Origin of the sequence: Burkholderia lata, assembly GCF_902499025.1 — a bacterium.
GTDB lineage: Bacteria > Pseudomonadota > Gammaproteobacteria > Burkholderiales > Burkholderiaceae > Burkholderia > Burkholderia lata_C.
In genome coordinates this window covers 56,156-112,142 of record NZ_CABVPW010000007.1, presented here as the reverse complement: position 1 = coordinate 112,142, position 55,987 = coordinate 56,156, and the positions used below count along the sequence as shown (strand labels likewise).

General features: G+C 67.7%; 57 protein-coding genes and 1 pseudogene (2 of these 58 cut by a window edge). 28 read left to right on the top strand and 30 right to left on the bottom strand.

What is annotated here, in order from left to right; all coding sequences use genetic code 11:
• From BDI24065_RS09265 to BDI24065_RS09245, 5 genes are all read left to right on the top strand, one after another.
• A protein-coding gene (locus BDI24065_RS09265; RefSeq protein WP_175030974.1) for an SDR family NAD(P)-dependent oxidoreductase crosses the window boundary here: on the top strand, positions 1-190 show its 3' end. It extends 602 nt beyond the left edge of the window; only the last 190 of its 792 coding nucleotides appear in the window; its start codon lies beyond the left edge, outside the window; it ends in the stop codon at positions 188-190.
• A 187-nt stretch (positions 191-377) separates the two neighbouring features.
• On the top strand, positions 378-1,424 hold the full coding sequence (locus BDI24065_RS09260; RefSeq protein WP_175030973.1) for a LysR family transcriptional regulator: 1,047 nt from the start codon (positions 378-380) through the stop codon (positions 1,422-1,424).
• Between the two features lie 101 nt (positions 1,425-1,525).
• A complete protein-coding gene (locus BDI24065_RS09255; RefSeq protein ID WP_175030972.1) occupies positions 1,526-2,215 on the top strand; it encodes a DUF4286 family protein in 690 nt (229 codons plus the stop codon).
• 79 nt (positions 2,216-2,294) lie between these two features.
• Entirely contained in the window at positions 2,295-3,614 is a 1,320-nt protein-coding gene (locus BDI24065_RS09250; RefSeq protein WP_089485399.1) for an MFS transporter, read from the top strand.
• 49 nt (positions 3,615-3,663) lie between these two features.
• Positions 3,664-4,365 (top strand): DUF2848 domain-containing protein, encoded by a 702-nt coding sequence (locus BDI24065_RS09245; RefSeq protein WP_175030971.1) that lies wholly within the window; start codon positions 3,664-3,666, stop codon positions 4,363-4,365.
• A gap of 352 nt (positions 4,366-4,717) precedes the next feature.
• Here the strand turns inward: BDI24065_RS09245 and BDI24065_RS09240 are convergent, their stop codons facing one another.
• Positions 4,718-5,701 carry an NAD-dependent epimerase/dehydratase family protein gene (locus tag BDI24065_RS09240; RefSeq protein WP_175030970.1) on the bottom strand — a complete coding sequence of 328 codons (984 nt, stop codon included), beginning with the start codon at positions 5,699-5,701 and terminating at the stop codon, positions 4,718-4,720.
• A gap of 98 nt (positions 5,702-5,799) precedes the next feature.
• Here BDI24065_RS09240 and BDI24065_RS09235 point away from each other — a divergent pair, with 98 nt between their 5' ends.
• Positions 5,800-6,702 (top strand): LysR family transcriptional regulator, encoded by a 903-nt coding sequence (locus BDI24065_RS09235; RefSeq protein ID WP_175030969.1) that lies wholly within the window; start codon positions 5,800-5,802, stop codon positions 6,700-6,702.
• 47 nt (positions 6,703-6,749) lie between these two features.
• Here BDI24065_RS09235 and BDI24065_RS09230 read toward each other — a convergent pair whose 3' ends face one another.
• Together BDI24065_RS09230 and BDI24065_RS09225 are read right to left on the bottom strand one after the other, a co-directional pair.
• Positions 6,750-7,070, bottom strand: a complete 321-nt coding sequence (locus tag BDI24065_RS09230; RefSeq protein ID WP_175030968.1) for a DUF7660 family protein — start codon at positions 7,068-7,070, stop codon at positions 6,750-6,752.
• Positions 7,071-7,128: 58 nt separating this feature from the next.
• Positions 7,129-8,001: a LysR family transcriptional regulator gene (locus BDI24065_RS09225; protein ID WP_175030967.1), complete on the bottom strand. Its 873-nt coding sequence runs from the start codon at positions 7,999-8,001 to the stop codon at positions 7,129-7,131.
• A gap of 170 nt (positions 8,002-8,171) precedes the next feature.
• Here BDI24065_RS09225 and BDI24065_RS09220 point away from each other — a divergent pair, with 170 nt between their 5' ends.
• A complete protein-coding gene (locus BDI24065_RS09220; RefSeq protein ID WP_175030966.1) occupies positions 8,172-9,632 on the top strand; it encodes an MFS transporter in 1,461 nt (486 codons plus the stop codon).
• A gap of 75 nt (positions 9,633-9,707) precedes the next feature.
• Here BDI24065_RS09220 and BDI24065_RS09215 read toward each other — a convergent pair whose 3' ends face one another.
• Positions 9,708-9,905, bottom strand: coding sequence for an oxidoreductase-like domain-containing protein (locus tag BDI24065_RS09215; RefSeq protein WP_011354524.1), 198 nt, complete (start codon positions 9,903-9,905; stop codon positions 9,708-9,710).
• 73 nt (positions 9,906-9,978) lie between these two features.
• Positions 9,979-10,989, bottom strand: coding sequence for a choloylglycine hydrolase family protein (locus tag BDI24065_RS09210; RefSeq protein ID WP_175030965.1), 1,011 nt, complete (start codon positions 10,987-10,989; stop codon positions 9,979-9,981).
• A gap of 333 nt (positions 10,990-11,322) precedes the next feature.
• Between BDI24065_RS09210 and BDI24065_RS09205 the strand changes: the two genes are divergently transcribed.
• Positions 11,323-11,745 carry a RidA family protein gene (locus BDI24065_RS09205; protein ID WP_175030964.1) on the top strand — a complete coding sequence of 141 codons (423 nt, stop codon included), beginning with the start codon at positions 11,323-11,325 and terminating at the stop codon, positions 11,743-11,745.
• A gap of 89 nt (positions 11,746-11,834) precedes the next feature.
• Here BDI24065_RS09205 and creD read toward each other — a convergent pair.
• The 8 genes and pseudogenes from creD to BDI24065_RS09165 form a co-directional block, all read right to left on the bottom strand.
• Positions 11,835-13,225: pseudogene (gene creD, locus BDI24065_RS09200) on the bottom strand (cell envelope integrity protein CreD).
• Between the two features lie 103 nt (positions 13,226-13,328).
• A complete protein-coding gene (gene creC / locus BDI24065_RS09195) occupies positions 13,329-14,789 on the bottom strand; it encodes a two-component system sensor histidine kinase CreC (protein WP_175030963.1) in 1,461 nt (486 codons plus the stop codon).
• A 15-nt stretch (positions 14,790-14,804) separates the two neighbouring features.
• Entirely contained in the window at positions 14,805-15,521 is a 717-nt protein-coding gene (creB, locus tag BDI24065_RS09190) for a two-component system response regulator CreB (protein ID WP_175030962.1), read from the bottom strand.
• A gap of 97 nt (positions 15,522-15,618) precedes the next feature.
• Positions 15,619-16,332, bottom strand: coding sequence for an SDR family NAD(P)-dependent oxidoreductase (locus tag BDI24065_RS09185; RefSeq protein ID WP_175030961.1), 714 nt, complete (start codon positions 16,330-16,332; stop codon positions 15,619-15,621).
• A gap of 106 nt (positions 16,333-16,438) precedes the next feature.
• Positions 16,439-17,347 (bottom strand): sterol desaturase family protein, encoded by a 909-nt coding sequence (locus BDI24065_RS09180; RefSeq protein ID WP_089452309.1) that lies wholly within the window; start codon positions 17,345-17,347, stop codon positions 16,439-16,441.
• Positions 17,348-18,356: 1,009 nt separating this feature from the next.
• Positions 18,357-18,521: a hypothetical protein gene (locus tag BDI24065_RS09175; RefSeq protein WP_254609713.1), complete on the bottom strand. Its 165-nt coding sequence runs from the start codon at positions 18,519-18,521 to the stop codon at positions 18,357-18,359.
• Between the two features lie 20 nt (positions 18,522-18,541).
• The gene (locus BDI24065_RS09170; protein ID WP_254609712.1) at positions 18,542-19,573 is read right to left on the bottom strand and encodes an HAF repeat-containing protein; all 1,032 of its coding nucleotides are present in this window, start codon (positions 19,571-19,573) and stop codon (positions 18,542-18,544) included.
• A 201-nt stretch (positions 19,574-19,774) separates the two neighbouring features.
• Positions 19,775-20,023, bottom strand: coding sequence for a hypothetical protein (locus tag BDI24065_RS09165; protein WP_175030959.1), 249 nt, complete (start codon positions 20,021-20,023; stop codon positions 19,775-19,777).
• Between the two features lie 932 nt (positions 20,024-20,955).
• On the opposite strand from BDI24065_RS09165, the gene BDI24065_RS09160 reads away from it, so the two are divergent.
• From BDI24065_RS09160 to BDI24065_RS09130, 7 genes are all read left to right on the top strand, one after another.
• Entirely contained in the window at positions 20,956-22,041 is a 1,086-nt protein-coding gene (locus BDI24065_RS09160) for a hypothetical protein (RefSeq protein ID WP_175030958.1), read from the top strand.
• 89 nt (positions 22,042-22,130) lie between these two features.
• Positions 22,131-22,436, top strand: a complete 306-nt coding sequence (locus BDI24065_RS09155) for an EF-hand domain-containing protein (RefSeq protein WP_089442017.1) — start codon at positions 22,131-22,133, stop codon at positions 22,434-22,436.
• A 43-nt stretch (positions 22,437-22,479) separates the two neighbouring features.
• Positions 22,480-23,193 (top strand): response regulator, encoded by a 714-nt coding sequence (locus BDI24065_RS09150; protein WP_175030957.1) that lies wholly within the window; start codon positions 22,480-22,482, stop codon positions 23,191-23,193.
• Complete coding sequence (locus tag BDI24065_RS09145; protein WP_175030956.1) at positions 23,193-24,539, top strand: ATP-binding protein; 1,347 nt, start codon at positions 23,193-23,195, stop codon at positions 24,537-24,539. Before BDI24065_RS09150 ends, BDI24065_RS09145 begins: the two co-directional genes overlap by 1 nt.
• A gap of 340 nt (positions 24,540-24,879) precedes the next feature.
• Positions 24,880-25,647 carry a DUF4410 domain-containing protein gene (locus BDI24065_RS09140; protein WP_175030955.1) on the top strand — a complete coding sequence of 256 codons (768 nt, stop codon included), beginning with the start codon at positions 24,880-24,882 and terminating at the stop codon, positions 25,645-25,647.
• Positions 25,648-25,807: 160 nt separating this feature from the next.
• On the top strand, positions 25,808-26,500 hold the full coding sequence (locus BDI24065_RS09135) for a dihydrodipicolinate reductase (protein WP_175030954.1): 693 nt from the start codon (positions 25,808-25,810) through the stop codon (positions 26,498-26,500).
• Positions 26,501-26,859: 359 nt separating this feature from the next.
• Positions 26,860-27,342, top strand: coding sequence for a cupin domain-containing protein (locus BDI24065_RS09130; protein WP_175030953.1), 483 nt, complete (start codon positions 26,860-26,862; stop codon positions 27,340-27,342).
• Positions 27,343-27,444: 102 nt separating this feature from the next.
• Here BDI24065_RS09130 and BDI24065_RS09125 read toward each other — a convergent pair whose 3' ends face one another.
• Together BDI24065_RS09125 and BDI24065_RS09120 are read right to left on the bottom strand one after the other, a co-directional pair.
• Positions 27,445-28,254 (bottom strand): SDR family oxidoreductase, encoded by an 810-nt coding sequence (locus BDI24065_RS09125; protein WP_089485386.1) that lies wholly within the window; start codon positions 28,252-28,254, stop codon positions 27,445-27,447.
• Positions 28,251-29,084, bottom strand: coding sequence for a molybdenum cofactor biosynthesis F family protein (locus tag BDI24065_RS09120; protein WP_175031073.1), 834 nt, complete (start codon positions 29,082-29,084; stop codon positions 28,251-28,253). The genes BDI24065_RS09125 and BDI24065_RS09120 overlap by 4 nt, the downstream gene beginning before the upstream one ends.
• Before the next feature lie 170 nt (positions 29,085-29,254).
• Here BDI24065_RS09120 and BDI24065_RS09115 point away from each other — a divergent pair, with 170 nt between their 5' ends.
• From BDI24065_RS09115 to BDI24065_RS09105, 3 genes are all read left to right on the top strand, one after another.
• Entirely contained in the window at positions 29,255-30,049 is a 795-nt protein-coding gene (locus BDI24065_RS09115; protein ID WP_175030952.1) for an AraC family transcriptional regulator, read from the top strand.
• A gap of 200 nt (positions 30,050-30,249) precedes the next feature.
• Positions 30,250-31,209 (top strand): DMT family transporter, encoded by a 960-nt coding sequence (locus BDI24065_RS09110; RefSeq protein ID WP_175030951.1) that lies wholly within the window; start codon positions 30,250-30,252, stop codon positions 31,207-31,209.
• 200 nt (positions 31,210-31,409) lie between these two features.
• Positions 31,410-31,958, top strand: coding sequence for a permease (locus BDI24065_RS09105; protein ID WP_175030950.1), 549 nt, complete (start codon positions 31,410-31,412; stop codon positions 31,956-31,958).
• A gap of 96 nt (positions 31,959-32,054) precedes the next feature.
• On the opposite strand, the gene BDI24065_RS09100 is transcribed toward BDI24065_RS09105, so the two are convergent.
• Positions 32,055-32,189, bottom strand: coding sequence for an entericidin A/B family lipoprotein (locus BDI24065_RS09100; RefSeq protein ID WP_009688930.1), 135 nt, complete (start codon positions 32,187-32,189; stop codon positions 32,055-32,057).
• 233 nt (positions 32,190-32,422) lie between these two features.
• Between BDI24065_RS09100 and BDI24065_RS09095 the strand changes: the two genes are divergently transcribed.
• Positions 32,423-33,718: an aspartate carbamoyltransferase gene (locus BDI24065_RS09095; RefSeq protein WP_175030949.1), complete on the top strand. Its 1,296-nt coding sequence runs from the start codon at positions 32,423-32,425 to the stop codon at positions 33,716-33,718.
• 114 nt (positions 33,719-33,832) lie between these two features.
• Here BDI24065_RS09095 and BDI24065_RS09090 read toward each other — a convergent pair whose 3' ends face one another.
• Positions 33,833-34,252, bottom strand: a complete 420-nt coding sequence (locus BDI24065_RS09090) for a type II toxin-antitoxin system VapC family toxin (protein ID WP_175030948.1) — start codon at positions 34,250-34,252, stop codon at positions 33,833-33,835.
• Positions 34,249-34,488, bottom strand: a complete 240-nt coding sequence (locus BDI24065_RS09085; RefSeq protein ID WP_122947612.1) for a FitA-like ribbon-helix-helix domain-containing protein — start codon at positions 34,486-34,488, stop codon at positions 34,249-34,251. Before BDI24065_RS09085 ends, BDI24065_RS09090 begins: the two co-directional genes overlap by 4 nt.
• 310 nt (positions 34,489-34,798) lie before the next feature.
• Here BDI24065_RS09085 and BDI24065_RS09080 point away from each other — a divergent pair, with 310 nt between their 5' ends.
• The 7 genes from BDI24065_RS09080 to BDI24065_RS09050 all read left to right on the top strand — a co-directional run bounded on the left by BDI24065_RS09080 (position 34,799) and on the right by BDI24065_RS09050 (position 40,524).
• Complete coding sequence (locus BDI24065_RS09080) at positions 34,799-37,042, top strand: TonB-dependent receptor (RefSeq protein WP_175030947.1); 2,244 nt, start codon at positions 34,799-34,801, stop codon at positions 37,040-37,042.
• 3 nt (positions 37,043-37,045) lie between these two features.
• Entirely contained in the window at positions 37,046-37,819 is a 774-nt protein-coding gene (locus tag BDI24065_RS09075) for a tetratricopeptide repeat protein (protein ID WP_175030946.1), read from the top strand.
• Complete coding sequence (locus BDI24065_RS09070; protein ID WP_175030945.1) at positions 37,816-38,499, top strand: Fe2+-dependent dioxygenase; 684 nt, start codon at positions 37,816-37,818, stop codon at positions 38,497-38,499. Before BDI24065_RS09075 ends, BDI24065_RS09070 begins: the two co-directional genes overlap by 4 nt.
• 13 nt (positions 38,500-38,512) lie before the next feature.
• Positions 38,513-38,659 (top strand): hypothetical protein, encoded by a 147-nt coding sequence (locus BDI24065_RS09065; protein WP_175030944.1) that lies wholly within the window; start codon positions 38,513-38,515, stop codon positions 38,657-38,659.
• Between the two features lie 107 nt (positions 38,660-38,766).
• Complete coding sequence (locus tag BDI24065_RS09060) at positions 38,767-39,486, top strand: M15 family metallopeptidase (RefSeq protein ID WP_175030943.1); 720 nt, start codon at positions 38,767-38,769, stop codon at positions 39,484-39,486.
• A gap of 103 nt (positions 39,487-39,589) precedes the next feature.
• Positions 39,590-40,174: a nucleotidyltransferase family protein gene (locus tag BDI24065_RS09055; RefSeq protein ID WP_175030942.1), complete on the top strand. Its 585-nt coding sequence runs from the start codon at positions 39,590-39,592 to the stop codon at positions 40,172-40,174.
• Positions 40,175-40,377: 203 nt separating this feature from the next.
• Positions 40,378-40,524: a hypothetical protein gene (locus tag BDI24065_RS09050; RefSeq protein WP_166896045.1), complete on the top strand. Its 147-nt coding sequence runs from the start codon at positions 40,378-40,380 to the stop codon at positions 40,522-40,524.
• Positions 40,525-40,591: 67 nt separating this feature from the next.
• On the opposite strand, the gene BDI24065_RS09045 is transcribed toward BDI24065_RS09050, so the two are convergent.
• The 8 genes from BDI24065_RS09045 to panE all read right to left on the bottom strand — a co-directional run bounded on the left by BDI24065_RS09045 (position 40,592) and on the right by panE (position 49,847).
• Positions 40,592-41,350 (bottom strand): SDR family oxidoreductase, encoded by a 759-nt coding sequence (locus BDI24065_RS09045; protein WP_175030941.1) that lies wholly within the window; start codon positions 41,348-41,350, stop codon positions 40,592-40,594.
• A complete protein-coding gene (locus BDI24065_RS09040) occupies positions 41,347-42,894 on the bottom strand; it encodes an FGGY-family carbohydrate kinase (RefSeq protein WP_175030940.1) in 1,548 nt (515 codons plus the stop codon). The genes BDI24065_RS09045 and BDI24065_RS09040 overlap by 4 nt, the downstream gene beginning before the upstream one ends.
• A 31-nt stretch (positions 42,895-42,925) precedes the next feature.
• On the bottom strand, positions 42,926-44,014 hold the full coding sequence (locus BDI24065_RS09035) for an alcohol dehydrogenase catalytic domain-containing protein (RefSeq protein ID WP_175030939.1): 1,089 nt from the start codon (positions 44,012-44,014) through the stop codon (positions 42,926-42,928).
• 46 nt (positions 44,015-44,060) lie between these two features.
• Positions 44,061-45,074: an ABC transporter permease gene (locus tag BDI24065_RS09030; protein ID WP_175030938.1), complete on the bottom strand. Its 1,014-nt coding sequence runs from the start codon at positions 45,072-45,074 to the stop codon at positions 44,061-44,063.
• On the bottom strand, positions 45,061-46,581 hold the full coding sequence (locus tag BDI24065_RS09025; RefSeq protein ID WP_175030937.1) for a sugar ABC transporter ATP-binding protein: 1,521 nt from the start codon (positions 46,579-46,581) through the stop codon (positions 45,061-45,063). The genes BDI24065_RS09030 and BDI24065_RS09025 overlap by 14 nt, the downstream gene beginning before the upstream one ends.
• Positions 46,582-46,643: 62 nt before the next feature.
• A complete protein-coding gene (locus BDI24065_RS09020) occupies positions 46,644-47,588 on the bottom strand; it encodes a substrate-binding domain-containing protein (RefSeq protein ID WP_175030936.1) in 945 nt (314 codons plus the stop codon).
• Between the two features lie 120 nt (positions 47,589-47,708).
• A complete protein-coding gene (locus BDI24065_RS09015) occupies positions 47,709-48,668 on the bottom strand; it encodes an AraC family transcriptional regulator (RefSeq protein ID WP_175030935.1) in 960 nt (319 codons plus the stop codon).
• A gap of 231 nt (positions 48,669-48,899) precedes the next feature.
• Positions 48,900-49,847 (bottom strand): 2-dehydropantoate 2-reductase, encoded by a 948-nt coding sequence (panE, locus tag BDI24065_RS09010; RefSeq protein WP_175030934.1) that lies wholly within the window; start codon positions 49,845-49,847, stop codon positions 48,900-48,902.
• A gap of 251 nt (positions 49,848-50,098) precedes the next feature.
• Here panE and BDI24065_RS09005 point away from each other — a divergent pair, with 251 nt between their 5' ends.
• Entirely contained in the window at positions 50,099-51,652 is a 1,554-nt protein-coding gene (locus BDI24065_RS09005; protein WP_175030933.1) for a methyl-accepting chemotaxis protein, read from the top strand.
• 25 nt (positions 51,653-51,677) lie between these two features.
• On the opposite strand, the gene BDI24065_RS09000 is transcribed toward BDI24065_RS09005, so the two are convergent.
• A complete protein-coding gene (locus tag BDI24065_RS09000; protein ID WP_175030932.1) occupies positions 51,678-52,355 on the bottom strand; it encodes a LuxR C-terminal-related transcriptional regulator in 678 nt (225 codons plus the stop codon).
• A gap of 386 nt (positions 52,356-52,741) precedes the next feature.
• Here BDI24065_RS09000 and BDI24065_RS08995 point away from each other — a divergent pair, with 386 nt between their 5' ends.
• The gene (locus BDI24065_RS08995; RefSeq protein WP_175030931.1) at positions 52,742-53,236 is read left to right on the top strand and encodes a hypothetical protein; all 495 of its coding nucleotides are present in this window, start codon (positions 52,742-52,744) and stop codon (positions 53,234-53,236) included.
• Positions 53,237-53,269: 33 nt separating this feature from the next.
• Here the strand turns inward: BDI24065_RS08995 and BDI24065_RS08990 are convergent, their stop codons facing one another.
• The 3 genes from BDI24065_RS08990 to BDI24065_RS08980 form a co-directional block, all read right to left on the bottom strand.
• Positions 53,270-53,770 (bottom strand): hypothetical protein, encoded by a 501-nt coding sequence (locus tag BDI24065_RS08990; protein WP_175030930.1) that lies wholly within the window; start codon positions 53,768-53,770, stop codon positions 53,270-53,272.
• Between the two features lie 132 nt (positions 53,771-53,902).
• Positions 53,903-55,324 (bottom strand): sigma-54 dependent transcriptional regulator, encoded by a 1,422-nt coding sequence (locus BDI24065_RS08985; RefSeq protein ID WP_175030929.1) that lies wholly within the window; start codon positions 55,322-55,324, stop codon positions 53,903-53,905.
• Between the two features lie 111 nt (positions 55,325-55,435).
• A protein-coding gene (locus BDI24065_RS08980; RefSeq protein ID WP_175030928.1) for a hypothetical protein crosses the window boundary here: on the bottom strand, positions 55,436-55,987 show its 3' portion. Its footprint extends 33 nt past the window's final position; only the last 552 of its 585 coding nucleotides appear in the window; the start codon falls outside the window, past its right edge; the stop codon is at positions 55,436-55,438.

The following is a 55,987-nucleotide window of genomic DNA, read 5'->3' as shown; positions in this document are numbered from 1 at the left end:
GCTCGACGGCGCGTATGCGCGCGTCAGCGCCGACGTGCCGCTGCGGCGCGCGGCCGACCCGGACGAGATCGCGGCCGTCTGCGCGTTCCTCGCGTCGCCGGACGCATCGTTCGTGACCGGCGCGACGCTCGTCGCGGACGGCGGCGCGATGGTCGTCGACGTACCGACGCTCGCGTTCGACAAGCTTTGACGTGTGCGAACGCGCCGCTCGCGCCGCGGGCGGCGCTTCGCGCACGTGCCCCTACCCGCCACCGCCCGTCCACGCATCCGCCGCGGCACCCGCACCCCGCCGCCCGCTTGTTTCCCGCCCCCGAAAATCCGCTACCATCGACCGATCCCGCCGCCCCGCCCGGCACCGCCTCACCGTTCGGACTTCGATGAACATCCGGTTTCTTGAAACCTTCGTCTGGCTCGCGAAGCTGGAAAACTTCCGGCTCACGGCCGAAAAACTCCACACGACGCAAGCCGCCGTATCGAGCCGCATCGCGTCGCTCGAGGAAGCGTTCGACGTGCGCCTGTTCGACCGCAACACGCGCTCGGCCACGCTCACGCCCGCCGGGCGCCGCATGCTCGCATACGCGGAGCGGATCGTGCGGCTCGACGGCGAAATGCGCCGCGACATCGATGCGGCGAGCGACGCGGGCCTGATCCGGATCGGCGTGATCGAATCGATCGTGCACAGCTGGTTCCCCGCGCTGATGGCGCAACTGCGCGAGCGCTATCCGCGCCTCGACGTCGAGATCACGAGCGACACGACGCTGCACCTGATCCGCCTGCTCAGCACCGACGGCGTCGACCTGATCCTGCAGACCGACCCGGTGCCGGGCCCCGATTTCACGAACCTGCCGCTGTGCGAATTCCCGGTGCGCTGGGCGGCCAGCCCGCGCCTCGGGCTCGGCGGCCAGCCGCTCGACGTCGCGCGCCTGGCCGAATTCCCGATCATCAGCTTCTCGCGCCACTCGGGGCCGCACGCGACGATCGAGCGGCTGTTCGCGGCCGTCGAGCGGCCGGCCAGCATCAATTGCATCACGTCGGTCGCCGCGATGATCCGCCTCGTCGCCGACGGCTTCGGCGTGGCCGCGCTGCCGCCCGCGATCATCGGACGCGAGCTGCACGAAGGCGCGCTCGAGCTGCTCGATGTCGAACCCGAATTCCCCGCGCTGCCGCTCGTCGCGACGTACCGCAGCCAGGGCCAGCCGGTGGCCGCGCGCATCGCGGAACTCGCCAGCGAAGTCGCGCGCGCGATGGCGGCCGCCGCGAATCACGTAAAGACGGCAGCACCGGCCACGTCCGCCAGCGTGGACAAAACACCCGCCCGCGCCGCGAAGAAAACCAAAGCCATGGCGCCGGCGAAAGCAAAGCACACGACGCCATCCGCACCACCCGCCCCGCCCGCCGCGAAACGCCGCCCGCGCCGCTCATAAGAAAACCTGTTCACCGCGAATTTGTTTTCTTGTTGGACGGGCGCGGCCCGTCTTCGGGAAACTGCGGTTCCTGACACGCCCCCGTCACGAGGAACCCCGCGATGACCCGCCTTTCCCTTCCGCACGGCCAGCTTTGCGTCTGGACGGATATCGACCCCGCGCACGAAGCCGATTTCAACGCGTGGTACGACCGCGAGCACATGCAGGAACGTGTCGCGATTCCCGGCTTCACGCATGCGCGGCGCTTTCGCGCGACCGATCGCGGCCCGCGCAAGTACCTCGCGCTGTACGTGACGGACGCGCTCGACGTATTCCGCGGCGACGCATACCGCCGCGCGTTCACGCAGCAGACCGCGTGGTCGCTCGCGAACTTCGAGCGCATGACGGGCACGCAGCGGCGCGTAGGCGAACTGACGATCGAAGCCGGCGACGGCGAAGGCGTGCATCTCGCGCTGTTCGTGCTGCCGCCGGATCGCATCGATGTGCCGCAGCTGCGCGAGCGCTTCGACGACGTGCTGCACGAACCGGGCATCCATGCCGCGCGGCTCTTCCGCACCGCGCCTGACCTGTCCGCGCCGATCGGCGCCGATGCGGCCGCCCGCCCGGCCGCCGATGCGCTCGTGCTGATCGAAGGCAGCGATGCGGCCGCCACGCGCCGCGTGGCCGCCGCGCTCGCCGGGCACGACGACGTGCGCACCTTCGAGCTGCTGTGGCGCGCCGCCGCGCCGCTGAATGGGGCGAGCGGCGACGTCGAAACCGAGCCCGCCGCGGCCGCCGCTCTGCTCGCCTGATCGCCCCCGCCGGCCACACCGCAGGCACGATGCACGTCCGTGCATCGGCCCGACGTTTCATTCCGTTCCCCGTCACGACATGCCCGACACCATGAGCACTCTCGCCCAGCCCGCCGCCCACGCGCCCCGCCGCGTCCGCAACAGCCGACTCGCGACCGCGAGCATGATCGGCACGTCGCTCGAGTGGTACGACTTCACGATCTACAACACGCTCGCCGCGCTCGTCTTCAATCACCTGTTCTTTCCGTCGGTCGACCCGCTGGCCGGCACGATCCTCGCGTTCTCGACCTATGCGGTCGGCTACGTATCGCGCCCGCTCGGCGGCTTCGTGTTCGGCAATCTCGGCGATCGCATCGGCCGCCGCGCGGTGCTGATGCTCACGCTCGTGTTGATGGGCGTGACGACCGCACTGATGGGCGCGCTGCCGACCTACGCGCAGGCCGGCATCCTGAGCCCGATCCTGCTCGTCGCGCTGCGCTTCGTGCAGGGTGTCGCGCTCGGCGGCGAATGGGCCGGCGCGGTGCTGCTGTCGGTCGAGCACGGCGACCAGAAACGGCGCGGGCTGTCCGCGTCGTGGACGCAGATCGGCCCGTCGTTCGGCACGCTGCTCGGCACCGGCTGCATCGCGCTCGTGACGCTGTCGACCACGTCCGGCGACTTCCTGTCGTGGGGCTGGCGCGTGCCGTTCGCGGCCAGCGCGCTGCTCGTCGTGTTCGGCTTCTGGCTGCGGCGCGGCGTCGACGAAACGCCGCAGTTCGAGCAGCTCGCCGAATCGCACGCGACCGCCGAGGTGCCCGTCGCCGACGTGCTGAAGTACCACTGGAAGCGCCTGCTGATCGCGGGCGGTTCGCGGATCGGCTCGGACGTGCTGTATGCGCTGATCGTCGTGTTCACGCTGACTTACGTGACGACCGTGCTGCACCTGTCGCGCCCCGTCGCGCTGACGGCCGTGATGATCGGCACGGCCTGCAACGCGCTCGCGGTGCCGTTCTTCGGCGCGCTGTCGGACCGCTTCGGCCGCCGGCCCGTGTATCTCGCCGGCGCGCTCGCCGGCATCGTGTGGGCATTCGTGTTCTTCACGCTGCTCGATTCGGCCCGCCCCGGCGCGATCGTCGCGGCCGTCGCAATCGGCCTCGTGATCCACGCGGTGATGTACGGCCCGCAAGGCGCGTTCGTGACCGAACAGTTCCCGACCCGTGTGCGCTATGCGGGCTCGTCGCTCGCGTACACGCTCGCCGGCATCGTCGGCGGCGGCTTCGCGCCGCTCGTGATCGCCGCGCTGTTCCGGCAGACGGGCACGACGACGGCCGTGTCGCTGTACGTCGCCGCCGCGCTCGTCGTCACGTCGATCGCGCTCCTCGTCGCACGCGAAACCGCGCACAAGCCGCTCGCGGACTGAACGTCGCCGCCAGCCGATTCATTCCTTCGCACTTCAAACGGATACCCGCATGCCAACCCTGTCGTTCAACGTGATTTCCCGGCACGGCGCGCCGGCCACCGTCGACGTCGAGATCGAGCGCGTCGTGATCGCCGGCTGGGCCGGCCGCGATCCGGCAGCGATCCGCGCGCATATCGACGAACTCGCGGCACTCGGCGTCGCGCCGCCGTCTACCACCCCGTGCTTCTATCGCGTGACGGCCGCGCTGCTCACGCAGGCGCCCGCGATCGGCGTGCTCGGCGCGCGTTCGGGCGGCGAGATCGAATGCGTGCTGGTCGACAGCCCGGCCGGCACGCTCGTGACCGTCGGCTCCGACCATACGGATCGCGAAGTCGAGGCCTACGGCGTTGCGGTGTCGAAGCAGGTGTGCGCGAAACCGCTCGGCCGCGACGCGTGGCTTTACGCAGAAGTAGCGGATCACTGGGATGCGATCGAGATGCGCTCGTGGCTGATTTCGCGCGATGGCGGGCGGACGGCGTACCAGCACGGCGCGGTCAGCGGCCTGCTTGCGCCCGACGTGCTGTGGCAGCGCTTCGACGACCGCCGCACGATGCCCGCGCGCAGTGCGATGTATGGCGGCACGGTCGCCGTGCATGGCGCGATTGCGGCGATGGGCGATGGCGATGCATTCGAAATGGAACTGCATGATCCGGTGCTCGGGCGCAGCCTTCGGCACCGGTACACGGTGGAGGTATTGCCGGTCGTCGCGTGACGGGTAACGAGCAAACGCGCGGCACACGGGCGCGACGGCATTCGGTCGCCGCGCCAGCCCCTGCTAGTACGGCTGAAAGCAGTGATAGTCCGGAAAGTTGAACTGCGAGTTGTTGCAATACAGAACCCCGGCCAGGTCGGTACACCCGCTCAATGCGAACACAATTGCGCCCGCAACCGACACTTTCCACCCGAAATGCAACATCTCGCCCCCGTTTTCGCCTTATCGACATGAGCCGACATGATGCGCATCGGACGCGTCCGGGTATGTGGAGAATTGTTGCCCTGCGGGCTCTGCGGTTCGCCATCGTACCGACCCGTGCCAGCGCAGGGACTCCGGCACGGGCCGTTGCTCACTTCAGACACCCGAGCCCCGCCAGCGTCGCCTCCACCGCCGCGTCGAGCGGCGTCACCGGCTCGCGGCCGAGCACCGCGGTCACCCGCGTGTTGTCCAGCCGGATCGACTCGCGCCACAGGTAGCGCATCTCGAGCAATTCGCGCAGCGTCGTGACGAACGGCGCCGCCGCCCACACGAGCCACCACGGGAACTTGCGCACCGTCGGCTGCAGCCCGTGCCGCTGTGCGACGCGGCGCACGGCCTCCGCCATCTGCGTGCCGTCCTCGTCCCAATGCCCGCCGAGGTGAAAGCGCGCGAACGGTTCCAGCGTGTCGCGTCGTTCGATCAGCTCGACCATCGAGCGCGCGGCGTCCGGCACGTACGACCATTGATGCCCGATGCCGTCCCGCCCCGGCACGCTGATGGCCGCAACCGGCTGTCCGGCCTTGACGAACCCCGCCGCAAACCAGCTGTTGCCGGTGAGCTTCGGCCCGAAGAAGTCGCCGGCCCGGACGATGATCGTGCGAACGCCGTGCCCGGCCGCATCCTGCAGCCGGCGCTCCAGCTCGACGCGGATCGCGCCCTTGCGCGTCGACGGATGCTGCGGCGCGTCTTCGTACAAGACCGGAAACGCATCGGCGCCGTAGTTGTAGACGGTGCCCGGCAGCACGACGGTGGCCCGTTCCGCCTTCGCCGCCGCGATCGTGTTGTCGATCATCGGCAGCACCTGCCCGGCCCAGTTCCGGTAGCCCGGCGGATTCACCGCGTGCACGATCACGCTGCAGCCGCGTGCGGCCCGGACGACCGCGTCGCGGTCCATCGCGTCGCCGCGCATCCAGGCGATGCCGTCGCGCTCCACGACCTCGGCGTCGAGCCCGCGCTTCAGCCCACGCACCTGCCAGCCCGCATCGCGCAACTGCCGCGCGACTTCCCCGCCAATCCCGCCGCTCGCGCCGAGCACGAGTGCCTGTCGTTGCATCCCGCCTGCGTGGGTCGTCATTGCCGCTCTCCTTGAATGAACCGTGATGACACGCATTCTGGCGCGCCGGCAGCTAACAAGGAATTGCCGAACCTCATGGATCAGCTATACATTTATGTATGGCCATCGATCTGAACTGGGAACGCTACCGCACCTTCCTCGCCGTGCTGACGGAAGGCTCGCTGTCGGGCGCGGCGCGCGCGCTGGGCATCACGCAGCCGACGGCCGGCCGCCACGTCGCGGCGCTCGAGGCCGCGTTCGGCCAGACGCTGTTCACGCGCTCGCCGTCCGGCCTGCTGCCGACCGAGGCGGCGCTCGCGCTGCGCGGCCATGCGGAGGCGCTGCGCAGCGCGGCGGCCGCGTTCGAGCGCGCGGCGGCAAGCCACGGCGCCGGCGTGCGCGGCATCGTGCGGATCTCGGCCAGCGACGTGATCGCCGTCGAAGTGATGCCGCCGATTCTCGCGCGATTGCGGCGCAACCATCCGGGGCTCGTCATCGAACTGGTGCCGACCGACCGCATCCAGGACGTGCTCAAGCGCGAGGCCGACATCGCGGTCCGGATGGCGCCGCCTACGCAGGAAGCGCTCGTTGCACGGCGCATCGGCGCAATCGATGTCGGGCTGTATGCGCGCGACGACTACCTGGCGCACAACGGGGTGCCCGCGACGATCGACGAACTCGCGCATCACCCGCTGATCGGCTTCGACACGATCACGCCGTTCATCCGCTCGGTGGGGCGCAGCCTGCCGCTGTGGAAGCGCGATGCGTTCGCGTTGCGTACCGACAGCAACCTTGCGCAGCTCGCGATGATCCGGGCCGGTTACGGAATCGGCTTCTGCCAGAGCGGGCTCGCGAAACGCGATGCACGGCTCGTGCGCGTGCTGCCGGACCGGCTCGCGATGCAGCTGGAAACCTGGGTCGTGATGCACGAGGACCTGCGGTCGAGCCCGCGCTGCCGCGCGGTGTTCGATGCGCTGGCTGACGGGCTGCGTGCGTATGCGAACGGTGAAGCCGTCGAATAGACGGTTCGCCGCGGCCTGCGTGACCTGAACAAAGCGCGCGAGCGGCGCTATTCGTAGATTTTCCCGGCGAACAGGATGTCCGCCACGCGCCGCCACGGATTGTCGGGCACGTCGTAGCAGCGCAGCCCTTCCTCCGACGCCTCGGCCCAGTCGACCATCGCGTCCAGGTACTCGCCGATCGAGTGGTTTTCCCAGCCGAGCGCGGCGCGCGCGTACGGCGACGGCGGCACGTCGGCCTCGAGCTGGCGCTCCTTGTTCCAGTCGTGGCCGAGCACGCGCAGGAAGTGGATCAGCGAGCGTTCGTCGACCACGCGCTCCAGCGCATCCTGCAGCTTCGCGGCCATCTGGCGTTGCAGTTCGTCGTTCATTTTTTGTCCCCTGGCGCGCCTCTCAGTTACGCGCCGCCGCATGTCGTGCGGCCCGGTTTTACATCAGCAATTGCCGCGACAGCACCTCGCGCGCCTGCGTAACGGCTTCGCGTTCGCCCGGCATCGGCGGCGTCAGCGAAAACACCGCGTCGGGCAGCGGCGGCAGCCGGTATTTCGCGCCGAGCCGCATCATGCCCTCGCCGATCGCCGACGCGCACAGGCAGCCCACCCCGAGCCCCGCCGCCAGCATCGACTGCAACCCGGCCACCCCCGACGCGCTGTGCACGAGCCGGTACGGCATGTGCTGCTCGTCGAGCGAGCGCACCGCGACCTGATGCATCATGCAGTCGTCCGGCAGCAGCACGAGCGGCAGCGGCTCGGGCAACTGCTCGGCCAGCGCGGGCGACGCGACCCACGACAGCGGTTCACGCCGCAGCACCCAGCGCGTATCGGCCGACGCCGGCCGGAACGGCCCGCTCGACAGGTTCATCACCACGCCGAGATCGACCTGCCCGCGCGCGTGCGCCATTTCGATATCCGCGCTCTTCATCGCGCTGACGTGCAGGCTCAGTTGCGGGTAGCACTCCCGCAGCCGCGCGAGCAGGCCCGCGACTTCGTTGGTCCGGTAGTAATCGGTGATCGCGACGCGCAGCTCGCCCTTGATCGCCTGCCCGCGCACCTCGTCGAACGCGGCCTCGTTCAGCGCGACGATGCGCCGCGCGTGCTGCAGCAGCCGCGAGCCGGCCGGCGTCGGCTCGACCCCGCGCTTGCTGCGCACGAACAGCGGCACGCCGGCGCGCGATTCGAGCTTGCGCACCTGCTCGCTGACCGTCGACTGCGACAGGTGCAGCAGCGGCGCGGCGGCCGTCAGGCTGCCGGCATCGGCGACCGCCGCGAAAGTACGCAACTGATCCAGGTCGAAACCGCGCATCGCCATTCTCCATCCATCGAGTAATCCGATGGATGCTACCACCAATTCCCGCTTTTCCGATTCATTGCCACCACCCAGAATGGGGGTCAATCGCCCGTCCATGGCCGAACCGGCGCTCCCGGCGTCGCGTCCGGTGTGAATGTGGCACTCATTCTTTCGGACTTGCTTTCATGACGAACGACACCCTTGCCCCCTGCGTGCCGGCCGGCACGGCCGCCGCGGCGACGCCGCGCAGCCACCACGGCTGGGCGCTGGTGGTCCTGCTGGTTGGCGCGATTTTGCCGCCGCTCGACTACTTCATTGTGAATCTCGCGCTACCGGCGATTCGCGACGGCATCGGCGCGCGCCCGGCCGAGCTGCAGCTGGTCGTGTCGGCGTACGCGTGCGCGAACGCGGTCGTGCAGATCACCGGCGGCCGGCTCGGCGACCTGTACGGCCGCAAGCGCATGTTCATGATCGGGATGGCCGGCTTCGTCGTCGCATCGACGCTGTGCGGGCTCGCCGGCAGCGGCGCGGTGCTGGTCGGCGGCCGCGTGCTGCAGGGCCTGTTCGCCGCGATCCTCGCGCCGCAGGTGCTCGCGACGATCCGCAGCGTGTACAGCCCGCAGGAACAGGTGCGCGTGATGGGCTTCTACGGTTTCGTGTTCGGCCTCGCGGCCGTGATCGGCCAGCTCGGCGGCGGTGCGCTGATCAGCCTGCATCCGTTCGGGCTCGGCTGGCGCGCGATCTTCCTCGTCAACCTGCCGATCGGCATCCTGGCGCTGATCGGCAGTTGGCGCTTCATCCCGGAAAGCCGGCCGCCGCGCGGCCAGCGCATCGATGTGCCCGGCATGGTGCTGCTGTCGCTGTTCCTGCTGATGCTCGTCTACCCGCTCACGCACGGGCGCGAAGCCGGCTGGCCGCTGTGGATGGTCGCGTGCCTCGTCGGCGCGCTGCCGATGCTCGGCACGTTGCTGGCGGTCGAGGCGCGCCGTCTCGCGCGCGGCCACGATCCGCTGCTCGACGTGCGCCTGCTCCGCCATCCCGTCGTCGCGCTCGGGCTCGTGCTGGCGTTCCTGTTCTATACGCTGAGCGCATTCTTCCTGAGCTACGGGATCTACCTGCAGGGCTGCCTGAACTGGTCGCCGCTCGCGTCGGGGCTCGCGATCCTGCCGCTCGGGCTCGGCTTCCTGTCGAGCCCGCTGCTGATGCCGCGACTCGTCGACCGGTTCGGCGGCTATCGCGTGCTCACGCTCGGTTTCGCGATGCTCGCGGCCGGCGTCGCGACGGCCGCCGCGCTGGCGGGCGCGGCCGCACCGGGCCCCGGCTTCTATGCGGGGATCGCGGCGATCGGGATCGGCCAGGGTCTCGTGCTGCCGTCGGTCGTGCGGATCGTGCTCGCGGAAGTCGACACCGCGCGCGCAGGTGTCGCATCCGGCATGGTCACCGCGATGCTGCAGATCGGCGCGGCCGTCGGTGCGGCCACGCTCGGCGGCATGTTTTTCGCCCGGCTCGGTGCGCATCCGGCCGCGCTCGATTACGTGCAGGGCTTCAGGACATCGATGTTCGCGCTGACGGCCGTGCTGCTCGCGTGCGTCGCGCTGTCGGCCATGCTCGGGCCGCTGCATCGGCGGCTGCACGCAGGCACGTAAGCGGGACGGGAATCGTTGCGACGGCAGGGTCCGACGCGGAAACGGTGCAGGTGCGGCCGCTCGTCGCCACCCGGCTCACGCGTGATGCTTGCGTTGCGCCTGTCGCGCTTCCCATTCGGCCAGCTCGACGCGATAGCGCGCGAGTGCTTCGTCGTAGAGATCGAAGACGCACGGCGAGCAGCCGCTGTTGCAGCAGTCTTCCAGTTCGGGTTGGATGGGCGGGGTCGGACGGGGATCGTCGACGGACGGATCCCCGGAAGGTTGGTTCGGCACGGCGTGGTCCGGTGAAGTGAGACGATCAGTATAGGTCGATCCGGGCTACTGCCGCTTTCGGCAGGTCGAACGGCTAGACGGGTGTCAGTTCGATGTGCTTCGGCGAAGCGACCGTCGACACCTTCGACGTCGCCAGGTCGATCACACGCATCACCGTATCGTCATACGTCCGGAAGTAATACTTGCGCGCCTCCAGGTCGGCGATCGTGGTCCACTGCGTGTATTCGTAGACCGGCGTGTCGTGATCGACTTCCTCCTTGATCCACCCTTTCGGAATGTCAAACGTATTGATGATGTGCTCGGCCAGCCGGATCGCGTCGGCGCCGCTATGCGGATTTTCCGCGTACGCCGCATACCCGACCGCGCGCACGAAACGCGACGCCGGCGTGATGTCGCCGGGCAGGCCCAGCATCCCGTAGCCCTGGCCATACGCCTTGAGCGTCACGTGTTTCGCGTCGCGCGACAGCGACAGTGTCCTGCTCGCCGGCGTGACGCGCGACAGGTTCAGGTAGTTGTGCAGGTTGGTGCGATGCCAGTCGAACGGCGGCGAGTTGGTCATCACGCCGAGCGGATTGTCGTGGACGCGCAGTTCGCCGCCGACCGGCTCGACGACAAGCGATGCGCCGCTCGCGTCATGCAGCGTGTAATGCACGGGGGGCGCGCCGTCGAATGCGGGGTGCGGGATGTCGGCGACGACGATGTCGCCGAGCGCCTGCTTGACGCCGCTCACGCTGTCGTAGCTGGTCAGCGCCCACGTGAGGAAATCCCACGGCGCCAACGCGCGAGCGGTGTTCTCCGGCGTCAGCGCCGGATACTCGGCGAACTCCGGAAAGTAGAGCGTCCCACCGGCCAGCCCCGCCTCGTTGATGCCATCCACCAGGATCGGCATCTTCAGCCCGTTCATGCCGATCGCCTTGTACTTCGTCGTCCAGCTCTTGCCCTGCTTGCCGAGCGGCGACGACGCGTACAGCGTCTTGCCGGCCTCGATGACGATCGGGATCGAACCCAGATCCTGCGCGAACTCCATGGTTCTGCCATAGACGACGTGCTCATCCACCGTGCGGATCACAAAACTCGTACACATGTTGTTTTCCTTGTTTTGACGAGAAGCGACAGCGGGCGCGTGATCGGCCCGCCCCTCGGAACATGCGCACCCCCGGCCGCGGAATGCGCGTATGAATCATATCGGTGCATACGTGCTCCAGGCGCGAATCCCCGCAGAATTACCGCCACGTCAACAGTCGAATCGATTCACGCCGCGAATGAAAAAATGTGGCCGTCCTGGAGCCGCCCGATCAGGACAGGCGGCTCGTACCAGCCGCGGGCAGCGCAAAGGCGAACTCATCCATAATGGCGCGACGATCGACGACATCGATCCGCTGTGCCCGACCCGTTCACGCCACACAGGAGCTGCGTCATGGCTGAAGCAGTGAATCCGCCGGAAGTCTGGGCGCCGTTCGGCGCGTTCTCGATGGCCGTGATCCAGGGCGATGGCCGGATCGTGCACCTGAAGGGGCAAGTGGCGCTCGACCGCGACGGCCAGGTGGTCGGCCACGGCGACATGCGCACGCAGGTACGCCAGACGCTCGACAACATCCGCGCCGTGCTCGCCACGATGGGCGGGCAGATGCAGGACGTGATCTCGCTCGTGCACTACGCAACCGACATCGATGCCTTCATGCAGGCCGGCGACATCCGCAAGACGGTCTTCGCCGAGCCCTATCCCGTGACGACGACCGTCCAGGTCGAGCGTCTCTACCATCCCGACCTGCTGATCGAGATCACCGCCGTGGCCGAGATTCCGCTCGCGCGGTTTCGCCGGCCTGCATCGCGTGCGTGAATCGGCGGTGCAGCGCGTCGCGACGCCGCGCCGTATGACGCACCAGCCGGGACATTCCCGACCGGCACGCCTGCCCGCAACCCGCTCGCTTACTTCGCCTGCGCGCCCGGCTTCACGGCGCCCGGCCCCGCCTTGTCGGCCAGCGGCTGCCACGCGGCGCCGAGCGAATACCAGTCAACGCGGCGCGTGAGCGTCATGATGCCGGCGAGGATCGCGAACAGCAGCAGCGAACCGAGCATCAGCGCATTGTCTTCCGACAGCAGCAGCCCGTAGAGCGCCGCGTACAGCACCGCGAGCAGCGCCGCGAACACCGCACCGCGCTTCACGCTGTGCAGCACGAACGACAGGTAGAAGGCGAGCAACCCGATGCATGCGCCGCTGGCCGCGAGATACGCATACGCGAACCTGATGTGTTCGGACAGGCTCAGCAGCAGCAGGAAGAACAGCGCCAGCGACAGGCCGACCAGTGCGTACTGGATCGGGTGAATGCGCAGCCGCTTCACGAGCTCGTACATGAAGAAGCTCGCGAACGTGAGCATCACGAACAGCGCGCCGTACTTCGTCGCGCGTTCGGCCTGCAGGTAGACGTTCACCGGTTCGATCACCGACACCGACGCCATTTCGATCGCGCCTTCCCCGTTGCCGGATGCGATCTGCTCGCGCGCCTTCGTGTTGAACGACGTCACGCGCCAGTTGCCGGTGAAGCCGCGCGCATCGACCGTGCGGGTGTTCGGCAGGAACGCGCCGTCGAAGCTCGGATGCGGCCACGTCGATTTCAGCGAGAAATCGTTCTGGTCGCCCACCGGCGCGAACGCGACGGAATCCGCACCGCGCAGCGGCAGGTCGATGCTGAACGGCACGACCGCCCCCGCGTTTGCGTCCGCCAGCGCCGCGAGATCGACGTTCGCGTGCACGCCCTGGCGCAGGCTGTCCAGCCGCGTGCCCTGCTCGACGTCGAACCGCGCACCGCCGATGCGCAGGTCGGGCTGCGCGGTCAGCCCGCGAATGTCGCCGATGCCGATCGACACATACGCGTCGTCGACCTTGAAGCTCACGTGGCCATCGGCTTGCGGCAGCTTCTCAGGTCCGGCAACGGCAGCGTGCCGGTCATCCGGCTCGCCAGCTCGTACACCAGCGCCTTGTGGATGCCGCGATAGCGGACGCTGGTCGTCAGCGTGCCGTCGACGTTCAGCGTCTTCGGAAACACGAGCAGGCGCCTCGTCTCGCTTCGCAGGCTCGTCTTCGTCGCGCCACCGGCCGGCGAGTCGTCACGCACGCGCGTGACTTCCGTGTAATGCACGACGAGCACGGGGCCCGCCACCGTCTGTGGCCCCGCATAGCTCGACCAGATGCTCCGCAGCGCATCCCGGCGATACGCGGAGCGTTCCTGCACGATGCTTTGCACCATCTGCAGCGGGATCAGGATCAGCAGCGCGAGAAACGCGGTGATCGCGAATTTGAACAACAGGACTCGATTCATGGCCGACAGATACCGGAGTAAAGGGTACGGTCAGCATGATCCGGCCCGGTGAAGGGCGATTGAAGCCTGTGTGAAGCGAATGTGTGGCGAACGTGAAGCGCGGTCAGCCCGCCGACGGCAGCGTGAGCGTCGCGCACGCACCGCCTTCGTCGCGATTCGCGAGCGCGACCTGGCCGCGGTGCAGCATCGCGACCTCGCGCACGAAACACAGCCCGAGGCCCGTGCTGCGATCCTGCCCGTCGGGGCGCGGCAGCGAATAGAAGCGCTCGAACACGCGCGCCAGTGCATAGTCGGGCACGCCTGGGCCGTCGTCGGCCACGCGCACGATCGCGACGTGCGCCCTGCCCGCCGGCTGCCGTTCGAGCGTGATGCGGATCGTGCTGCCTTGCGGTGCGAAATCCAGCGCATTGTCGAGCAGGTTGCCGAGCGCCTGGCGCAGCAGGAACGGATCGCCTTCGACGACCGCCGGGTCGGCCGCATCGTGCGCATCGTGCGCATCGATCGCGAGGTTCACGCCGCGCTGCCGCGCGCGCGGCTCGATATCGTCGACGAGTTGTTCGAGCACCGGCCGCAGCGCGACCGGTTCACGCACCGACAGGCGCTGCTTCTGCTCGACTTCGGCGAGCGCGAGCAGCTTGCGGATCATCTGTTCGAGGCGGCCGGCCTGGCGGCGGATGTTCTCGGTGAAGCGCCGCCGGTTCGCCACCGGCATGTCTTCCTGCAGCAGTTCGGCCGCGCCGCTGATCGCCGCCAGCGGGCTCTTCATCTCGTGCGTGAGCGTATGGATGTAGGTTTCGACGTACTGCCGGTCCTCCAGCCGCTGGTGCATGCTTTCCACCGCGCGGCCGAGTTCGGCCAGTTCGCTCGCGCCCTGCAGCGGCATGTCGGCGCGCTCGCCCGCCGCGATCGCGCGCGCATAGCGCTGCAGGCGCCGCAGCCCGACCACCAGCCACCATGTGCACGCGACGCCGATCAGGATCGCCCCGCCCATCAGCAGCGCGCCGTACAGCATGATCTTGCGCTGGCTGCGCGCGATGAACGGCGCGACCGTCTGGTTCGGCTTCGCGATCGTCAGCACGCCGATGATCTCGTTGCCGCGCCGGATCGGCGCCGCGACGTGCATCACGGTGCTGCTGTCGTCGTTCGGATCGCTGCGCGTGCTGCGCGCGCCGTATTCGCCGCGCAGCGTCCGGTACACGTCGTTCCAGCGCGAATAGTCCTGCCCGACCGCTTTGCCGGACGAGTCGTAGCGCACGATGCCATGCGCGTCGGTGATGTAGAGACGGTAGCCGATCGCGGTCTTTTGCACGCCCCATACATTCGCGCTGACCGGGCTTTCGTGCAGTTTCGAGAGCTGTCGCGCGAACGCACCGTCCGCGATATGGCCGTTCGCCAGGTCGTCGGCGGCCAGCGTCGCGAGCACTTGCGCGGTGTCGACGAGCGTGTCCTCCATCGCCTCGCGCACGCCGGGCTTCACCTCCTGCACGAACACGCGCAGCGTGATCAGCGCGGCCAGGCCGACGATCAGGAAAAAACCGAAGAAGATGCGCAGGCCGATATGCATGTGCGGTGCCGATCGTTACGGTTGCAGCGAATAACCCATCCCGCGATGCGTGCGGATCGGGTCGCGCTCGGGGTCGATCGCGCGCAGCTTCGCGCGCAGTGTCTTGATGTGCGTGTCGACCGTGCGGTCGGCCGAATCGAATGCCTCGTGCCACACGAGGTCCATCAACTGTTCGCGCGAATAGATGCGCCCCGGATGCCGGACCAGCAACGCCAGCAGCCCGAATTCGTAGCGCGTGAGGTCCAGTGCGTGGCCGAGCCACGATACGCGCGCGCCGTCGGTGTCGAGCGTGAAGCCCGGTGCGGTTGTCTCGGCGAGTGCGGGTGACTGCGCGGGCACGGGTGTCGATTCGGGTGCTGCCGTCCGGTAGAAACGCCGCAGGATCACGCGCACCCGCGCCGCCAGTTCGCGCGGCGAGAACGGCTTGACCACGTAATCGTCAGCGCCGATCTCGAGCCCGACGATCCGGTCGATTTCATCGTGCCGCGCGGTGAGGAAGATCACCGGCACATCGGAGAACGTGCGCAGCCGCCGGCACACCTCGAAGCCGCTGAGATCCGGCAGGCCGACGTCGAGCACCACGAGATCGAAGCGCGTGTCGCGCAGGCGGTCGAGCGCCTCCTGGCCGAGCGTGCAGTGGACGGTCTGCATGCCGTCGGTGCCGAGGGCGTAGATGATCGTGTCCGCGATCGCCATTTCATCTTCGACGATCAGGATATTGGGCTGATGCATGGTCTCAGGCTGGGCTCGCGCAATCCGGTGCGACATTGTACGCACGGCCGGCCGCCGCGCGAGCCCCTGCCCCTGCCCCTGCCCTTGCCCCGCCGCGCTATGCCACGCGGCCCGTCACCGGAATCGACGCGCCGGTGATCGCCTGCGCGTCGGCCGACAGCAGGAACCCGATCGTCGCCGCGATCTGCTCCGGCCGCACCCAGCGCGTGAAATCCGCGTCCGGCATGTCCGCGCGGTTCGGCGGCGTATCGATGATGCTCGGCAGGATCGCGTTCACCGTCACGCCGCGGTCGAGCAGTTCGGCCGCCAGCGCCTCGGTGAGCCGCGCGACGCCGGCCTTCGCGGCCGCGTAGGCGCCCATCCCCGTGCCGGCCTTGAACGCCGCGCCCGCGCCGATGTTGACGATGCGGCCGGCCGGGTTCGCCAGCAGGTGCGGCAGTGCGGCCTTCGATGCGTTCAGCGCGGTCTTCACGTTCAGTTCGTACATGCGGTCCCACGTGGCGGCGTCGCCGTCGGCGATCGTCTGCCACACGAACGCGCCCGCGATGTTCAGCAGCGCGTCGACCCTGCCGAATTCGCGCTGCACGGTATCGAGCGCCTGCGCGGCCGCCTGCGGATCGACGAGATCGGTGCCGCCGATGCGCAGCGCGTCGGCCGGCACGCCCGGCAGCGCCTGCGCCGCCGGGGCCGCGCCGCGGCCGATCAGCGCGACGCGTGCGCCGCGCTCGCCGAGCCACGCGGCGGTCGCGACGCCCAGATGGCCGAATCCGCCGGTGATCGCGACTGCCTTGCCTTTGAAATCGTGTTCCATCGATGTTTTCTCCTGGATCGAGGGTTGCGTGATGATGCATGTTGCATGCGTCATGCCGGCCACGACCTGCATGCACGGCCGACAATGCGCCACAGGGTAGCGCCGTTCACGCATCCGTGCGCACGGCGACGAGGCTGCGGCGACGCAATTCCTCCGTCGTTTCGCCCTGGTTGTCCGGGCGCCAGCCCGGCGGCAGCAGCACGAAGCGGATCGCGGTCCACACGTCGCGGGCCGTGGCGACGTCGCGGGCGAGGCTTGCCCAGTGCTCGAGTTCGACGACGAACGGATTGCGCGAGCGGGTCGGCGTGACGAGGCCGAAGCGGCACGGCTCGTCGGCGCGCTCGGCGACATAGGTGCCGAACAGCCGGTCGAACACGACCAGCACGCCACCGTAGTTCGCATCGAGGTAGTCGAGGTTCGACGCATGGTGCACGCGGTGCGCGGACGGCGTGTTGAACACGTATTCGAACCAGCCGAGCTTCGGGATCCACGTATTGTGCAGCCAGAACTGGTACATCAGGTTGAACGACAGGATCGCGAGCACGGCTTCCGGACGCACGCCGAGCCACACGAGCGGCGTGAAGAACATCGCGGCGCCGGCGATCTTGCCGGTCCAGCCGAGACGAAATGCGGACGACAGCGTCAACTGGTTCGGCGAATGATGCACCGCATGCGTCGACCAGAAGAAGCGCACGCGGTGCGACGCGCGGTGATACCAGTAGTAGCAGAACTCCTGGCCGACGAACACGAGCAGCGCAAGCGCGACGCTGTGAAGCGGGATCGTGAAGAGCCGGTGCGCCCACGCGAGGTCGAACAGCGGCGTGGCAAGCGACAACGGCACCAGCGCGAGCAGCTTGCGGCCCGCGAGATCGGCGAGCGACAGCCATACCTCGTTCCAGTCGAACGGTTCGGGCCCGCGGGCGCGGCGCCAGGTGAGCACGGCCGCCTCGACGAGCGAGACGGCAACGATGAAGAGCGTGACGTAGTACGCGAGCTTTCCTGTAGTGGTCAGCATGATGGGCCTTTCCTCCGGTTGAGTCGGACGCGTCATCGGCGGCACGGGCTGCCATCGCGTCGAATGGAACGCACTGTAGTGGGCGCGGAACGGAAAGACCACGCGGGAATTGTGTCGCCGTATGTCGCGGGGAATGGCGTTCAGGTGGTGTGTGGCGGGTGCGGGCGCGTGTGGACTGGAGCGTGGCCGGTTTGTTGATGCGCGTAGGTATGTGCGGCGGGAAATGTGTCGCCGCGTGTCGCGAAGGAATGCGTTCACGTGGTGCAGGGCGCGCGCCGGCGCTTGCGGACTGGAGCTGGGCCGGGTTGGGGCTGCATGCATGTGTGTCCGACGGGAAATTTGTTTCCGCATGCCGAGGGGGAGACGTTCAGGTGGTGCATGGCGGGCATGGACACTTGCGGACTGGAGCGTGGCCGGTTCGTGGCAGCGTGTATGCCTGTCCTGCGGAAAATGTGTCGCTCGTGACGAAGCCGGTCGACGGTGTACACAACATGACATGGGCTGACGGATAAGCTGCGTAGGTCAGGACCTGATCTCTCAGTCAGCGTCAGATCAGGTCTGAGATTGCTTCGCCGTCACTTCATCAAGGGCCGTGATCGACCCTTCTCGCTCATTCGACAACAGCTCGCCTCGCTGTCTCTTCCGGTGGCACGGCGGCCATTCGCTTGCTGGATTCGCCGGCGCGTGCTCGAGCCGTTGGCTCGCAGTGAATGGCATTCTCTTTTATCGGAACCGCTTAAATTGCGGATCACGAAAGCCGAAGACTGCCATTGCCTTTGGCACGAAAACCGGGGCCGCTCAGTTAGGTCATGACGGGTCAATCATGCTCCGGCTCCTTGGCCGCTTTGCCGTTCAATGATCTTGACTGGCACCCCGAAAATGCTAACGCTCCATAGCACCGCGTGATTGACTCCGTCGCTGGGGGTGTCAGAATTTCCGTGTTCAAGGCGGGTTGAGATTCACACGGATAGTCGAACGAATCGATCCTCGTAGAGGATGGCGAACTGGTTCATCGCCGTCTTCCAGTCATGAGCAGCACGCCCAGGTCCGCCATCACCCCGTTGTCATACAGAAAAGCATGTTTCCCGTTCTGGGCAATCGACGCACCCACGTTGTGGACGGCCGTCGTGAGGTGCTTACCGAGCTTGCTCAACACGATGGTGTTCACGCACATCCCGGCAAGACTGTTTCCGTCTATGGCGTCCAGAGAACAGCGTGCATGGCTCCGCTCGCAGTATTCGCGACGCCAACCACTTGTCCATGCTCGTTAATCCCCAAAGCTCGGCTGAAGGTACCACCCGGGAGCGTACCGAGATCGGACATCACCCCGCCTTGAAACAGAAAAGCATGCACGGCTCCGCTTGCGGTGCTCGCCTCGCCGACCACCGCACCGCGGTTGTCAATTCCGAAAGCTGCGCTATAAGTGCCACCGGGGAGCGTACCGAGATCGGACATTGCCCCGTTGCGAAGCAGAAAGGCGTGCAGGGGCCCGTTCGCGGTGCTCGCCTCGCCGACCACCTCGCCGAGGTTGTTGATCCCGAAAGCCGCGCTATAAGCGCCACCGGGGAGCGTGCCGAGGTCTGACATCACCCCGCTTTCAAACAGGAAAGCATGTGCGGGTCCGGTTGTGAAAACCGCCCAACCCGCGATTTGACCGCGGTTGTTGATCCCGGTCGCTACGCTAAAAGCGGCACCGGGGAGCCAGGTCACCCCCCCGCCTTCATACAGAAAAGCCGCTGAATGTGGACGACCGTGTCTGGGGCCAGCGTTGCCGACGACCTGGCCGCGATTGTTGATGCCGGTAGCGTCGACGCGGCTGTCAATAGCGATGTTCAGGCCGGTCATCACCCCTTTTTCAAACAGAAAAGCGTCCGTAGGCCCGACGCTCCTGATAGTCGAACTTCCGACCACCTGGCCTCGCTCGTTAATTGCGTAAGCTTGGCTGGATCCGCTACCGGAGAGCGTGCCGAGGTCGGTCATCACCCCACCTTCAAACAAGAAGGCATGCGTGTCCCCGCTCGCGGTGTCCGCTTGGCCCACCACTTGGCCGCGATTGTTGATCCCGGCAGCTTGGCTGGAGTTGCCACCGAGCGTGCCCAGGTCCTGTATGGTGACACTTTGGGCGGAGGCAGGCTGGAAGGCCGCGACAGCCAAAAGGGCGAAAGCCATCAGGACGCGGTGAACGTAGTAGCGCCCACCGCTATTTACTTTGCGTGCGGATTCCATCTTGATCCCCTTCCTGGGACATGGCCCACCTCGCAATCTGTCGCAGCCAGGGCCAAAGCTGCCGCGAAGGCTACCGACAGACTGTTCGGATACGTCGTGCTCATGACGCGCGCACCGATCAAGTCCAATTGAGTGGAGGTATGCGGGCTTTGTCTACAAACGCACTAACCCTCGCCCCTCCCCGGCGCCTGCGTATCCAAGCTATAGGCGTGCCCGACGTGTTTTGGCATTGATTTCATTGAAAAATAACCGGCGATTGGTTATGGCTTGGCTGGGAAAATCGAAATATGTTTCATGCACGACACGGCGCGGACCTCGCCAAACCGTGGAGCGTAGACGAAGAGCCTCTTTGCGCTCGTCGATATTGGCTTCCGGCGAAAACGCGACGTGTTTCAATGCTGGGACTCGGCCAAGCTCGGACACCTGCGGACAAATCGCGATCGTCTCCATGATTGGCGATCGTGGACGCGATCTCATGCGATGCCCAGGTTAGCCCGGGATCATGCATGCCGAGCGCGCGGAACGGGAAACGGCCTTGGCGAGGCGCTTACCATTCGGACATGTGCCAGCGCGTTCCACCGCAATAGATAAAAATCCAGCCAATGATTTGGAAGTCTGCAAAGAATGACTGATAGCGGCGCGCTAGCCAGTCGCCACAACCTGCGCCGGCGTCAGGATCGCGTGAAGGCAATGGTGAACAAGTGGCCCGACAAATTGAACCAGTGCCGGCTGTAACGTCGCCGGTACGGTTAAGGCAAACGAGCCGTCGAATTGCATTGCCCAACGAACGACCGCTATGGTTGGTCAAGCCGACGTTCCAATGTCCTCGTGGCCGCGTGGACGAACGGCCGTAGATGGCCGAACTGAGTCAGTCGATCTGACGCTGTCTGTTTGGTCTAATCCAGCCTGATACAGATAAGCCCCGCGCGACATATGAACACTGCCATTACCGATCGGAAGGAAATCGATTCTTCGGATGGTTAGCGACGGCAGCGCCATGTTACGGAGAAGCCCGTTCTAGTCGCATGTGGCGTACTGCGTGCGTTCAATTCGCGTGACGCGGCTCGACACAAAACGCGCATGAATCGGCTGGCAAATATGTCGCCGCATGTCGTCGCGACACACTTTCGCGCTGCGCACGACACGTTCCTCACCCGTGCCAAGGCGCCGCGCCCTCACGTCATCGCATCGCGTACAGCCTTGCCCGGCGCGGCATGCCCGCGATCGGCGCGGCCGGCGCACGCATTCGTCGTACTTCGAAACAGCCCGCTGCGTGAAACACCGCGACATCTTTTATGACGCGACGGGCGCGTGTCATCGCCCTAAAGTTCGTCCCGTCGCCACGCCACTGCGTGCACCGAAACGAACCGCAAGGACACCCGATGAAAACCCGCTTCCTCGTCACCGCCACTGCTCTCACCCTCGCCTGCGCGCCGGCCTTCGCCGGCTGGGCCGGCCACGGCACCGCGTACACGCCGCGCGGCACCTACAACGGCGCGCACGCCGGCTCGTGCGGCGGCGGCAGCTGCTCGCATGCGGGCGGCGTGATCGGCCCCGGCGGCGGTATCGCGACCAACACGGGCACCGTCACGCGCACCGCGCCCGGCCAGTTCTCGAACAGCGGCACGGCCGTCGGCCCGAACGGGCGCTCGGTCGAACACAGCGGCGACACGAGCTGCGCGGGCGGCACCTGTTCGCACACCGGTTCGCTGACCGGCTCGGACGGCCGCAGCGCGACGACGTCGGGCAGCGTGACCCGCAACGGCCCGGGCCAGTATTCGTCGAGCGGCACGGTCACGGGCGCGAACGGCAACACGACCAGCCACACGGCATCGACGAATTGCGCGGGCTCGACCTGCTCGCGCTCGGGCACCGTGACGGGCACCGACGGCGGAACCGTCACACATTCCGGCAGCGCGACGCGCGTGGCGCCGGGCGTCGTAACGACGTCGGGCGGCTCGACGATCGTGCACGGCGGCACGGTGTCGACCGGTGGCACGACCGTGATCCACGGCAGCACGACGGTGGGCGGCACGGTCGTCGTGGCCGGGGGGACGGTGCCGGTTCCTGTCCCGGTGCCGGTGCCCGTCGTGGCGCCCGCGCCTGCCGCAGTCGTCGTAACGGCCCCGCCGCCCGCCGCCACGGTCGCGATCGCGGCGCCCGCGCCGGCACCGGCCGCCGTCGTGGTCACGCCCCCGCCGCCCGTGCCCGCCGCCGTCATCGTCACGCCGCCGCCCCCGCCGAAGGTCGTGCGTGTTGCGGCGCCGAAGGCTGTCGTCGTCACGCCCGCACCGCGCGTCGTCTACGTCGCGCCGCCGCCGCCGAAGGTCCTGTACCTCGCGCCGCCGCTGCCGCGTTCCGTGTACGTCGCCCCGCGTGCCGTGTATGTCGCTCACCCGCCGCGCGCCGTCATCTGGGTGCCCGCCCACTGGGCCGGCCGCGTGTGGGTGCCTGCGCACTGGGCGTAACCCGGCGCCGCTTCGTTTCGCTTCGTTTTCCATTCGTTTCATCAACCACCCGGCCGGCGCAGACCGTCGGCCACGCAAGGAGAAACCCCATGAAGTCCATCAAGAAGATGATTGCCGTCGTCGTTTTGTGTATCGTCTCAGCAGCAGCGTCGGCCCAGCAGATGCCGCCCGGCGCGGCCAACGGCGGTGCGCGCGTCGAGCGTGCGCTGATGCAGTTGCAGACCCGCTTCGCCAGCGCGAACACGACGCACGACGGCAAGCTCACCCGCGAGCAGGCCGCTGCGGGCATGCCGATGGTTGCGCAGCATTTCGACGAAATCGACACGCAGCACAACGGCTACGTCACGCTCGAGCAGCTCGCCGGTTTCATGCGCCAGCGCATGGCGGCCCGTTGAACCCGCACGACAATCCGGCCGCGCACGCACCGGGAGGCAAGCGATGGAACAGTCCTGCAGGATCGTCGTGCTCGACGACGAAGCCGAGCTGCGCAACATGCTGCAGCGCTTCCTGACCGGCCACGGCTTCCAGGTGCGCGCGGTCGCCGACGGCAAGCGGCTCGACCGCCTGCTGCAGCGCGAACCGTACGACCTGCTGGTGCTCGACCTGATGATGGAGCCCGAGGACGGCCTGAGCGTGTGCCGGCGCCTGCGCGCCGAAGGCCAGACGCTGCCGATCCTGATGCTCACCGCGAAAGGCGACGCCGCCGACAAGGTCGTCGGCCTCGAGACGGGCGCCGACGATTACCTGGCGAAGCCGTTTCTCCCCGACGAACTCGTGGCCCGCGTCCGCGCGCTGCTGCGGCGCCAGAAGATGGCGGCCGGCGAGCCGACGGTCACGTCGCAGCGGTTGCGTTTCGGCGCGTTCACGTTCGACGTCGGCCAGCAGACGCTGATGCGCGACGGCACGCTCGTCGAGATCCATTCGGCGCAGATGCTGCTGTTGCATGCGCTCGGCTCGTCGCCGAACCGCGCGGTGAGCCGCGAGAACCTGCTCGCCCGCGCGCGCGGCCGCGACCACGCCGCGCTCGACCGCAGCGTCGACGTGCAGATCCTGCGGCTGCGCCAGATCGTCGAGGACGATCCCGGCAAGCCGCGCTTCATCAAGACCGTCTGGGGCATCGGCTACATGCTGGTGGCCGGCATCGAGCCGTGATGCGCATCCCGCTGCCGCGCTCGCTGCTCGCGCGCAACATCGCGCTGCTGGTGGCGCTCGTCGCGCTGTCGCTCGCCTGTTCGCTCACCGTGCTGCTGCACTACGTGCAGCGCCCGCGCATCGAGCGGGCGTCGATCGTCTTCTCCGACTACGTGCGGTTGCTCGACCGTACGCTCGCCAGCCTGCCGCCCGACGCCGGCCGCACGGTTATCGCTCAATTCGGCGGCCAGGCCGCGCTGCCGCCCGCCACACCGCCGCAAGCACCGAACCTGGCGGCCTTCTTCCGTACCTGGCAGCGCGACGTGTTCATGCAGGCGCTCGAACGCCACCTGCCGCCCGACCTCCCCGCGCGCTGGCAGTCGGGTGACGACGAGCGCCTGTGGATCCGGCTGCATGTCGCCGGCTCGCCCGTGTGGTTGCCGCTGCCGATGGCCGCCGACGCGCAGGCGAGCGGCATCACGACGGCGCTCGTACTGTCGGTCGGGCTGGCGCTGCTCGCGGCGCTGACCGGCTACCTGATCCAGCTCCACCTGAACCGGCCGCTCGACGCACTGGCGCGCGCGGCGCAGCGCGTCAGCGCGGGCGAACGCCCGCCGCCGCTGCCCACCGACGGCCCGACCGAAATCGCCGACGTGAGCCGCGCGTTCAACCAGATGGCCGACGCGCTGCAACAGGCGGAAGCGACCCGCTCGCTGATGCTGGCCGGCGTGTCGCACGACATCCGCACGCCGCTCACCAAGCTGCGCCTGGCGATCGCGATGGCGCTGCCGCGCGGCACGCACGATGCGCTCACCACGTCGACCGAGCACTACCTGGACCAGATCGATACGATCCTGCAGCAATTCATGGACTACGCGGGCAGCGGCGAGCGCGAAACGCCGCAAACCGGCGACCTGAATGCGCTGATCGGCCAGCTCGTCGCGGATTTCGCGGGGCTCGGCCACGAATTCGACTTCGACGAAGGCGAGGTGCCCGCGTTCGCATTCCGTCCGATCAGCCTGATGCGGCTGCTGATGAACCTGATGCAGAACGCGGTCGTCTACGGCCGGACGGGGCTCGGCGTGCGCACCTGGACCGAACGCGGTATCGCGTATGCGGTGATCAGCGATCGCGGCAACGGCATCGGCGCGGCCGAACTCGAACGGCTCAAGGCGCCGTTCAGCCGGGGCGCGAACGCACGCAACCATGCGGGCGGCACCGGCCTCGGCCTCGCGATCGTCGAGCGGATCGCCCGCCTGCACGGCGGCTCGCTGACGTTTCGCGACCGCGATGGCGGCGGGCTGGAGGCCGTCGTCGCGCTGCCGCTCGATTCGTCCGGGGCGGCGCGGCGGTCGCTGTCTGGCTGACAGACTGTTTGCCTTCTGCCTTCTGCCTTCTGCCTTCTGCCTTCTGCCGCCTGCCTTCTGCCGCCTGCCTTCTGCCGCCTGCAGTGCGCCATCTGGCCTTCTGCCCGACTGTCTGCCTGTCTGCCCCACGGCCTCGCGTATCCGCGCGCAGCAGCACGTGACATGCGCCGACATAATTCCTGCGTGGCGCGTCACACCCGACCTCCGCATACTTGCGCCTGCGTGTTGCGCAACGGCATGAAACCTCTCCCCAGCCAGCGATCACGCCCCGCTTCCGATCGTTCGCGTTCCTGAATGCCGCGACAGTATCGGCACCTTCATCCAGGCCACGGAGATCGACATGTTTTCTTCCCTTCACGCACTTGCTGCCCACACCAAACGTCTGACCAGTGTCGCGCTGATCGCCGGCACCCTCGCGATGACCGGCTGCGCATCGACGGCGACCACGTCCATGACCGCCGCGCCTGCGGCCCGCACGCAGCCGCAAGTTCATGCGGACGTCGTCTACGTGTCCCCGTTCGACGTGGACACGACCGACGTCAAGGTCGACGGCGGGATGATCAGCAAGATTGCGACCCTCGCGAGCGGGTCGTCCGCCGACGTGCAGCGCCAGCAGAGCGCGCTGAAGACCCGCGAGCAGCTCGCCGACGCACTCGTGCGCGAACTCCGGTCGCAAGGCATTCCCGCGCTGCGCGGCCCGGTGCCCGATGGGCGCGACGCGCTGGTGGTCCAAGGCCGGTTCGAGTCGATCGACGCCGGCAACCGCCGCCGCCGCACGCTGATCGGGCTCGGTGCGGGCAAGAGCGAAGTGAAGGCATCGGTCACCGTGCTGTTCCAGCCGGCGCATGGCACGCCGCAGCCGCTCGGCACGTTCTCGTCCAGCGCGAACAGCGGCCACCTGCCCGGCATGGTGGAAACCGCCGGGGTCGGCGCGGCTGCCGGCCGCCTCGCGACGTCGGCAGCGGTTGGCGCCGGCCTGCATGGCGTGTCGGAAGTGAAGCACGACACGGTTGCGTCCGATACCGACCGCCTTGCTCGCTCGATCGCGAAGCAGCTTGCGACGCAGAATGCGGCGAACGCGTGGCTGCCGACGGTGTCTGCAAGCTGACGCACCGGGCCGCCGGCTGCGAGGCCCGGCGGGCACGCAGGCGAGCGGCCGGGCATAATGCGCGAGGCCGGCCCGGCGCCGCGCGCCGCGACCGTGCCGGGCCACCCGACGGCCCGCATCATTTTCCGCCCCGAATCCTGAACTTCAACCCGTCAATTCCATGCAAGTACTCGTCGTAGGAACCGGCAAGCTGGCCAGCGAGCTGCTCGACGCGCACCGGCTCGACCCGGCAACCTGTCGCGTGATCCCCTGGTCCGACAGCGCGCGCAACGATGCGCAGCGTAGCGACGCCCGAACGATCGTCGTGCATGCCGGTTCCGGCCGCGAACTCCCCGACGTGATCGCGTTCTGCGAGGCCACCGGATCACCTCTCGTCGAGCTGTCGACCGGCTCCGAGCTCGAAACCGGCTCGCACGCTTTCCCGGTCGTGCTGTGTCCGAACACGAACATCCTGATGCTCAAGTTCATGAGCATGCTGGAAACCAGCGGCCACCTGTTTCACGACTGCCGGATCAGCCTGACCGAGTCGCACCAGGCCGGCAAGACGTCCGTCCCCGGCACGGCCGTCGGCATCGGCCAGTCGCTCGGCGTGCGGCCGGAAGACATCCGCTCCGTGCGCGACCCGGACGTGCAACGCAGCGAATTCGCCGTCGCCGACGATCAGCTCGGCCGCCACGCGATTCACCGGATCCGCATCGACGACGGTACGTGCAGCCTGCAGTTCGAATCCCGCGTGGTGGGCGCGACCCCTTACGCGGACGGTGTATCGCGCATCGTCGATGCCGTCCGGCAGCACGATCTCGAGCACCGCCGCTACGCGATCGTCGAGTTCATCCGCAACGGCTGGCTGTAGTCGGAGCGATACACGGTGCCGGCACGCGCGCATCGCGCCCCGTCATACACGTCAATTGCGCAGCACAAGAAGAGGTTCGGTGCTGATTTTCGTGGATGTCGTCGATCACCCGATCGGCGGCATCCGGGCCGCCATGCATCTCACCGACCGGCACCTGACGCCCCGCATGGGTGGCGGTCGAGATCACGCCAGCCGGCGTCGCCGCCACGGCCGCTCGAGAAATTCGACGAGCAATCGCCCTTTCGGATTCGCTGGTAAGTTATCGGCCGAGGTCCATCCGCCGAGATGGGGCGCGCGTCACCGCTGACACCGGCGCCTGAACCGTTACCCTCGACCTCCCCCCGACAGGAGCGCAACCGATGACCCGCCCCGATTTCATCAAGCACTGGACCGAACTCGAAGAACCGGAAGCGCATTGCTATCGCGGCGACACCGAGCCGATGGCGCTGGACGCCCCCCTTTCCGCCGAGCTCGGCATCACGCGTATCGGCATTCATCACGTGAGGCTTCTGCCGGGCCGGCGAACGTCCTACCCGCACGCCGAAAGCACCGAGCAGGAATTTGTGTACGTGCTCGAGGGCAAGCCCGACGTCTGGATCGACGGCGTGCTCCACCCCGTTGCCGAAGGCGATTCCGTTGCGTTTCCGGCAGGCACCGGCATCTGCCACACCTTCATCAACAACACGACGGACGAGGTCAGGCTGATGGTGATCGGTGAACGTCCGCGCGACGACAATCGCATCCGCTACCCGATGAACGAGGCGTATGAGCTGACCCGCGCGGACCGCTGGGTGGACTGGCCCGACAGGCCGCTCGGGGGCCATGACGGAAAGCCGGACTGACGCTCGCGCAGATGCCCCGACGGAACACGCCGAGCCCGCTGCGCGAGCGCGCAGCGGATCGCCGGGACCGCCCTGTTCCGCCGCCCATTACCCGCTCGATCGTCACTCGCCGCCAAGCACCGCCCCGCTCTCGGGCAACGTCGCACCGCCGTCGACGACGATCGTCTGCCCCGTGATGTAAGCGGCGTCGGCCGATGCGAGAAACAGCATCGCGTTCGCGATATCTTCCGGCTCGCCCATCCGCGCGAGCGGGATGTCGCGCGCAATCTGCGCGGCGACCGATGCGTCGCCGAGATTGCCGGCCGCCGGCGTGCGGATCATGCCCGGCTCGACGCCGTTCACCGTCACGTTGCGGCGCGCAAGCTCCAGCGCCGCCGCACGAATGAAGCCGTTCACGCCGGCCTTCGACGCCGCGTAATGCGCGAGCCCCGGATACACGACGCGCGGCCCCGTCACCGACGACGTGACGAGCAGCCGCCCCGCTCCCGCGCGCTCGAATGCCGGCAGCGCAGCCTGTGCGAGCCAGAACAGCGCCGACAGGTTGACCGACAGCGTCCGGTCGAGCGTCGGCTCGTCGATCTGCGTGAACGGCGTCAGCGGAAAATACGCGGCATTGTGGACGACCACATCGAGCCGGCCGCCGTCGCGCTCGACCGCCGCGACCAGCGCGCCCAGTTCGTCACGGCTGGCGGCGTCCACCCGATAGGCACGCGCCTCACCGCCCGTGCTCGCGAGTGCATCGGCCTGCGCGGCGGCAGCCTCGCCGTTCAGGTCGGCCAGCGCGACGAATGCGTCGGATTCCGCGAAACGGCGCGCGATCGCCGCGCCGATCCCCTGCGCGGCGCCCGTGACGAGTACGACGCGCCCGCTGAAATCCGCGCGCAGGCGGCCGCTGCCCGGCACGGCATTCATCGCTGCGCCTCGCCGCCGAGCGGATGCACGGTGTGGTTCAGCACCTGCGCATGGGCGCCGATCGGGAAGTTCGACAGCGTGCCGAAATCGCCGCCCTGGTAGCCGAAGATCTTGCCGTCGGTCTTGCGCTGCGCAAGGTCGATCAGCACGACGCCAAGCGTCGGCACCACCTTTTCGCGCCACACGAACAGGTACAGCTCGTCTGCAATCCTGAAGTAATGGCAGCGGTCGACATCGGCCAGCCCGCCTTCGACACCCTGCAGGCACTGCCACGCGTAGAAGTTCTCGTTCAGGTAGATGTGCTCGTAGCATTCGGTCGGGCTGTAGCGGTACATCGTCCGCTTGCCGATCAGCTCGCGCGTGGGCCCGTGCAGCGCCCCCGGCTGCGTGTGGCCGCCGAGCGTGCCGTGCCGGAACGCGGCCTCGACGGCCGTCAGCGGCAGCCCGCGCGCAACCCGCGTGAATGCGTCGATGCGCGTGCCGGCCTCGGTCGGCAGCGTGCCGACCACCGACGTCCACACGCCGTTGTCGAGATCGATCACGAGACTGACCGACGTCGCACGGGCAGCCGAATCGATGTAGTCGACGAAGTACAGCCCGTCGCGCAGCCGCGTCACGCGGCACGGCTCGCGGCCGGCCTGGTCGGTCGCCGCATCGCGCCACTGAAGTGCGCCGGGCTCGAACGTATAGACGCGCCACGCACCCGATTCGTCGCCGAGCGCAAGCGTCCGCCCGGCGAGCGCGTCGACGGATGCGAGGATGTTCGCTTCCGGCGCGAAGCCGTCCGCGAGCGCGCCAACCTGAATGAATACCGGATCCTGTCGTTCCACCTGCCGTCTCCCGCGCAGCTTCAGGCCCGGCGGGCCGTGTACGCTGCTCATGTGCACATGGTGCGGGCTGCGCGCGCCGCGCGGTATCGGCCAAAAGGATGAAGGGCGCGCGGCGCCGGAACGCGCTAAAGTGCACGAAATCCGCGCCACGACCGGCGCGAGGAGCGCACATGCACCGCGTCACCCACTACCGACGGACCGGCGAAGGCATCGAGGCAATCAGCCTCGAATCCGATCGCGCGTTTCCGCGCCACGCGCACGACGAATTCGGGGTCGGCGTGATCGTCAGCGGCGCGCACCGGTCGTGGAGCGGCCGCGGGCAGGTCGACGCACTGGCCGGCGACGCGATCATGGTCAACCCCGGCGAGATGCACGACGGCTCGCCGATCGAGGCCGGCACGGGCCGGCGCTGGCGGATGCTGTACCTCGCGCCCGCGCTGGTCGCGGGCGTCGCGATGGAAGAAGGCCTCGGCGGCGTCGAACTGGCACATCCGGCGGTGCGCGACGCTTGGCTCGCGGCCGCCGTCGGCCGGCTGCATGCGCGCATCGTCGCGGGGGAATCCCAGCCGCTCGCCCGCGACGAAGCGCTCGTGATGCTCGTCGCCGGGCTGCTCGCCCGGCACGCGAACCGCACGCTGCCGGCGGCGGGCGTCGCACCGGCGATCCGCCTCGCCAGGGAGCGGCTCGACGCAGCGCCGGCCGCCCCCGTTTCGCTCGCCGAGCTGGCCGGCCTGAGCGGCGTCAGCCGCTTCCAGCTGCTACGCGGGTTTGCCCGCGAACTCGGCATCACACCGCACGCGTACCTGATCCAGTCGCGTGCGCGACTGGCGCGCGCGCTGCTCGCCGGCGGCCTGCCGATCGCCGATGCCGCGGCCGAAGCCGGCTTTGCCGACCAGAGCCACCTGACGCGTGCGTTCGCGCGCCAGTTCGGGATCACGCCGGGGCGCTTCACGCAGGCCGTTTGACACCGCCGTCATTCCGCACGAAGTCACCAAGCACACCGGTCTTCGAAGGTCGCTGCCACCCGCGACCGCAGTACCCGCCGCGGTGACTGCCAATGGCCGTGGCGCAAGCATGCGGAGTCCCACGCACTGCATTCGCACTCCGGCGCACGCTGCAATTTCGTTCAAGACGCGCCCGGCCGCCGTACGCGACGATGCGGCGCATGAAAACACGACTGATTGGCTATCTCTATCTCGCCGCCGCGATGGCGGGCGTCGGCAGCACCGTCATCGCGAGCCGTCTCGCGGCGGGCGGCCTGCCGCCGTTCGCGGCCACGGCGCTGCGCTTCCTGATCGCGACACCGCTGCTGTTCGCGCTGATGCGCGCGCAGCGAATGCGCTGGCCACGCGTCTCCCCGCGCGACGCCGTACTGCTCGTCATCCAGGCGGCAGCGGGCGGTGTCGGTTATACGGTGCTGCTGATCTGCGGCACGAAGCTGTCGTCGCCGCTCGATGCGGGCGTCATGCTCGGCACGTTGCCGGCAATGTCGACGCTGATCGCGGCCATCGTGCTGCGCGAGCGGCAGACGCCGCGCGACTGGGTGGCCGCCGCGCTCGCAACGGCCGGCGTGCTGTTCGTCACGTTCGCACCCGGCCAGGCGCTACCGTCGCTCCGCACGCTTGCCGGCGATGCGCTGGTGCTCGCCGCGGTCGCGTGCGAAGCGGTATTCATCCTGCTCAACCGGCGGCTTGCCGCACCATTTCCGCCGCTGGCGCTGTCCACCGCGATGTCGGGCCTCGGCTTCGTGCTCGCACTCGTACCGGCCGCGTTCGAATGGCACGCGGCGGCGGCCGGCTGGACCGTCGGCGCCGTGTCGGCGATCGTCTACTACGCGCTGGTGCCGACCGTGCTCGGCTATCTGTGCTGGTATGCGGGTTCGGCGCGCACGAGCGGCACCGAGGCCGCGCTGTTCACGGCGGTCGCGCCGGTCTCGGCCGTGCTGTTCGCGGTCGCGCTGTTCGGCGAAACGCTCAACGGCACGCGGATCGCAGGCATCGCGCTCGTCGTCGCGGGCATGGTCGTCGGCGCGACGCGACGGCGCGAGCCGCCAGCCGAAACACACGATACGCACCCGGCGAATCCGGGTCGGCCAGCCAGCGCCGCGCAGACCGCCGCCGACTGACCCGCATCCGTCGCGTCGCCGCGGAATCGGCGGCGGATCCGGCTCGCCGCATTGCCTGTCGATCCAGGTGTTCGCGCCATGCAGCCGGCGACTGTAGGAATGTGTCCGCGCACCGCAAAACCGTTGCGCACCACCCTGCAAGATGCAATATTCGCGTGGCCGGGACCTTTGACAACCATCGAACAACAATCCGCCACGCAATGAACAGGAAGGAAGCCAAAACAAGAATCGCGGTGCTGCTGTCCGCGGGAACGAGGAAGGCCGATGCACTGGCCGAACTGTCCGGACAAGGGCTCAAGGATCGCGTGCTCGCGCACCTGATCGCGTCGCGCCCGGATCCCGAACGCTGCCGCAAGAACAAGCTGCACATCCGGATCCTGGTCGCGCTCGGCATCGCCCAGCTCGCGCTCAGCCTCATGATCGCGTACAACTTCTTCGCAACAGGCGCCGGCACCGGCCTCGTGCTGGTGTTCCTGGCGTTGACCGTGCCGCTGTCGCTGCTGTTCATCTGGGGCTTTGCGACCAATCGGGTGGGCGCGTACCACGCGTTCATCCTGCTGTCGCTGCTGCAGCTGCCGAGGACCATCGCCGAGCTCGGACGCGATCCGTCGACCGCACTGCCGAGCCTCGCGGTCACGGTCCTGCTGGTGGGCTACGTGTGGTTCGTCCGCAACCGCCTGTTCCCCGACTACGGCTGGTTCACGCCGCGCAAGGTCGAAGGCCGTTACGCATTCGTCGAGCACGCCTGACGCCACCGGCGTCGAGCGTCGACCACAAAAAAGGCGCCGGGCCGCCCCGCGATTGCGGGACGGCCCGGCGCCTTCTGCATTCCGGAACCCGTCGGCTTATTTGGCCTTTTCAGCCGTATCGCTGATTGCCTGGCCGCCCTTCGAAATGTCCTGTCCCATGCCGGCGACCGTGTTGCAACCGGCGAGCGCGGCGGTCACCACCAGCAGCATTGCAGCAATCGTACGCGTCATTCTCATTCTCCTTGGAATCAACAAGCCCGACGGGCGAAGCGTTTGCGGCGTGGCGCCCCGCAGGATGCAGGGCACGGGGCCTGACCTGATTATACGGAGACGGCCGCCGCACGCCAGTATGAACCCGCCGCATGTCACACGGGCCACACAGCCGGTTCGCGCAGATTTTCCTTGACTTCAACGCGCCAGGAACTAATATACGCACCGCGTATATTTTCCGTCAGGAGCCGCCGATGACCGTTCCCCAGCAAGCCTTCCTACGCGACGCCATGCGCCGCCTCAACATGACGCGTGAAGCGTTCGCCAACCGTATCGGCGTCAGCCGGCGCGCGCTGGACACCTGGCTGCTGCCCGACGATTCGCAGGAATCGCGCGGGATGCCCGAGATCGTCGAGCGCTTCGTATCGGAAATCGTCGAGCGCTCGGTACCGGAAGGCGGAAGCTATACGCAAAGCGTAGATAATCAGGGGCTCGCCAGGCAATTCTTTTTCGAAGGCAAGCCGCAACTGCTGTCGGTCGACCAGTTCTCGCGGGAGTCGGTCGAGGCGCTGTTTCGCGTAGCCGACGTGATGCAGCCGATCGCGCGCCGCCACAAGATTTCGCGCGTGCTGGAAGGCGCGGTGCTCGGCAACCTGTTCTTCGAGGCCAGCACACGTACGCGCGTGTCGTTCGGGGCCGCCTTCTGCCGGCTCGGCGGCTCGGTGTGCGATACGACGGGCTTCACGTTCTCGTCGATGGCCAAGGGCGAATCGATCTACGACACGAGCCGCGTGATGGCCGGCTACGTCGACGCGCTCGTGATCCGCCACCCGGAGAAAGGCTCGGTGGCCGAGTTCGCGCGTGCGACCAACCTGCCCGTGATCAACGGCGGCGACGGCCCCGGCGAGCACCCGAGCCAGGCGCTGCTCGATCTCTACACGATCCAGCGTGAGTTCTCGCGGCTCGGCAAGATCGTCGACGGCGCGCACATCGCGCTGGTCGGCGACCTCAAATACGGCCGCACCGTGCACTCGCTCGTCAAGCTGCTCGCGCTGTACCGCGGGCTCAAGTTCACGCTCGTGTCACCGCCGACGCTCGAGATGCCGGCCTACATCGTCGACCAGATCGCGACGAACGGCCATGTGATCGAGCAGACGACCGACCTCGCGGCCGGGCTGCGCGGCGCGGACGTCGTCTATGCGACGCGGATCCAGAAGGAGCGCTTCACCGACGAGTCGTTCGAAGGCTACACGCCGGATTTCCAGATCAACCAGGCGCTCGTCGATACGGTGTGCAAACCGGACACGCTGATCATGCACCCGCTGCCGCGCGACAGCCGGCCCGGCGCGAACGACCTGTCGGTCGACCTGAACCGCGACCCGCGCCTCGCGATCTTCCGCCAGACCGACAACGGCATTCCGGTGCGAATGGCGATCTTCGCGGTACTGCTCGGCGTCGAGAACCTCGTCCAGCACTCGATGCGCGACGCGACGTGGCGCCCGCCGGCGTATCTCGGGCCGGAGGATGCGGTGTTTCACGGGGTTGATTGAGAAGGAACAACGGGGAGTGCGCCAGTCAGGCGCCTCTGCGTTCAACGGAAAGCGCGCCGGGCAGCCCGGCGCGCTTTACTTTTTGCACGCGGTGAACAGGTGAGCAATCGGCGCCTAGGACGCCCACGGATCGATCACCCGCAGGCCGACCGCCTCGAATGGCGCGACGTCGCGTGTCGCAATGATTAATCCGTTCGCCTCGGCCGTCGCGGCGATAAAAACATCGGCAGGCGCAATCGCACTGCCTGACGCACGCGCACGCGCTCGAATGCCCGCATATGCTTTGCTCGCCGCATCGTCGAACGGCAGAATCCTGCCGCGAAACAGCGGCACGACGCGCTGCTCGATGCTTTGATGCAGCCAGTCACGCCTGCGCCCTTCCGGCAACGCCGCAACGCCGAAGCGCATTTCGCCGAGACTGATCGCAGCCAGAAACAACGTTTCGACGTTCTGGGCATCGAGCCATTCGATCACGGCCGCACTCGGCTCGCGCCGCAGCGGCTCGGACATCACGTTCGTATCAACAAGAATCATTCGAAGCTCATCGGGTCGGTTAGCGTCTTGTCGCGCTGAACGTCGAATTCGACGCCGCCCGCCTCCCGTCCGATTTCCGCCAGCAGCGTCCCGAGCTTCAGCCGGCCACCCGGCAGAACGGCCTGCTCGAGGATGTCACGTACCTCGGCTTCGGTGCTACGCCCATGCTGGGCCGCGCGAATTCGGAGCGCGCGGTGCACTTCATCAGGCAAATTTCGAACGGTAATCACAGGCATGATGCACCTCACCACATTTGCTTTCAATGCTGTCATATTAGCACCTTGATGTCATGGCGGGTGATCCGCAACAGAACCACTCTAACCCGCCCGACAAGCCCGTCACACCTGGCCGATCGGCCATCGGCCCTGCCCGGAATGCCCCGTCACATTAGTTAACATTTTCACAACAAACGCTAACAAGAACGCTTCTCATTCAACATGAAATTACATAGAATGCCGCCTGAAAACAAATCGTAATAATTCCCGGCGGCATGCACATTTCCGCAGCGCACCGCCCCGGGGCCACACCGCGAGGTCGAAGCGCACCATGAAGTCACGTCCCGACGAGCTGAAGCTCGGCAAATTCACCACCCTGTGCAGCGTGCTCGCCGCGAGCCCGGCGTTCGCGGCGGACGGCACGCCGCCGCCCGCCCCGGCCGGCACCGAAGGCCATCTCGCGCCGATCGAGGTCCAGGGCAAGGCCGAGCACAGCTACAAGGCCGACTTTTCCGCTTCCGTGAAATTCACCGCGCCGCTCGTCGACACGCCGAAATCCGTCACCGTGATCCCGCAGGAACTGATCCAGAACAGCGGCGCGTCGACGCTGACCGAAGCGCTGCGCACCGTGCCCGGCATCACGTTCGGCGCCGGCGAAGGCGGCAACCCGCTCGGCGATCGTCCGTTCATCCGCGGCTACGACACGCAGGGCAGCATGTTCGTCGACGGCATGCGCGACACCGGCGCCACGACGCGCGAGATCTTCAACACGGAGCGCATCGAGATCACCAAGGGTTCCGACGGCGCGTACGGCGGTCGAGGCGGCGCGGGCGGCAGCATCAACCTGATCACGAAGGCCCCGCATCTCGGCACCACCGCCGCCGCGAGCGCGGGCCTCGGCACCGACCGCTATCGCCGCTTCACGGCCGACGGCAACTGGCAGTTCGCCGATCACGCCGCGTTCCGCCTGAACCTGATGAGCCACAACAACGACGTGGCCGGCCGCGACGCGGTGAACAACGAGCGCTGGGGCGTCGCGCCGTCGATCGCGTTCGGCCTCGGCACGTCGACGCGCGTCGTCGCGAGCTACTACCACCTGTCCACCGACGACCTGCCCGACGGCGGCATTCCGTACTACTACGGCTTCAACCTCCCGAAGGGCGTCGCCACCGACGGCCCGGCGCCCGTCGACCGCCACAACTTCTACGGCCTGACCAACCGCGATTTCCGCAAGACCACGTCGGACATCAGCACGCTCAGGATCGAGCACGACATCACGTCGTCGCTGACGATCCGCAACACCACGCGCTACACCGAGTCCACCCAGGACTACATCTGGACGCAGCCCGACGACAGCCAGGGCAACGTGGTCAACGGCAAGGTCTGGCGCCGCGCGAACACCCGCAACAGCGCGATCAACAGCATCGCGAACCAGACCGAGCTGTTCGGCGAATTCCGCACCGGCCCGTTCAAGCACAGCTTCACGACCGGCATCGAGCTGTCGCGTGAATGGGGCAAGCGCGACACGTACAACGTCGCCGCCGCGAACGGCAAGATCTGCCAGAACGGCATCGGCGCGGCATCGGGCTACAACTGCACGAGCCTGTGGTCGCCGAATCCCAACGATCCTTGGGCTGGCTCGATCACGCGCAACAACGACTACGCGCATGCACGCACCGTGACGAAGTCGATCTACGGCTTCGACACGATCGAGATCACGCCGCGCTGGCAGGTCAACGGCGGCGTGCGCATCGACGACTACTCGACCCGCTTCACCGACACCAAGGCCAACGGCGGCAAGACCACCACGCGTGACGACACGCTCGTGAACTGGCAAGCCGGCCTCGTGTTCAAGCCCGCGCAGAACGGCAGCATCTATGCGTCGTACGCGACGTCGTCGACGCCGGCCGGCATGATGCTCGGCGAAGGCAGCGAAACGCAGTCGCTCACGCCGGGCCGCGGCGGCGTCGGCTCGAACGCCGATCAGCTGGCGCCGGAGAAAAACCGCAGCATCGAGCTCGGCACGAAGTGGAACGTGCTGAACGACAAGCTCGCGCTGACCGCCGCATTGTTCCAGATCGACACGACGAACGCGCGCGTGACGCTGCCGAACAACCAGTACGCGATGGTCGGCAACAAGCGCGTGCAGGGTCTCGAACTCGGCGTCGCGGGCCAGATCACGAAGCAGTGGCAACTGTTCGGCGGCTATACGTACATGAAGAGCGAGCTGCGCGACAACGGCAAGGACACGGCGAGCAACGGCAACCGGTTCCCGAACACGCCGAAGCACAGCTTCACGATGTGGTCGAACTACGACGTGACGCCGAAGTTCACCGTCGGCGGCGGCGCGTTCTACATGTCGCAGGTGTTCGGCGATACCGCGAACCAGCACGCGGTGCCGTCGTACTGGCGCTTCGATGCGATGGCGCAGTACCGCATCAACAAGAAGCTCGACCTGCAGCTGAACGTGAACAACCTGTTCAACCGCACCTACTTCGACCAGGCGTATCCGGCGCACTACGCGTCGATCGCACCCGGCCGCTCGGCGTTCGTCACGCTGAACGCGCGCTACTGATCGATGGAGGCCGTGTCGCTGAAGGCGCTCGCGTCGGTTTCGCCGCGCGAGTTCGCCGACATCCTGGCCGGGCCGCCCGAGCGCGCCGCCGCGTGGGTCGCGGCGGCGGCCGACAACGGCATCGTCGATGCGCAAGCCGTCTACGGGCAATACCTGCTGGACGGGCATGGCGTCGCGCGCGATCCGGCGGCCGCGTTCAACTGGTTCCGGCACGCGGCGCGCGCCGGCCACGCGATGGCGATGAACATGCTCGGCCGCTGCTACGAGTTCGGCTGGGGCACGGCCGCGTGCGCGCCGGTCGCCGTGTACTGGTATCGGCTTGCCGCGCAGGCGGGGCTCGACTGGGGCATGTACAACTACGCGACGGCGCTCGCGCTCGGCAACGGCGTCGACGAGAATCGCGCCGACGCGCTCGACTGGTTTCAGCGCGCGGCCGCACTCGGCCACGCGAAATCGATCAACCTGATCGGCGGCTTCTACGAGGACGGCTGGGTCGTACCGGTCGACTCCGACGTCGCGTTCGACCACTATCGCCGCGCCGCCGTGGCCGGTGATTTCCGCGGCCAGTTCAACCTTGCACGGCTGCTCGCCGAACGCGGGCGCATCGACGAAGCGCTCGTGTGGCTCGCGCGCGTGCCGGCCGCCGCTACCCCCGCGTTCGTCGCGAAGATGCACGCGTATCTCGCGTCGTCGCCGATCGACGCGTTTCGTGCGGCCGCGCTGCAGATGCAACCGGAACCGCAGCCGCAGCCGCACTGCATGGAATCCGCATCATGATGCTTCATATCTCCGGCGTACTGACGAAAGCGCAGGTCGCGCAATGTCGCGAGCTGCTCGATGCAGCCGAATGGGTCGACGGCAATGCGACGTCCGGCTCGCAGTCGGCGCTCGCGAAACGCAACCGGCAATTGCCGGAAGGCTCGCCGGCCGCACGCGCGGTGGGCGACGCGATCCAGGACGCGCTCGCACGCCATCCGCTGTTCTTTTCGGCGGCGCTGCCGCTCAAGGTGTTTCCGCCGCTGTTCAATCGCTACGAAGGCGGCGAGACGTTCGGCACGCACGTCGACAACGCGATCCGGCTGCTGCGCGGCACGGATTTCCGCGTGCGCAGCGATCTGTCGGCCACGCTGTTTCTCGAAGAGCCCGATGCGTACGACGGCGGCGAGCTGTGTGTCGAGGACACGTACGGCACGCATCGCGCGAAGCTGCCGGCGGGCGACCTCGTGCTGTATCCGGCGTCGAGCCTGCATCACGTGACACCCGTGACGCGCGGCGAGCGCGTCGCCTCGTTCTTCTGGATCCAGAGCATGGTGCGCGACGACGGCGATCGCACGCTGCTGTTCCAGCTCGATACGCAGATCCAGGCGCTTTCCGCCGAGAAAGGCGCGAAGGACCCGATGGTCATTTCATTGACGGGGATTTATCACAACCTGTTGAGGAAGTGGGCGGATGCATAACCAACGATACGCAATGCAGCCGCTGGACGTATTGCGCGGCTCGGTCTTGCGCTACGACAGCCCCATCGATCCAATCGAGGAAAGCGGTCGGGAAGCGCCGCAACGCGACACGCGAAACGACGGCGTCCACGCAGACACGTACATCGATACGCCAGGATAGGGCGCTCACGCCCCCGCAGCGAAAACCGCGACACATCCTCCGCCGGACTCTGGCATATTGGCTATTCGTCTGACAAAAACGACCTCGGCCAGCCTCACCGCCGGCTCGTGGCCCGCAACCGTCATCGCGCCACCTCGTCCGCTATCGTGATATCGCTCTCCGATCCCGTTGTCCGGTCGATCGCCCTGCTGGAGTCGCACGAAGGGTTTGTCGATCTCGCAGGCTTCCATGACCGCATCGCCGTCGATCTCGACCGCCGCGACATCAAGAGCAGAAGCCCGCATTTCCTGAAAGTACGTCGTGGCGTGGCAGACCGGCTGATTGCCGCTGCGCACGCGCTCCCCGCCGGCCTGCGCCTGTATGTCAAGGAAGGCTATCGCCCGCTGGCCCTGCAGCGCCACTACTTCACCGGGCACCTCGCGCACTTGCGCCGGACGCTGAATCCGTTGCCCGACGAAGACACACTGGTCGCACTGACGAGCCACTACGTCGCGCCGCCGGAAGTCGCCGCCCATCCGACGGGCGCGGCCGTCGACCTGACACTGATCTCGGCGGACGGGATCGAGCTCGACATGGGCTGCGTCATGAACGCCACCGACCAGGAATCATCCGGCGCGTGCTACACGCACAACCCGTTCATCAGCCGCGCAGCCGCCCACAACCGTCAGATCCTGATCGCCGCGCTGACGGGCGCCGGCTTCACCAATTACCCGTCGGAATGGTGGCATTGGTCGTTCGGCGACCGCTATTGGGCCGTCATGCACGATCAATCGCACGCCATTTACGGCCCCGTCGAGGAAAACATGCTCGACGAAGCCGCGCGCTGACATTCTTTCCGACGAAACGAACCCGTCTCGGTAACATCCTCACTTGTCGATCCCTGCCCGCTCCCGCACAATCGCAGCACCTGCTTCACTCTCCCCCGCGCCGATGTCCTATGCGTCTTTCGCCACCGGCGTCCTCCTTGCGGGCGGCCTCGGTCAACGCTTCGACCCGAGCGGCCTGCACAGCAAGCTGCTGGCGCTGCTTCCCGACGGCACGCCGGTGGCGGTCGCGGCCGCCCGCCATCTCGCGGCGGTCACGGCCGACGTGATCGCCGTCGTGCGTCCCGGCGCCGAGAAACTCGCGATGCTGCTGAACGAAGCCGGCTGCCACGTCGTCTACGCACCCGACGCCGTGCGCGGCATGGGCGCGAGCCTCGCGGCCGGCGTACGCGCGACGCCCGACGCGAACGGCTGGCTCGTCGCGCTCGGCGACATGCCGTGGATCGCCGCTTCAACCTACGAAACCGTCACGCGCGCGCTCGACGCCGACAGCGCATCGGTCGTCGCCCCCGTGCATCGCGGCGTGCGCGGCCATCCGGTCGGCTTCGCCGCGCACCACTTCGATGCACTCGTCGCGCTCGACGGCGACACCGGTGCCCGCGCGCTGTTCGCCAGCGCACCGGTCAGGCTGCTCGACGTCGACGATCCCGGCATCGTGCGCGACGTCGATACCCCGGCGGATTTGCGCTGACCGTAGTCGCACAAAGCGCGCGGTGCAACGCAGGGCACGCTCCGCGCGCAACGGGTTCCTGCCCGAAAACCACCCACGCACGGATTGCGCCGACAACCCACCACCCACCGCCACAATCCCGCTGCAAACGCACGCCCGATTGGCTATAACGGAGACGAGGCGCCCCGCCGCGCCACCGCCGTCACGCACTGCGCGAGTTCTCCATGACCGATCACACGACCCCGACGCCCGAGCCACCGGCCGACCCGAATCGCGACCCGGAAGACGACCCGTTATCGCCACCGTCGCCGGGTCATCATCACGACAATCCGCAGCAACCCGACGGCCCGCCGAGCAAGGATCCGGTCTAGCCGCAGCGCGGCCGCGCCACGCATTCGCCGCGGGTTCCCGTCATGTGCCGTCGCCGCATGACGCTGCCTAGCGCGCCGTATACCCGCCGTCGATCGGCAGCGATACGCCGCTGACCATCGACGCGGCATCGCTCAGCAGGAACAGGATCGGTTCGACGACCTCGTCCGGCTCCGCAAATCGCCCGAGCGGAATCGCGGCCAGCATCGGCGCCCGCTTTTCCGGTTCGCTCCATGCGAACTGCGCCATCGGCGTGAGCGTGACGGTCGGGTTCACGCTGTTCACACGAATGCCGTGCGGCCCGAGTTCGATGCACAGCACGCGCGTGATCGCGTCCATCGCCGCCTTCGACGCGCAGTAACTCAGATGCGCGGGCAACCCGACGAGCGCGGCCTGGCTCGATACGTTGACGATGCTGCCCCGCGCATGCGCGGCCCCACGTCCATCGCGCGCGATCATCTTCCGTGCGACGGCCCGTGCGACGAGCGCCGCGCCGCGCGCATTGACGGCCATCACGCGATCGAAATGCGCGGCGCTCACCTCGAGCGCCGATTCGAGCGACGCGATCCCCGCGCAATTCACGAGGCCGTCGAATGCGTCGTGCGGGGCGAGCGCCGCGTCGATCGCATGCTCGTCGCCGCCGACATCGACGCGCAACGTTTCGCACGCGGTCTCGCCGGCCAGCGCATCGAGCGCGGCCATGTCGCGCCCGGCCGCGACGACCTGTGCGCCCGCCCGCGCCAGCGCGACCGCGCACGCGCGCCCGATCCCGCTCGACGCCCCCGTGACGAGCACCCGCGAACCGCCGAAATCGAATCGTGTCTTCATGATGGCGTGTGCAACCCGTGCATGATCGGTTTGAGCGCCGGATACAGCGCCGTATAGCGCGCAAAGCGCGCCGCATAGGTTTTCGCGCGTTCGGCATCCGGCCGCGCGCGCTCGACGAGCGTGACCCAGCCGCCTTGCGCGTCGTCGTGTGACACGAGCCCTGCCCCGACGCCCGCGAGCAACGCGGCCCCCATCGCGGCTTCGACGTCCTGCTCGATCGCCCACACCGGGAAACCCGTCACGTCCGCAATGATCTGCATCCATAGCGCCGAGTGCGCGGCCCCGCCCACGACGATCAGCCGGTCGTCGAGCGCCACCGCGCCGCGCCGCCCGGCTTCGATGTTGTGCCGCAATGCGAACGCGACGCCTTCGAGCACCGCGCGATACAGGTGCGCCCGTGTATGCGCGAGACTCAGCCCGACGAACGCGCCACTTGCCTTCGCGTCCCATACGGGGCTGCGCTCGCCCATCAGGTACGGCAGGAACAGCACGCCGTCCGCACCCGGCGGCACGCGTTCGGCCGCGTCCTCGAGCAACACGTGCGGATCGCCGTGCGGCAGCAGGCGTGCCGCTTCGATTTCCGCGTGGCAGAACTGGTCGCGAAACCATGCGACCGACGCGCCGGCCGTAATCGCACCGCCGAACACGTACAGGTCGCGCTGCCCGTTGAACACGTGCGGCATGCTGACGAGCCCGTGCCTCGCATCGACGTGCCGGCTCACGTAACCCCAGCACATGCTGGTGCCGATCATCGCGACATGCTGCCCCGCGCGCGTCGCGCCGGCCGCGAAGGTCGCGACGGCCGCATCGACACCGCCCGCGACGACGGGCGTGCCGGCCGGCAGCCCGAGCTGCTCCGTCCATTGCGACAGCAGCCCGCCGACGATGTCCGTCGATTCGACGAGCCGCTCGGGCATCATCGTCGCCGGAATGCCGAGCATGTCGAGCGCGTCGTCGGACCACTCGCGGCGCGCGATGTCGTACACACCTCCGATATTGCCGGCCGAACTGTGATCGACCGCGACCTCGCCGGTCAGCAGGTAGATCACGTACGCGTTCGGCGGCAGGAAATAGCGCACGTTCGCCCACACGTCCGGCCGCTGGTCGCGCAGCCACAGCATCTTCGTGAAGCCGTAATAGCTGTCGACACCGTTGCCGGTGATCACGCGCAACCGCTCGACGTTCACGTTCGCGTCGACCCAGTCGACTTCCGCGGTCGCGCGCCGGTCCATCCAGATCAGGCACGGATGGAGCGGCCGCATGTCGATGTCGACCGGAACGCCCGAGCCGCCGTACAGGCTCCCCACGCACACCGCGCGAATCGCATCGGCTGGCACGCCCTGCGCACGCGCGTCGCTCACGCAGCCCGCGATGCACGCGAGCACGGCATCGAACCACACCTGCGGCCATTGCTCGGCCCACAGCGGGCGCGGCGTATCGGGCTGGTAGCCGGCCGAGCGCCGCGCGACGATCGTGCCGTGCCGGTCGACGAGCAGCGCCTTGGTGCTCTGCGTGCCGATGTCGACGCCTATGACGTATTCCATGATGTCTCCGGTGAGGCGCACGCGGGCCGCGTCAGCGGGCCGGCTTCAGCAGCACCTTGATCGATTCGGGCGATTTCGCGACGCGGATCGCGTCGTCCCAGTCTTCGAGCGCGAAATCGTGCGTGACGATGCCTTTCGACGTGACGAGCCCGCGCGCGAGCAGGTCGATCGCGATCGGATAACAGTATGGCCCCAGGTGCGCGCCGCGCACGTCGAGTTCCTTGCGGTCGCCGATGATCGACCAGTCGACGGTCGCATCCTCGCCGAACACGCTGAACTCGACGAAGCGGCCGAGCTTGCGGATCAGGTCGAGCCCCTGGCTCACGCCGACCGGCGCACCGGTCGTCTCGATGTAGACGTCGCAGCCGTAGCCGTCGGTGAGCGACTGGACGATCGCGCGCGCGTCGTCGCGCTTCGGGTTGATCGTCACGTCCGCACCGTACTCGCGCGCGAGTTCGAGCCGCTCGTCGATCAGGTCGATCACGACGAGCTTCTTCGGCGTCTTCAGATGCGCGACCTGCGTCATCATCAGCCCGAGCGGGCCCGCGCCCGCGATCACGACGACATCGTCGAGCTGGACGTCGCCGCGGTTCACCGTATGGATCGCGCACGACAGCGGCTCGATGATCGCCGCGTCCTCGAGCGACACGCCGAGCGGGATCTTGTGGACGATCGCGGTCGGCGGAATGCGCATGTATTCAGCCATCCCGCCGTCGGCCGCTTCGCGCTGGAAGCCGAAGATGTTGTGCACTTCGCACATCCAGTACTGGCCCGACTTGCAATAGCGGCACTTGCCGCACGGCACGATCTGCTCGGCGATCACGCGGTCGCCCACCGCCACGCCGAAATGCTCGGCCGCGCCGTCGCCGAGCGCTTCGACGTAGCCGAAGAATTCGTGGCCGGGAATCACGGGCGCCTTCACCCACGGGCTCGGGCCGCCCCAGAACATCTTCGCGCCGGTGTAGCACTTGCAGTCGCTCGCGCAGATCCCGCATGCAGCGATGCGGATCACGAGCTCGTTCGCGCCGGGGCGCGGCTTCGCGACCTGTTCGACGCGATAGTCCTCGGGGCCGTGGCAGACGACCGCGGTCATGCGCGGCGGGGCTTCGGGTGTCGTCATGGGTAGTCTCTTACGTGGATGATATGGATAACTGATAAATGAATCGTTACCGCGACCGTTCGCGGCTGATATAGATCGCAAGCAGGATGATTCCGCCCTTGATCACGTTCTGCACATACGGGTTCACGCCGATCATGTTCAGCCCGTTGTTGAGCACACCGAGCAGCAGCGCACCGACCAGCGTGCCGAGGATCGCGCCGCGCCCGCCCGAGATCGACGTGCCGCCCATCACGACGGCCGCGATCGCGTCGAGCTCGAAGCCCACGCCCGCGTTCGGCTGACCGCTCATCAACCGCCCGGTCAGCACGATCGCGGCAAGCACCGACGTGAGCCCGGCCAGCGTGTAGACGATCAGCTTCACGCGCGCCACGCGCACGCCGGTGAGCCGCGTCGCCTGCTCGTTGCCGCCGATCGCATACACGTATCGGCCGAACGGCATCCGGTCGAGCAGCAGCCATGCGATCGCATAGACCACCAGCATGATCAGCACGGGCGCCTGGATGCCGAGCACCTTGCCGCTGCCGAAGAACGCGACCCAGTCGGGCAGGCCGTCGATCGGATAGCCGCCCGTGTAGATCAGCGCGAGGCCGCGCGCGATGCCCATCGTCGCGAGCGTGACGATGATCGGCGGCATCCCCGCGAACGCGACGAACACGCCGTTCAGGAAGCCGAAACCGAGGCCGACCGCGATGCCGATCGCGAGCGCGGCAACCGCGTTCACGCCCGCGACCATCAGCCCGGCCGCGAGCGTGCCCGACAGCGCCATCACCGAGCCGACCGACAGGTCGATCCCGCCGGTCAGGATCACGCAGGTCATGCCGACCGCGATGATCGCGTTGATCGACACCTGGCGCAGCACGTTCTCCAGGTTCGCAGCGGACAGGAAGCTCGGGCTCGCGATCATCATCGCGATGCACACGACGATCAGGCCGACGAGCGGATAGAACAGCGTCGAGCGCCGCAACTGCGCCCACATCGCGCGTGGCGGCGGTGCGTCGCCGTTTCCGGCGGCGGCCGCGAGCGTCGTGGAGGGCGTGGAAGAAGAATCAGGCAGGTTCATGGGTCGCTCCTCGCGTGCCGGCCGTGGCATAGGTCATGACCGTGTCGGGATCGATCTCGTCGCCTGCGAGCGTCGCCTCGATGCGGCCCTGCCGGAACACGGCGACGCGATCGCACATGCCGACGATTTCCGGCAATTCGGACGAGATCATGATGATGGCGTAGCCGCGCGCGGTGAGTTCGCGCATCAGCCCGTAGATTTCGGCTTTCGCGCCGACGTCGATGCCGCGCGTCGGCTCGTCGAAGATCAGCACCGACGTGTGATGGTTCAGCCAGCGCGCGATCACGACCTTCTGCTGGTTGCCGCCGGACAGCGTCGCGACCTCGGTGTGGATCGACGGCGCCTTCACGCCGACGCGCCGCATCACGTCGTGCGTGGTGCGCGCTTCGCCGCGACGGTCGATCAGCCAGCGCATCGACCGGTACTTGCCGAGGTTGTTCAGCGAGATGTTGTCGCGGATCGAGAACGACGTGACGAGCCCTTCCGTCTTGCGGCTCTCCGGCAGGATGCCGATGCCGGCGCGCAGCGCGTCGGCCGGATCGCCAAGCTTCGCCGCCGCGCCGCGCACGCGCACGTCCTTGCGATGCGCACGCGTCGCGCCGATCACCGCGAGCGCCGTTTCCGTGCGGCCCGAGCCGACCAGCCCGGCGAAGCCGAGGATCTCGCCGGCATGCAGAGTAAAGCGGTTCACCGGGCCGCCGCGCTCGATCTGCAGTTCATTGACCTCCAGCACCCGCGGCGCATCGTCCGCGCGCGCCGGCTTCGGCGGAAAGCTGCTTTCGATCCGGCGGCCGACCATCATCCGTACCAGTTGCTCGACGTCGGTGCGTGCGACATCGGTCGTCGCCACGTACTGGCCGTCACGCAGCACCGTGATGCGGTCGCACACCGCGAAGATCTCGTCGAGGTGATGCGAGATGAAGATCATCGCGACGCCCTGCCGCCTCAGCTCGCGCATGATCGCGAACAGGTGTTCGGCCTCGGCCGGCGTGAGCGTGGCGGTCGGTTCGTCGAGGATCAGGATGCGAGCATCGAGCGACAGCGCCTTGCCGATCTCGACGAACTGCTGCTGCGCGACCGACAGCGTGCGAATCGGCGCATCGAGATCGATCGCCACGCCGAGCCGCGCGAAGATCGCGGCCGCCGCGTGACGCATCCGCTTGCGGTCGCGCGCCCCCCAGCGATTGCGCAGCTCGCGGCCGAGGAACAGGTTGTCGACCGCGTCGAGATGCGGAATCAGGCTGAATTCCTGGAACACGATGCCGACGCCCGCCGCAACCGCGTCGTGATAATCCGCGAATTGACGCACCGTGCCGTCGATCTCGATCGTGCCGGCATCCGGCTGATGAATGCCGCACAGGATCTTCATCAGCGTCGACTTGCCCGCGCCGTTCTCGCCGAGCAGCGCGTGAATCTCGCCGCGCGCAATCTCCAGATCAATGTCGGACAGCGCCTTCACACCCGGAAAGCTTTTCGTGATGTGGCTGAGCCTGAGTATCGTGTCCATCGGCTTCTCCGTGCGAAGGGCGCCGGCCGTGCCGCCGCCCTTCGCGTCGCATCGCACGTCGTTCACCAGCTGAAGCCCTTCGCGTTGCCGCGATCGACCACCTTCACGTCGACCGGGATCGCCTTCGGCACCGTCGCACCCCACTTCCGCGCGATCGCGATGCCGAGCGCGATGCGCACCTGGTCGGCCGGGAACTGCGCGGTCGTCTCGATGAACTTCGAATTCGGCTTCTGGATCGCGGCGATCGCCTCCGGCGCGCCGTCGACGCTCGTCAGCTTGATGTCCTTGCCCGAACTGTCGATCGCGGCGAGTGCGCCCATCGCGCCGCCGTCGTTCACGCTGAAGATGCCCTTCAGCTTCGGGTGTGCGGAAATCAGGTTCTCGGTCACGGACAGCGCGGTCGCGCGCTCCTGCTTGCCGTTCTGCGTATCGACCAGCTTCACGTTCGGGTACTTCGCGAGCCCCGCCTTGCAGCCGCGCACGCGTTCGAGAATCGGCACGACCGGAATGCCGTCGAGGATCGCGACCTCGCCGCTGCCGCCGATTGCCTTCGCGAGGTAGTCGCACGACATCACCCCCGCGTCGTAGTTCTTCGAGCCGACGAACGAATCGACCGGGCCGTTCGCGTTCGCATCGACGGCCACCACCACCGCGCCGGCCTTCTTCGCCTGCGTGATCGCCGACTGGATCCCGGTGGAATCGGTCGGGTTCACGAGCAGGATGTCGATCTTCTTCTGCAGCATGTCCTCGACGTCGCTCACCTGCTTGCTGACGTCGTGATGCGCGTCGGTGACGACGACCTGCGCGCCGATCGACGCAGCCGCGTCGTTCAGCGCCTTCTGCATCGTCACGAAATACGGGTTGTTCAACTCCTGGAACGTCATGCCGATCCGCAGCGGTGCGGCCTGCACGGCGGCAGCGGGCAGCCAGGCCGCGACGGCGAGCGCGGCAACCACCGCCATGCGGGCGGCGCGACGGGGGAATGAAGCGGGCGATGCATGCGTCATGACGGTGTCTCCGGTTGGTTGTGCAGCTTTTTCGTGGGTGAACGCGCCCCTCGCGACGGGGGCGACGCGATTGCGCTGGGTGAAACGGCGGGGAAGTTCAGGCGGGCCGCGGCCCTGCGATCATCCGGGCTGCGGCGCGAGTTCGGGTACGCCGGGCGTGACGACACGCGGCGGCAGCGGATTGCCGGTGGGCGCCGCATGCAGCGCAAGCTCGCGGCTGCGCGCGTTCAGACGCTGCAGCGCGCGGAATTCGGACGGCGCCATCCCCTTCACCGCGCGGAACTGGCGATTGAAGTTCGACACGTTGTTGAAGCCGGCCTGGAAGCAGATATCGGTGATGCTCGCGTCGTCGGCGTGCAGCATCTGGCACGCGGATTCAATCCGCAGACGATTCACGTACTGGACGAACGGCATGCCCGTCTGGCGGTGGAACGCTCGCGAGAACGCGCTGACGCTCTGCCCGGTCAGTTGCGCGAGATCGGATTCGCGCAGCTCGGACGCGAGGTTCTTGCCGATGTACGACAGCGCATGGCTGAGCCGCGTGGGCGTGACGTCGGCCTGGTCGTACGCGGGGCTCGCGAGCAACGTGCGTTCGGCCGCCCCGCAAAGCCGCTCGAGGATCGTCATGAACAGCGCGATACGACGCATGCCGCGCGCGGCCAGCAACTCGTCGAACAGCGGCGCGATCGCGGCGCCGGTTGCCGCATCGAAGCCGACCCCGCGCCGCGCATCGTCGAGCAGCCCCTGCGCGTCGCGGCATTCGGGAAACGCATCCATGCAACGGCGCACGAACGCGGGGTCGAACTGGATCACGAGATTGCGGCGCTCGACGGTTTCGCCTTCGGCCATGTCGCTGACCCAGTTGTGCGGCAGGTTCGGGCCGAGCAGCACGAGATGGCCCGGGCCGAACGAGCCGATATGGTCGCCGACGAAATACTTGCCGCGCGTCGCGACGATCAGGTGCAGTTCGAATTCGGGATGGAAGTGCCAGCGGATCGTGCGATACGGATAGCCGTGCGACCAGACCTTGAACGACTCGTCGCGTCGCACTTCGACCACTTCCAGATCGGGGTGCATCATTGTTGGCGTCTCCATTCCCATGTCTCGCTGGCCGGTTCGTTTCGCATGCGCCGCGTATTTCACACGGCGACGCGACCGGTCGCATGGGAAGCAATGTAGGTCGATCGAGCGCGCGGCTCCACCAACTTTACGCCTGATTTCCGATACTTTTTTGCGCATTCCGGCCGCAAACGGCGCCGGACGGCAAATTTGTGCAGCGCGGAACGGCCGGGTGGCCGCCCGCTCCGGTGCTCATGCGGCCGCGTGCTCGCGCGCCGTCCGCACTTCGTACGCCTTCAGGTGGTTGTACGCGATCCGCAGCAGCGACAGCACATCGGCCGCCTGCGGGTCGCGGCGCGCGAGCAGGTCGCCGATCACGTGATCGGCTTCGACACGCGCATGATTCTCGACGTCGCGCAGCATCGATGCGGTCAGCGGCGACGGCGTCAGCACCATCCGCTGCATCCGCTCGATCGCGACCGGGTCGGGCCGGTAGCCGTTGTGTTCGGCAATCGCGCTGCATTCGCCGAGCATCGTCTCGAGCAAGTGGCGGCCATCCGGCGCGGCGAGAATGTCGCCCACCGAACCGCGGAACAACGACGTGCTCGCGGCGAGCGTCGCGAGGAACACCCACTTTTCCCACATCCGCGCGGCCACGTTGTCGCTGAGCGTCGCATCGAAACCCGCGCCGCCGAGCACCTCGGCCACCGCGCGCACGCGCGGCGATTCGCCGCCCGCGAGTTCGCCGAACGTGACGCCGTGCGTGTCGTTGAGGTGCACGATGCGCTGCTCGCGATCGAGCGTCGCCGCGATCACGCACAGCCCGCCGAGCACCTGCGCGGCGCCGAACCGGTCGCGCAGCACGTCGAGATGACGCATCCCGTTGAGCATCGGCAGGATCAGCGTCTGCGGGCCGACGAATGGTGCAAACGATGCAATCGCATCGTCGAGGCTGTACGCCTTGCAGCTCAGCAGCACGAGGTCGAACGGCGCGACGCCGGCGCCGGCATCGCCCGCGCGCACGGTCTGCACGTTCGCAAGCGTCAGGTCGCCGCGCGGGCTGCGGATCAGCAGCCCGTCGCGCGCCAGCGCAGCTGCGCGGCCGTCTCGCACCAGGAACGTCACGTCGCGCCCCGCCGCGGCCAGCCGGCCGCCGAAGTATCCGCCGACCGCGCCGGCCCCTACTACCAGAATTCGCATCGTTGCCTCCTTTCGGTTTCATTCGCCGTCGCGCCGCCGAACCGGACGTGCGGCGCGCACGCCATCGCCCCGTGAGTATAGCGACACCCGTTATGCATATGCATAGATACCCTTGTCGGCATTAGAGGCATGCGTCCAGGGTACCGGTTCCTAGGGATAACCCGTCTACGGCGACGCACGTCGCGCGCCGACAAGACACTTACCCCGTCACGCCGTTGCGGCGAGCTTCCACGACTGACCGACCACACACCATGCGCAATCTTTCCCTGAATCAGAAACTCGCCTCGATGATCGTCATCCTCTGGCTCGGCCTGCTCGTGATCGCCGGGCTCGGCGCATGGCAGACGCGCGCATCGATGATCACGGATCGCCGCGACCAGCTTGCGTCGCTGGTCGCGCAGGCCACGAGCGTGGCCGACCATTACTACAAGCTGTCGCAGCAGAACGCGCTGCCGGAAGCCGACGCGAAGCAGAAGGCGCTCGAGGCGATCGCCGCGATGCGCTACGGTGCCGACGGCTATATCTCGGTCAACGACTCGAAGCCCGTGATCGTGATGCATCCGATCAAGACCGATCTCGACGGCAAGGACGTGTCGAATTTCACCGATCCGAACGGCAAGCACCTGTTCGTCGAGATCGTGAAGGCCGGCAACGTGGAAGGCGGCAAGGGCTTCGTCGAGTATCTGTGGCCGAAGCCGGGCGCCGACAAGCCGCAGGAGAAAACCAGCGCCGTGCAACGCTTCGCGCCGTGGGACTGGTATCTCGTGACCGGCATGTACATGAACGACGTGCGCTCGGCCGTGCTCGAAAGCATCGGCCGCTGGCTCGCGATGACGGCCGTGCTCGGCGGGATCGCGACCGCCGTGATGGTGCTGGTGCTGAAAAGCGTGCGTGCGAACCTCGGCGGCGAACTGGAAGTGGCGCTCGACGCCGCGCAGCGCATCGCGCAGGGCGACCTGACCGCGCGCGTCACCGTGAAGCAGGACGATCGCGGCAGCCTGCTGCATGCACTCCACACGATGCAGGGCGGGCTGATCGACATGGTGTCGCGCGTGCGGATGGGGACCGAGAACATCAACGTCGGCGCAAGCGAGATCGCGTCCGGCAACACGGACCTGTCGCAGCGCACCGAGGAACAGGCGGCCGCGCTCGTGCAGACCGCGTCGAGCATGGACCAGATGACCGCGAACGTGAAGCAGAACGCGGATAGCGCCGCGCAGGCCGCGTCGCTCGCGAGCCAGGCCGCGCAGGTCGCGACGCGCGGCAGCGCGGTGGTGGACGACGTCGTGCGCACGATGAACGAGATCACCGACCGCTCGCACAAGATCGGCGACATCATCGGCGTGATCGACGGGATCGCATTCCAGACCAACATCCTCGCGCTGAACGCGGCGGTCGAAGCGGCGCGTGCCGGCGAACAGGGCCGCGGCTTCGCGGTGGTCGCGGCCGAGGTGCGCTCGCTCGCGCAACGCTCGGCAACGGCCGCGAAGGAGATCAAGTCGCTGATCGTGTCGTCGAACGAGACCGTCGAACACGGCGCGGCGCTCGTCACGAATGCGGGCGAGACGATGACCGAACTCGTGCAGTCGGTGCGGCGCGTGAACGAGATCCTCGACGAAATCAGCCATGCGTCGCGCGAGCAGAGCGCCGGGATCGAGCAGGTCAATCGCGCGGTGGGCGAGATGGACCAGGTGACGCAGCAGAACGCGGCGCTCGTCGAAGAGGCCGCGGCCGCCGCGCATTCGCTGCGCGATCAGGCCGAGGCGCTGCGGGATGCGGTGACGCGGTTTGCGTTGCCGGCCTGATGGCGGCCGCCCGGCGCACGCGTGCTCATGCGGCGCTGCCGGGCCGTGACGCGGTCAGGCCGGCGCCGAGCCCCAACCCCGCCGCCCGCTGAATCAGCTCGACATCGTTGCTCACGCCGAGCTTCTTCATCGCACTGATCTTCTGCGCGCTGACCGTCTGCTTGCCCTTGCTCAGACGCTGCGCGATCGTCTTGATCGGCACCCCCGACAGATACAGGCGAATGACCTCGATCTCGCGCGCCGACAGCTTCACGGGCGCCTCGCCGCGCTCGCCGCATGCATCGATCGCGCGCCTGACGAGCGGCGACAGGTAGCGCCCGCCGCTATAGCTCGAATGAATGGCCGTGACGACATGGCCGACCTCGTCGAACTTGCTGACGATGCTCACGCCGCCGATCGCGAGGATCGAACCGAAGATCAGCGGATTCTCGTTCGCGACCAGCGCGACGATCCCGACGTTCGGACGCGTGCGCCGCAGCCAGTCGAACAGCGCAAGGCCGTCCATCCGCTCGTCTCCGCTGATCGTATAGTCGACCAGCACGACATCGCAGTCGACGCTGCCGAGCGACGCGACCAGTTCGGTCGCACTCCGGTAGACCGCGACGATCTCGATCGCACAGCCGCTGCCTGCGACCTGCTCGATGCCGGCCAGCGTCAACGGCCAGTCGTACGCGAAAACAACGCGAACATTGAATTTCCTCATGCGCAGTTCCAGGTGGTTCATCGGCCGCGCGACGCGGAACGCGCACGGCCGGTTGGGCGTTGAAAGGACGTTCAGGCTATTTTTATCCCGAACGTCGATTCTATGAAGCCGTGCGCGGGCGGGATATCGGACGGCATCGCGATCGGCCGTCCGGGACGTAATACGAGTTTGATATTTGCGCCGGTTCGAACGCCCGGCGCACGGCAGCCGGCGTCTGCGGACATCGGCCGAATGGTCGACGTGGCAGGCCACGCGGGCCAAGCGGCCGGCCAGCAGGTAAAATCGACGCCTTTGCATACCGCGCCGGGCCACCGGCGGCGAGCGACGCGCCGATGCCGGCTGCACGCCACCGCCCTTTAGCCGGCTGCCCGCACCCCGCTTTCCTCATGACCGAACCCGACCTGCAATCCGACGACACCTCCATCCACGAAGACGGCCTCTGGCGCGACAACGGCTGGACGGCCCGCATCATCAAGAACGAAGACGACGACGGCTGGGCCGTCGAGATGATCAAGGACGGCGAGTCCGAGCCCGCGCTCGTCGGGCCGTGGACCATGGGCCGCGACAAGAAGAACCCGAAGCCGATGGACGCGAACGCGTTCCGCACGCTCGTGAAGACCGCGACCGAGGTGCTGATGCGGCACGCGCAGCAGCGGCGCGCGATGCTGCACAAGGAAGTGACGGTTCAGGGCGAGGACGACCAGGATGTGTCGGTCACGCTCGACATCGTGCCGGACGAGTTCGAGCCGTACGCGCAGCTCAAGGCATTCGATCCGTATGGCGAGCTGCTCGCCGAAGCGAAGGTGTCGGCGGGATTCAAGCTCAACAAGGCCAGCGCCGAGCGCTGGGTCGCCTCGGGCTTCGAGCGGCCGGCCTCCTGATCGCGCGTGGCGCGCCAGGCCGCGCGCTCGGACTCAGGCGCCCTGCCGCGCGTGCCGCAGCCGGCGCGCCGCCAGCTTGCGCCGCACGAGCTGCTCGAACTGCTGCGTCGCGACCTCCGGATCCCGCGCGGCCAGCCCAAGCGCGTTGCGCGCGAGCTGGATCGGTGTCAGCACGAGGCCCCACGGCAGCCCCCACCAGCCGAACGCGGCCGAGGCAAGCAGCGCGACCGCCTGTTTCCTGCGGCCGCAACGCCGGCAGCACACGTGGCGCCGCGTCGCCCAGCGCGTGACGAACAGCACCGACACGACGCGATGCGACGCATGGACATCGACCGGCCGGTCGTCGCGACGACAGATCGGGCACGGCCCGTATCGCCAGTCGTGCACGTACTCCCAGACTTTCGTGTCGGGCACCCGTTCTGCCTCGACGACGATCGGATGCGCCCGGGCGCACGCCGGACGGCAATAGCGGCGGCCGTCGATCGACCGCCCGCCGACCAGGAACGTCCTGCCGCAGTGACTGCACTCTGCCACGATAACCTCGGATAAGCGTGATGCGCCTCGCGCCGGCCGCGCGCGCATGGCTGCGCCGGCGGTCCGGACGGGCCGTTTCCTTTCTTAACGGCCGACGTCGAGCAGTCTTGAGCGGCTGCGCGCCACGGCGCGTCAGCCGTGCAGCCCATGCGCGGTCATCAGCCGGTACAGCGTCGCGCGCGAGATGCCCAGCTCGGCCGCCACGTCCGCATGCTGGTGACGATGGCGCAGCAGCGTTTCCTCGATCGCGTGCCGCTCGGCCTGCCGGCGCGCCTCCGCGAGTGTTGGCGGCTGCCGCGACGTGTACGCGTGCAGTTCGAGATCGGTGGCCGAGATCATCGGCCCGTTCGTCATCACGACCGCAAACCGGATCCGGTTGATCAGCTCGCGCACGTTGCCGGGCCACGGATAGTTGTGGATCGCTTCGATCGCGCAGGGCATGAAGCCGCGAATCCGGTGCGAACTGTCACCGCGATAGCGTCGCAACACGTAGTCAGCGAGCAGCATGATGTCGCGGCCGCGCACGCGCAGCGGCGGCTCGTCGATGCGCAGCACGCACAAGCGGTAGTACAGGTCGGCACGGAACCGCCCCGCCTGCATCGCGGCCTCGAGATCGACGTGGGTCGCCGACACGATCCGTACGTCCACCGGGATCGACGCGTGCCCGCCGAGCCGCTCGATCGTGCCTTCCTGCAGGAAGCGCAGCAGGCTCGCCTGGCTTTCGAACGGCATGTCGCCGATTTCATCGAGAAACAGCGTGCCGCCGTGCGCGGTTTCGATCCGGCCGATCTTGCGCTGGTGCGCGCCCGTGAACGCGCCGCGCTCGTGGCCGAACAGTTCGGCCTGCAGCAGCGTCGATGGAATTGCCGCGCAATTCACGGCGACGAAGGGCGCGTCGGCGCGCAGCGACTGCTGGTGGATCGCCGCCGCAGTCAGCTCCTTGCCGGTGCCGGATTCGCCGGCAATGAAGACGGTGGCGTCCGTGTTCGCGACCTTGCGGATCGTCGCGAACAGCCGGCGCATCGCGTCGCACGAGCCGATCATCGTGCCGCCGGGGGGCGCCGCATCGGCATCCGTGCTGCCGTCCGCGAGCTTCAGCATGCCGTATGCATGACCGACCAGATAGCCGATCGTCGTGTACGCGGTCGCATTGCGCACGTAGTCGAAGCAGCAGTGGCGAATCAGGCGCGCAATGGTGAGATCCCGCAGTCGCTCATGGTCGGCGAGCGCGACCCAGCCGACACGCGGATCGCGCAGCAGCGCCTCGAACGACGTGACGTCGGGCGACGCAAAGCTGCCGAAATCGACGATGCCCGCATGCGGACGGTTCACCCTCACGAGATTCAGTGCGTCCGCAACGGTTTTGGCGCGCCACACGTCCCAGCCGCGCGACGCGAGACAGTCGACGAGCGCGGCATCGTGCTGCTGCGACAGATAGACGAGCGGCCGCGACGGTACGACATGGTTGCGACGGACGGCGACGAACGGCGCCGTCCCCGCATCGCGTTCGAGATCCTGCGGGCCCGACACCCTGATCTGGCAGCAATAGTTCACGATGGCCTCGTCGCTTGGGTTGGTTGTCGGAACGGCCGTTGCCGGATCGCGTCGCGCGGGGCATCGTGGTCCCGCGGTGCGGCGTCGGGCCGTCCTCGGATTGACGGTTCGTTATCGGCAGAAAACGACGCGCTGCGTGTAGATTTGCGGCTCGACGACCGGCTTCGTGGAACCGTTGAGGTCGTCACGATAGGCACGGTAGGTCTTGCCGTTCACCGTCACCTCCGTCGCGCGGGCCGTCTCGATCGAGTTGAGCTCGTTGCGCTGCCACCCGCTCACCCGATCGGTCGCCATCACGCTCGACTCGCCGGCGATCTTCTGCGTGATCGCGCTGCCGTCGCTCCATGGCTGCGTCTGCATGTCCTCGGCATGCTGCATCGCGCCGATCGTCTTGCCGGTCGGCGTCGGCCCGTTCTGCGCTTCGAACGGCGCGCCACGGCCGTACACCGGCGATTGCCACGACGGTGCGTGACCTTCCTCCGGCATCATGTAGATCATCTGCGGATCGCCGATCATCATCATCGGCGCGCATGCGGTGTTGTCGGCACGACCGAGCGTCGTCAGCGCCTGCTCGACGCTCACGGCATTCGCGGCGGTCTGCTCGCCCAGGATGACGAACACCGCCGGGTTCTGAAATACCGCCTGTGCTGCGGCTTGCGCGCT

Coding starts and splice junctions, on each gene's coding strand:
- BDI24065_RS09260 (WP_175030973.1), top strand. CDS start 378: ATGAACATCCGGTTTCTTGAAACCTTCGTCTGGCTCGCGAAGCTGGAA.
- BDI24065_RS09255 (WP_175030972.1), top strand. CDS start 1,526: ATGACCCGCCTTTCCCTTCCGCACGGCCAGCTTTGCGTCTGGACGGAT.
- BDI24065_RS09250 (WP_089485399.1), top strand. CDS start 2,295: ATGCCCGACACCATGAGCACTCTCGCCCAGCCCGCCGCCCACGCGCCC.
- BDI24065_RS09245 (WP_175030971.1), top strand. CDS start 3,664: ATGCCAACCCTGTCGTTCAACGTGATTTCCCGGCACGGCGCGCCGGCC.
- BDI24065_RS09240 (WP_175030970.1), bottom strand. CDS start 5,701: ATGACGACCCACGCAGGCGGGATGCAACGACAGGCACTCGTGCTCGGC.
- BDI24065_RS09235 (WP_175030969.1), top strand. CDS start 5,800: ATGGCCATCGATCTGAACTGGGAACGCTACCGCACCTTCCTCGCCGTG.
- BDI24065_RS09230 (WP_175030968.1), bottom strand. CDS start 7,070: ATGAACGACGAACTGCAACGCCAGATGGCCGCGAAGCTGCAGGATGCG.
- BDI24065_RS09225 (WP_175030967.1), bottom strand. CDS start 8,001: ATGCGCGGTTTCGACCTGGATCAGTTGCGTACTTTCGCGGCGGTCGCC.
- BDI24065_RS09220 (WP_175030966.1), top strand. CDS start 8,172: ATGACGAACGACACCCTTGCCCCCTGCGTGCCGGCCGGCACGGCCGCC.
- BDI24065_RS09210 (WP_175030965.1), bottom strand. CDS start 10,989: ATGTGTACGAGTTTTGTGATCCGCACGGTGGATGAGCACGTCGTCTAT.
- BDI24065_RS09205 (WP_175030964.1), top strand. CDS start 11,323: ATGGCTGAAGCAGTGAATCCGCCGGAAGTCTGGGCGCCGTTCGGCGCG.
- creC (WP_175030963.1), bottom strand. CDS start 14,789: ATGCATATCGGCCTGCGCATCTTCTTCGGTTTTTTCCTGATCGTCGGC.
- creB (WP_175030962.1), bottom strand. CDS start 15,521: ATGCATCAGCCCAATATCCTGATCGTCGAAGATGAAATGGCGATCGCG.
- BDI24065_RS09185 (WP_175030961.1), bottom strand. CDS start 16,332: ATGGAACACGATTTCAAAGGCAAGGCAGTCGCGATCACCGGCGGATTC.
- BDI24065_RS09180 (WP_089452309.1), bottom strand. CDS start 17,347: ATGCTGACCACTACAGGAAAGCTCGCGTACTACGTCACGCTCTTCATC.
- BDI24065_RS09175 (WP_254609713.1), bottom strand. CDS start 18,521: ATGTGCGTGAACACCATCGTGTTGAGCAAGCTCGGTAAGCACCTCACG.
- BDI24065_RS09170 (WP_254609712.1), bottom strand. CDS start 19,573: ATGGAATCCGCACGCAAAGTAAATAGCGGTGGGCGCTACTACGTTCAC.
- BDI24065_RS09165 (WP_175030959.1), bottom strand. CDS start 20,023: ATGGAGACGATCGCGATTTGTCCGCAGGTGTCCGAGCTTGGCCGAGTC.
- BDI24065_RS09160 (WP_175030958.1), top strand. CDS start 20,956: ATGAAAACCCGCTTCCTCGTCACCGCCACTGCTCTCACCCTCGCCTGC.
- BDI24065_RS09155 (WP_089442017.1), top strand. CDS start 22,131: ATGAAGTCCATCAAGAAGATGATTGCCGTCGTCGTTTTGTGTATCGTC.
- BDI24065_RS09150 (WP_175030957.1), top strand. CDS start 22,480: ATGGAACAGTCCTGCAGGATCGTCGTGCTCGACGACGAAGCCGAGCTG.
- BDI24065_RS09145 (WP_175030956.1), top strand. CDS start 23,193: ATGCGCATCCCGCTGCCGCGCTCGCTGCTCGCGCGCAACATCGCGCTG.
- BDI24065_RS09140 (WP_175030955.1), top strand. CDS start 24,880: ATGTTTTCTTCCCTTCACGCACTTGCTGCCCACACCAAACGTCTGACC.
- BDI24065_RS09135 (WP_175030954.1), top strand. CDS start 25,808: ATGCAAGTACTCGTCGTAGGAACCGGCAAGCTGGCCAGCGAGCTGCTC.
- BDI24065_RS09130 (WP_175030953.1), top strand. CDS start 26,860: ATGACCCGCCCCGATTTCATCAAGCACTGGACCGAACTCGAAGAACCG.
- BDI24065_RS09125 (WP_089485386.1), bottom strand. CDS start 28,254: ATGAATGCCGTGCCGGGCAGCGGCCGCCTGCGCGCGGATTTCAGCGGG.
- BDI24065_RS09115 (WP_175030952.1), top strand. CDS start 29,255: ATGCACCGCGTCACCCACTACCGACGGACCGGCGAAGGCATCGAGGCA.
- BDI24065_RS09110 (WP_175030951.1), top strand. CDS start 30,250: ATGAAAACACGACTGATTGGCTATCTCTATCTCGCCGCCGCGATGGCG.
- BDI24065_RS09105 (WP_175030950.1), top strand. CDS start 31,410: ATGAACAGGAAGGAAGCCAAAACAAGAATCGCGGTGCTGCTGTCCGCG.
- BDI24065_RS09100 (WP_009688930.1), bottom strand. CDS start 32,189: ATGACGCGTACGATTGCTGCAATGCTGCTGGTGGTGACCGCCGCGCTC.
- BDI24065_RS09095 (WP_175030949.1), top strand. CDS start 32,423: ATGACCGTTCCCCAGCAAGCCTTCCTACGCGACGCCATGCGCCGCCTC.
- BDI24065_RS09090 (WP_175030948.1), bottom strand. CDS start 34,252: ATGATTCTTGTTGATACGAACGTGATGTCCGAGCCGCTGCGGCGCGAG.
- BDI24065_RS09085 (WP_122947612.1), bottom strand. CDS start 34,488: ATGCCTGTGATTACCGTTCGAAATTTGCCTGATGAAGTGCACCGCGCG.
- BDI24065_RS09080 (WP_175030947.1), top strand. CDS start 34,799: ATGAAGTCACGTCCCGACGAGCTGAAGCTCGGCAAATTCACCACCCTG.
- BDI24065_RS09075 (WP_175030946.1), top strand. CDS start 37,046: ATGGAGGCCGTGTCGCTGAAGGCGCTCGCGTCGGTTTCGCCGCGCGAG.
- BDI24065_RS09070 (WP_175030945.1), top strand. CDS start 37,816: ATGATGCTTCATATCTCCGGCGTACTGACGAAAGCGCAGGTCGCGCAA.
- BDI24065_RS09065 (WP_175030944.1), top strand. CDS start 38,513: ATGCAGCCGCTGGACGTATTGCGCGGCTCGGTCTTGCGCTACGACAGC.
- BDI24065_RS09055 (WP_175030942.1), top strand. CDS start 39,590: ATGTCCTATGCGTCTTTCGCCACCGGCGTCCTCCTTGCGGGCGGCCTC.
- BDI24065_RS09050 (WP_166896045.1), top strand. CDS start 40,378: ATGACCGATCACACGACCCCGACGCCCGAGCCACCGGCCGACCCGAAT.
- BDI24065_RS09045 (WP_175030941.1), bottom strand. CDS start 41,350: ATGAAGACACGATTCGATTTCGGCGGTTCGCGGGTGCTCGTCACGGGG.
- BDI24065_RS09040 (WP_175030940.1), bottom strand. CDS start 42,894: ATGGAATACGTCATAGGCGTCGACATCGGCACGCAGAGCACCAAGGCG.
- BDI24065_RS09035 (WP_175030939.1), bottom strand. CDS start 44,014: ATGACGACACCCGAAGCCCCGCCGCGCATGACCGCGGTCGTCTGCCAC.
- BDI24065_RS09030 (WP_175030938.1), bottom strand. CDS start 45,074: ATGAACCTGCCTGATTCTTCTTCCACGCCCTCCACGACGCTCGCGGCC.
- BDI24065_RS09025 (WP_175030937.1), bottom strand. CDS start 46,581: ATGGACACGATACTCAGGCTCAGCCACATCACGAAAAGCTTTCCGGGT.
- BDI24065_RS09020 (WP_175030936.1), bottom strand. CDS start 47,588: ATGACGCATGCATCGCCCGCTTCATTCCCCCGTCGCGCCGCCCGCATG.
- BDI24065_RS09015 (WP_175030935.1), bottom strand. CDS start 48,668: ATGATGCACCCCGATCTGGAAGTGGTCGAAGTGCGACGCGACGAGTCG.
- panE (WP_175030934.1), bottom strand. CDS start 49,847: ATGCGAATTCTGGTAGTAGGGGCCGGCGCGGTCGGCGGATACTTCGGC.
- BDI24065_RS09005 (WP_175030933.1), top strand. CDS start 50,099: ATGCGCAATCTTTCCCTGAATCAGAAACTCGCCTCGATGATCGTCATC.
- BDI24065_RS09000 (WP_175030932.1), bottom strand. CDS start 52,355: ATGAGGAAATTCAATGTTCGCGTTGTTTTCGCGTACGACTGGCCGTTG.
- BDI24065_RS08995 (WP_175030931.1), top strand. CDS start 52,742: ATGACCGAACCCGACCTGCAATCCGACGACACCTCCATCCACGAAGAC.